Genomic DNA, 57,671 nt, shown 5'->3' with positions numbered 1-57,671 from the left:
GCCAATCCGGGACGCCGAGCACGGTGAGCGATCCATCCTTGGCCCATTGAGCGGGAAGATAATGCAATGCACTGTCCGTCGCGATACCGACGGCGATCTGGCCGTCATTCAGGTCCAGAGCCGATCCGTACCTGCCCCCGGCGAGATCCAGGTTGGTGAACCTGTCGGCGGCCGTCCAGATGGTCGGCGTCATCCTGGCGTTGTACTGGCGGTCCCCCGCGACTACGCCGCTCTCGTTGAGAGCCGCGCCGACGAATGGCGGGGCCCACGCGACCAGATCGAGTTTGGGGACATCGACAGTGGCGATCGTGACGTCCGCCGCCCCGATGATCGTGCCGTGCTCGTTGGCCACTCGGACCCGGCCGACCATGGGATCCTTGGTCAACTGCCGAGCGCTGACGATCATTGCCCCGTCGACCGGCATCGACTGGCCCGTGGCAACCGTGTACTTCGCGTCGGATTTCGGCGTGATCGTGCCGAGGCCCTTCGAGTACATCTCTTGGTGGTAGTCGAACGTGACGTTGTCTCCGGGCACGGCGACTCCCGCGACCACGATGAAGTACGTACCCGGCTGTGGATCATCGATGACGATGTGCTCGGGCGAGTCCCCGGTCGTGGTGCTCTGGCCTATCGGCCTGCCGTTGAAATACACATAGAAGTCCAGATCGGCAGCGTCTCTGGGCGTCAGCGTCACGTCGAGCCGGGTCGCCTGACGCGGAACATAGAGCATGTTGGACGTGATTTCGCCTTGCGAGACCGTCGAGAACAAATTGCGGACATCGCCGATCTCGCCAGTTGCGACGTGGGCGACCGCGGGGCCAAAGGTGTTCTTCCCCGTCGAGCCGACATTCGTCGGCGAGTTCATCGTCACCTTGTCGACGGTGACGGTCCCCGGATCGAACGACATGCCCTGCAGCGAAACCGTCGCTGTGTACGGGTTCTGTTCGACCGGAGACGTCCTGCGAGACTCGATCACGAACTCCCAGATGCCGGGTTTGGGTCGGTACACCGGTCGTGCGGTGGCGTTGCAGTTCGCCGGGTCGGTGTAGTTGGTGTAGCAGTGGTAACTGGCGTTGGAGTCTGCGGGCATGCCGTCGGGGTCGATGGGCAATGCGCGGACCTGGCTGCCGTCGGCGAGCCCGCCCAGGGTCATCTGCAGTGCTTCGACGCCCTTGGGAACGGGCACCAGCAGCGAGGTGGTTCCGGTTCGGTTGAGCGTGCCGGAACTGGTGACCGAGTAGTCGGGTTTGGCCAGCGGCTTGGTCGCCAGCACGGTGACGGCGACGAACTGGTCGATGCCGCCCGTCGCCGGGTCATCGATGGTCAGGATCGCGCTATGCATGCCGGAGGTCGTCGCGGTCGCGGTGACCGTGATATCGGCCGCCTTTCCGAGCTGCAGGGGCATTGCCGCGCGGGCGCTGAACGTGCCGTCGTTGCCGATCCAACCGATCCGGTGCGCGACGTTCCCGGCGGCACCGCTGGTCCGGGTGACGCTGACCTTGTAGGTCTTCTGCGCACCGGTCACCTGGCCGCCTTCCGTTGGCAGACAACGGTTGTAGATGCCGACGCCGGTGTTCGGAGTCGCGAGCAGGCCGGACAGCGAACTACAAACGGGAGCCGACACAGTGAGCTCATTGGTGTTGGTGCCAGCGCTGAGCTGCTTCCAGGCCGCGACGGTGTCGATGATGCCGGCGCCCTGCGCGACGGTCGGGACGCCGGGGATCGGGTCGGCGGTGCCGGTCAGGGCGGTCTTCAGCGCCGCCGGGCTGACCGTCAGCGAATGGGCCTTGGCGGCCGATAGCAGCAGCGCCGCCGCTCCGGCGACCTGCGGGGCCGCCATGGAGGTGCCGTTGGCCATGCCGTACCCGGCCGGCAGCGAATACCCGGCCTCGGGGACGGCTTCACCGGACAGCCACATCGGGATCGAGGAGATGGCGGCGCCGGGCGCGGACACCTGCGGCGCCAGCGCCCCGTTCTCAGCGGGGCCGCGGGAGGAGAAGCCGAAGATGCCCTGCTTGGTGGCGACCTTCGACCCGTAGCCGGCCCACCAGGTGTCGGAGCTGACGGACGCGGCGACCGAGATGGCCTTGCCCGCCACGGACGGCGAGCTGACGGTGTTGGTGCCGAGGCCGTCGTTGCCGGCGGCGATGATGATCTGGACGCCGTAGTTGTCGATCAGCTTGTCGTAGAGCGCGGCGATCACGTCGGAGCCGTCGTTCAATGCGGGAAGCCCACCGATGGACAGGTTGACGACGTCGACATGGCGATTGGTGACCAGGTCGATCATGCCCTCGGTCAGTGCCGCCTGGGTGCAGCCACCGCCCCAAGTGCAGGCGCGGGCGGACACGATCTGCGCGCCCGGTGCGGCGCCGTGCATCTGGCCGCCGAACATCGACGTGCCGGCGGTGATCCCCGCCACATGGGTGCCGTGCGAGGCGACCGGCAACCCGATAGACACGTAGTTCGCGGTCTTGCCGACGTTGCTGCCGCCGAGCGGGGAGAGATCGACGTTGTCGCGGTACTCGACGACGAACGGGATGCGCTCGTTCTGCGGTGTTGCGGGGTCGTCGCTCCCAAGGTGGCCGACCTGGCGGTCGACCGCGAACGGGGCCATCGGTGTCTCGTCGGTGAGGTCCTGGTTGTTGTTGCCGTCGACCCAGATCCTGTGTGTGGTCGGGTCGTACAGAACCCCGTAGAAGTCCAGGGTGTCGCCGTCCCGGTTGAGGTCGCCCTCGAAGTCGCTCCCGGCCGTCGCACCCTCGTAGAACACGCCGAATTGGAACGTGCCCTGCGGGATCGTCCAGGTCTTGCCCAGGTAGCTGAACGTCGGACCCGTCTTGGTGGTGGACATCCGCACCCAGCTGCCGTCGCGGTCGGTGACCGGATCGGTCTCGGTTACCCAATCGACAATCTTGGGCTTGCCGTCGCTGGTCGTCTGTAGCGCGGGATGCTCGACGTCGACGCCGGTGTCCAGCACGCCGACGACCGTGCCGCGTCCGTCCCAGGCCGGGTTGTCCTTGACGAAGGCCTCGGCGCCGGTCTCGTTGATCGGTAGGTACGGGTTGTCGGCGGGCGTGTTCGTGCCGGGCGCGGTCGGCCCCGCGGCCTTCGTTGCCGCCGTCCTCGCACCCGCGGCGCCCAGATCCGGGCCCGGGATCTTGTACGTCCGGTTCAGGTCGATCGCCGCGACCGACCGAAGGCCGGCCAAGGTGGTCACGCTGTCGGTCGGGACGGTCGCCCGGACGTAGCCGACCTTTCCGGTCACCGACCCGACGGTCCCGCCGGCCTTCTCCACCGCGGCGACGACGTCCTCGGTCGCGCCCTTCCGGGCCAGCATCAACACGGTGACAGACTTCTTCTTCGACGCCTGCGCCTGCTGCAGCAGCCTGGTGTCGGCGTTGCCCAGCTTCTCGGCCGCAGTATCCGACAGCGAATCGTCGGTCAGCGGCTGGAACCCGTCGGTCTTCCCCGCCCTGTAGATCGAATCCGGGTTGTCGCGCCCGGCCCGGTCGTCGAGCCCAGCAACGGGCGACCGACCCGGCCCCTGTGGCCCGTCGGGATCAGCGGGTTCGACCTTGCTCGCGCCAGCACTCTCGGAGCCAGTCGGGCTGGTCGGGTCGGCGGCTGCGGCCGCAGGCGCAATCAGCGCCGCGGCGATCAACACGGCCGACGCCGCGGCAATCACACCTGTTCTTCTTCGTCGCGCCATCGTGCTCCTAACCAAGGAGTGAAACATCACCGTGCGGCCAAGCCCGCAGACACGAGAACACCTGAGCCGCCTGGCCAATCTCGCAGTTGGGTCCGGGCAGGATCAACGGACCGAGCGGGGCGGATGTCCGCCATGGCTGAATGCCGCCACACTCGGCGCAGACCCACCGCTCCCAGTCGGTCGACCAGGCCGGCGAGATCCCTCAGCACCCGCCATCGGTGCGGATTGCTCGCCCAGAACCCAGCAGTTCATCCACGCATTCCGCGCATCCACATGTCTGGTGGAGCGCACCGGCCGCTAGCTTGATCTTTAACCTCGGAGGTCGAACGACTCGTCGTACTTGATCACTCGGACTGGTAACTGCCGTACGTGCAGGCGGCCTTCGGCTGAGCATGTGCTCCGACCAAGGAACACGCATACCCAGCACGAAGGCCGTGGGAATGAGTCTGTTGCATCATGCTGTCCGGCAGGATCCGTTTGCGGAACTGTCACGCTTCCGGGGTGAGTTCTACTCCTGTCTGACCCGGCGTGCGGATGCGTTGTTCGAGCTCGCGGACGCCGTGTTGTGTGCGGATGGTCCGGTCCGGTCGCTGGTGGAGCTGTCGCTGGTGGGCGAGCATCGTCGCGGGCACGGTGGGCTCTACGACGCCCTGGCCGCGGGCCAGGTCGATGTCGGCAGGCTACGGCGGGCCCTGGCCGCGGTGTCTTTACCGCGGGCGGCGGACGGCCGGCTGGTGCTGGCCGCCGACATCACCTGCTGGCTGCGGCCGAGCGCGCACACCTCACCGCAGCGGATCCTGTGCCACACCTACGGACGGGGCAAGGACCAGCACATTCCTGTTCCCGGCTGGCCGTACTCGGTGATCTGCGCGCTGGAGACGGGCCACAGTTCGTGGACCGCCCCGCTGGACGCGCTGCGTCTGGCCCCGGGAGTTGACGCCGCCACCGTCACGGCCGGGCAGGTGCGTGAACTCGTCGAGCGGCTGATGGCGGCCGGACAGTGGAAAGACGGCGATCCGGACGTTCTGATCGTGGTGGACGCCGGATACGACGTGCCCCGCCTCGCCTTCCTGCTGAAGGATCTGCCGGTTCAGGTGCTGGGCCGGATGCGCTCGGACCGCGTCCTGCGCCGCACGGTCCCGCCCCGCGAGCCCGGCACCCGGGGCCGCCCACCCCGCCACGGCGGCGAGTTCGTCTTCGGCGACCCCACCACCTGGAACACACCCGACGCGCAGACGGTGACCGAGACCCGCCTCTACGGCACCGCCACCGCACGGGCCTGGGACCGGCTCCACCCGAGACTGACCCACCGCTCCGCCTGGACTGCCCAGCTGGGCTCCCTGCCGGTGATCGAAGGCACCGTGATCCGCCTGCAGGTCGAGCACCTGCCCAGCGGCGCGACACCGAAGCCGGTGTGGCTGTGGTGGTCGGGCACCGACGCCACCACAGCCGACGTCGACCGTCTGTGGCAGGCGTTCCTGCGGCGCTTCGACATCGAGCACACCTTCCGGCTGTTCAAGCAGACCCTGGGCTGGACCTGCCCGAAGATCCGCACCCCCGAAGCAGCCGACCGGTGGACCTGGCTGATCCTCGCCGTGTTCACCCAACTACGTCTGGCCCGCCCGCTGGCGGCCGACCTGCGACGGCCGTGGGAAAGACCGAGCCCGCCCGACAAGCTCACTCCCGCCCGAGTCCGCCGCGATTTCCGGCACCTCCGCCCGAAGGCGGCCTGAGAGCACCGAAATCCTCCCGCCCCGGCCCAGGACGGCCATCCGGTCGCAAGAACACCTGGCCCACACCACGCTACGACGTGCACACAGTCGGCAAACCGGGCCCCGCAAAACGACGGACGAAGAAGTCAACAACCCCGCGTCCCCGCCGCACAGGTTAAAGATCAAGCTCAACCTTGGTGCCGCCCTACGGCATCAAGATCAGCGCTCCTGTGCCCGACCTCCACCTCGGCGGGACTCCGGTCCTTCCCATCCTGTTGCGGGAGGACACTGACGGCCGCATCCAGGCCACGGACTTCACGAAGGTACTCACGGACGCAACGGCTGCGGCTCAGTCGGACAGCCCCGAGGCCTAGGCACGGCCCCATCGTGCGGGAGCCTTCAGGCCGCCTCGCAGCCCGTGGCCGACGGGTGCGCAGGGCCTTGAGGAGGCCGAAGAACTCCCGCCACCGCTCGCGCGGGCGGATGCGGCAGTACAGCTTGCCGGTGGCCAGATCGAGGGCGGCGAGCATGTGCCGCACGCCGCCGTAGCGGTTGTAGGTTCGTCGAGCAGCTGTCAGGGCTGACTCGGAGGTACAGCCGGTGGACTGAACGCCTGCGCTCGACGCCGGCGGTCGGTCTCGCGCTCCCGGGCCGGGCCGGCGCCCGAATGGCCCGCGTTTTCGGGGTGTCCGCCAGCCGCAGCGCCTTGCTGCGGCTGGTCCACGCATTGACCGACCCACAGACACCACCCCCATAGATGGTTGGTGTCGGTGAGTACGCCACCCGCAAGGGCCGCCGCTACGGCACCATCTGGTGGACGCGGAAACTCGCTGCCCCGTCGATCTGCTGCCCGGCCGGAAGGCGTCGGCGGCCTGACTACCACACCAAGGGTGTCCGTCAAAGCGGGACAAGTTCAGCTCGGCCCCTGCTTGCCATCCGAGGGAGGCCGGGCCGTTGCGTGTACGTGCGCTGTGTCGCGCTCAGCGGTGCGGTGACCGTCGGACAGACAGGACCGCGACGTCGTCGTGCTGGCCGCCCTCTCCGGCGAACGCACGCGCGTCGTCGTAGAGGGCGCGCGGCAGCTCGGTGGGAGAGAGCGACGCGCGCTCGTTGAGGCGTTCGGTGACGGGGTAGAACGCGCCGTCGGCGGCGCGGGTCTCGGTGAGCCCATCGGTGGTCAGCAGCAATGTCGCGCCGGGCGGGAAGGAGAACCAGTCGACGGTCGCGGGTTCGGCTGTGAGTTCGGCGAGACCGAGGGGAACGCCGGAGTCGAGGGCCGGCGTGATGACGGTGGCGTCGTGCAGCAGCTGCGGCGGAATATGCCCGCAGTTGATGACTTGTACCTCGTCGTGCGCGTCGACGTTGACGATGAGCGCTGTGACGAACCGTTCGTCGTCGCCGGTCTGTGCGGCGTAGGAGTTGTGCCGTACGACAGAGGCATCGAGGGCATCGACGAGCGCGGTCAGGGTGGGCTCCCGGTGGGCCGCTTCACGGAAGGCGCCAATGACGGCGAACGCGGCGCCGACCGCGGGCAGGCCCTTGCCCTGGACATCGCCGATCAGAACCCGGGACCCCCACGGAGAGACGACGACGTCGTAGATGTCGCCACCGACGAGCCGGTCCTCCTGCACAGGCTCGTACACGCCGTCGACCAGGACGTCGTCGGTGAGCAGAGGCAGAGGGCGCAGGATGTGGCGCTGCATCGCTGCGGCGGTGGAGCGTAGCCGCAGCGTCTCGTGCTCGCGGTGGATACGACGGTGGCAGGCGTAGACGGAGGCCGCGCCCAGGGCGAGGGTGAGCAGCACCATCAGGATCGTGTTGAGCCACGAACGCCCGTCACCTTGACTTACCAGCACGGTGACGGTGACCACGAGCGTGGTCCACGCAGACACAAACTTCGTCTGGCGTACGGTGCACAGCGCCGACGCCGTCCCGGGCAGGAACACAAGCAGCCCCAGAAGCCATACCGGGGATCCGGACAGGGCACCGAGGGCCATCACCAGGACCGTCACTGACACCACGCCGATCACGACTTCGGCGTTGCGCGGCGGTTCGATGGCCTCGAAGCGACGCGTGAATCTCTTCGGGTGAGTACGGGGCACGGAACCTCCCGGGCAAGTGACGTGCTTCCCGTACGTTAGGCGGGCTCCGCCGCGGGCGAGCCGCGCCCCGCCGGACGATGGCCTTTGCGCGGTGAGCACCACTGCGTGCGGGGCACGGCCCTGGCACTCCCTTGGCCCGGTCGAGCTCGATGCCGCTGGGCGACACCCACCTCTCGGTCGCTCTCACCGGCGACACATCCATCCGCGCCGGGGACCCCGGCTATGGACGCCATCTCGACCGGGCCGGCGACGGGGGGCGGTTGTGAATGGACGTGCTGCGGCAGTGAGCGGTCTTCCCTGGGTCATGCGGGACTGCCGTCGGGGTGGTGGTTGATCCACGCAAGCAGGGGGCTGCCGATTAATAACTTGCCAGTTACTGTTGCGTGTTGGCCCGTAGGATGCGGGTGTGTCGGAGAGGATCAAGGCGGGGCTGGTGGATGTGTTCGGACTGCTGCTGCCGCATCTGGATGAGCGGCAACAGCGCCTGGTGCTGGGGGCCGCGGCCTGTGTGCTGGGTCATGGCGGGATCCGTGCGGTGGCTGGTGCGGCTGAGATGGCGGAGTCCACGGTCTCGCGTGGGAAGCGGGAGCTGGAACGCGGGGAGGAGCCCGCAGGTCGGGTCCGGGTACCGGGGCCGGAAGTCCTTGCGGGAGGCTGATCCCGGGTTGGTGCCCGCGCTGCTGGCGCTGGTCGAGCCGGACCAGCGGGGTGATCCGGAGTCTCCGCTGCTGTGGACGGTGAAGTCCACCCGGAATCTAGCGGCCGAGCTGACGCGTCAGGGGCACCGGGTCGGTTCGGACACGGTGGCCACGCTGCTGAAGGCGGAGGGGTTCTCCCTGCAGGGCACCTCGCGGACCGCCGAGGGGGCCCGGCATCCGGACCGGGACGCCCAGTTCCACTACATCAACGACCAGGTCAAGGCGTACCTCGCCGACGGACAGCCGGTCATCAGCGTGGATGCCAAGAAGAAGGAGACCCTGGGCAACTACGCGGTCATCGGAATCGGGGCCTTGACCCCGGATTTTGAACACGTCTATGCAGCTCGGGCCAGGGTAGTTGCTGTTGATTGGAAGTCGTTCTCGTAGGCGATCAGAGATCGCTGGCCGAGGCGGGAGTGTCGGCGTCGGGTGTTGTATCGGGTCAGCCAGCGGAAGGCGTCGAGTCGAGCTTCGAGCTCGTTCGACCAGCCTGTGCGGCCCTTGAGCGTCTCTCGCTTGAAGGCGGCGTTGAAGCTTTCTGCGGCGGCGTTGTCCGCGCTGGACCCGACCGCACCCATACTCTGCCTGCCCCCTACTGACCTGCAGACTTCAGCGAAGGCCCGACTCGTGTATTGCGAGCCGTGGTCGGTGTGCATCACCGCCTTTGTCAGGCTCCCGCGGGTCCGTTCGGCGGCGGTCAGGGCGTCGATGACGAGCTCGGTTCGCATGTGATCGGCGATTGCCCATCCGGCCAGACGGCGTGAGCACAGGTCGATGACGGTCGCGAGATAGAGCGGCTTCGCGCCGCTGATCGGCAGGTATGTGATGTCGCCGACGTACTTCGTGTTCACCGCGGTCGCGGTGAAGTCGCGTCCAATCAGATCTGGTGCCTTCGCCTCGGCCGGGTCCGCGACGGTGGTCCGGTGCCGGCGGCGCAGACGGACTTGCTCGATCCCGATGGTCCGCATGATCCTCGCGACGCGTTTGTGATTGACCAACAGGCCGCCCTTGTCGCGGAGCTCGGCCGTGATCCTGGGGGCGCCGTAGGTGCCGTCGGAGTCCTGGTGAACCTTGCGTATCCGGGCCGCGAGCTCGGAATCGGCGGCCTGCCGGGCCGTCCGCGCGGCCGCGGTGCGGCGCCAGTAGTAGAAGCTCGAGCGGGAGACCCCCAGCAACGAGCACGACCGCGTGACGCCGAATCGGCGCTGGTGATCGTCAACGAACTGGCAGCGGTTCACCAGCGCGTCTCCGCAGCGAAATACCGGGCCGCCTTGCAGAGGATGTCGCGTTCCTCTTCCAGCTCACGAATCCTCTTCCGGGCAGCGGTCAGCTCCGCCTGAACGCCGTCACCGCCGGACTGCGCAGCGGTCGGCGGCGCGCAGTGGGAGCCGGAACCGCGCCCGTCTGTGGCCCGGATCCAGTTCCGAAGCGTCTCGGTGTTCACCCCGAGATCAGCGGCGACCGACTTGATCGTCGCTCCCGGCCTCGACCGATACAACGCGACCGCGTCCGCCTTGAACTCGGCGGGGTAGTGATTCATCCCCACGGGGACTCCGTTCTCCTGGACCATCAAGATCCAAGTCTCTCCGGTGTCCAAAATCCGGGGTCAGGGCCCACGCCTCCGCCGCGGCCACCTTCACCAACGTCGCCTTCTACGACGCGAGCAAGAATCCGGGATCCGTCCCAGGCGACAAGTTCTACGCGGGCCTGCCGGCCCCCGACAGGCCCGGCCCGACCATGAGGCCGACCAGCACCGGGCAAGCCGCAGCGTGCTCCTGTGGCACCCACTTTGGATGCCACTTGGTAACCCACTTTGGTGCCCGGCATCAGACAGGGCGGAAAACCCGCTGGTCGCGCCGCAATATCCCGGACAGCACTTGTGCCGGCCATCCGGTTCGCAATCCACGTGCGGCCGTGCATCGCAGCGGACGCTGGCGGGAAGGCGCCATGCCCATTCCCGCCAGGACCCGTCCAGGTCCGTGCGCCACAGACCCCACCACACTCTTCGCAGCACTCGGGAATCATCCCCTCCCGGGTCCGATGAAGAGAGGGATCCATGACCAGAGTTCCCCCGAGACGCAGGGCCGGGCTGTTGTCGGCCGGACTCGCGCTCGTCCTGCTCCCGGCCGGTACAGCGGGGCAGGCCGCCGCGGCCGGACCGGACGGCGGCGGCCAGGCGGCCGCGCACACCAGCGTCGAAGCCGCCGCACGCCCCACGGCCACTGCCCACGCCACCCACACCGTCACGCTTGTCACCGGCGACAAGGTCACCGTCACCGACCTTGGCCAAGGCAGGAAGACAGTCAGCGTGGACCGCCCGAAGGGCGCCACCGGCGCCGTCCGCACCGAGACGACGAACGGCCGCATCACCGTCGTCCCGGACGAGGCGCTGCCCTATCTGAGCGCCGGCACCCTCGACGCGCGGCTCTTCGACGTGACCGAGCTGATACGCCAGGGCTTCGCCGACGGAGACGAAGGCGCGGCGGACGGGCTGCCGTTGATCGTCACCTATGGCAGGAGCGCGCGGACGGCGCCGAGTGTGCCGCAGGGCGCCGAGAAGGTGCGGTCCCTGCCCAGCGTCGGCGGCTCCGCGGTCCGCGCCGGCCAGGAGCGCGCGTTCTGGCGGTCCGTGGCCCCGCAGGCAGCCAAGCCCGCCGCCCACGCGGTGACTTCGGGCGGCGCGGGCTTCGCCGACGGAATCGAGAAGATCTGGCTCGATGGGCGCGTCAAGGGCGACATGGCCGAGTCCAACGCGCAGATCGGCACGCCGCAGGCTTGGGAGTCCGGACTCACCGGCAAGGGCGTGACGGTCGCCGTGCTGGACACCGGCGTCGACGCCGGGCACCCGGATCTCGCGGGACGCGTCTCCCAGTCGAAGAGCTTCATCGAGGGGCAGGAGGTCGCCGACCGCAAGGGACACGGCACCCATGTCACCTCCACTGTCGGCGGTAGCGGCGCCGCGTCGGACGGCAAGGAGAAGGGTGTCGCGCCCGACGCCACCCTCGCCGTCGGCAAGGTCCTCAGCGACCAGGGCTTCGGCAGCGAGTCGCAGATCATCGCCGGGATGGAGTGGGCCGCGCGGGACGTGCACGCCAAGGTCGTCTCGATGAGCCTCGGCTCATCGGAGGGCAGCGACGGCACCGACCCGATGGCGCAGGCCGTGAACACGCTCTCCAAGGAGACCGGCGCCCTCTTCGTCATCGCCGCCGGAAACTCCGGCGCCCCCGGCACGATCGGCTCGCCCGGCGCCGCCGACTCCGCGCTCACCGTCGGCGCCGTCGACTCCGCCGACCGGGCCGCGTCCTTCACCAGCCAGGGCCCCCGCACCGGCGACAACGCCCTCAAGCCCGACGTGTCCGCGCCCGGCGTGAGCATCCTCGCCGCCCGCTCCCAGCTGATCAGCGGCAGCGGCTACTACACCTCGCTGAGCGGTACGTCGATGGCGACGCCGCATGTCGCGGGCGTCGCCACGCTGCTCGCCCAGAAGCACCCCGACTGGACCGGCGCGCAGCTCAAGGACGCGCTGATGTCGACCTCGAAGCAGCTCGGCGCGTCCGCGTACGCACTGGGCGCGGGCCGGGTCTCCGTGCCCGCCGCGATCAACGCGCAGATCACCGCGACCGGCAGCGCCGACCTGGGCTTCTACAGCTGGCCCTACGCGGACAACAAGCCGGTGACCAAGACGCTCACCTACTCCAACTCCTCGGACCAGCCGGTCGAGCTGAGCCTGGCCGCGCAGGGCGCTCCCGACGGCGTCGTCTCGCTCGCCGACATGTCGCTGACCGTGCCCGCGCACGGCACCGCGTCCACCACGGTGACCGGTGACGGCGCGAAGGCCGCCGTCGGCAACACCAGCGGACAGATCGTGGCGAGCGCCGACGGTGCCCCCGTCGCGCACACCGCCTTCGGCCTGGTGAAGGAGAACGAGCGGTACACGCTCACCGTCCACCTCAAGGACCGCGACGGCGCCGCGACCGCCGCACACCTCGTGCTGCAGCAACTCGCCAAGGGCAGCGACCCGTTCCCGGCGTATGTCGGCGACTCCGGCACCCTGGAGCTGCGGCTGAACCCGGGCACGTACAGCCTGACGTCCTTCCTCGACGTGCGCGGCAGCCACGGCGCCGACTCGCTCGGCCTCGGCTTCCTCGCCGCCCCCGAGGTCACCCTCGACCAGGACCGCGAGGTCACGCTGGACGGGCGGCAGTTGAAGGAGATCAGCGCCAAGGTTGACCGGCGTACCGAGACCCGGCAGCTGCTCATGGAGTACAGCCGCAAGGCGAACGGCGCCGACCTGTTCGGCGCGGTACAGGTGCCCCTGACCTACGACAGCGTCTTCGCCGCTCCCACCGACAAGGTCACCGACGGCACCTTCGAGTACCGCACGGTCTGGCGGCTCGGCAAGCCGCACCTGGAGGTCGAGGCGGGTGGCAGGCCGCTGGACGGTGCCACCGTCCAGTCCGGTAGCGCCCTCACCGACGGCCGCAGCACCGTGCCCGTCGTCGACGCGGGCAGCGGGGCGCCGGCCGACTACACGGGCAAGGACGTGCGCGGCAAGGCCGTCGTCGTCCGCGCGACCGGAGCGATCTCGCCGGTCGAGCTGGCTCAGGCGGCCCAGGACGCGGGCGCCAAGGCCCTGTTCGTCACCGACGACAAGCCGGGCCGGCTGATGGCCTGGTTCGGCAACGCCGACCGCACCGACCGGTCGCTCCTTATCGCCACGGTCAACGCCGCAGACGGCGCCCGGCTGCTGGCCGCGGCCAAGTCCGGCGAGCGCGTCAAACTCACGAGCACCCGCAACACGCCCTACGTCTACGACCTGTCCGACGGCCACCCCGGCGCCATCCCGGGCAACCTGACGTACACCCCGAAGCAGAGCGAACTCGCCCGGCTGGACGACAAGTTCCACGCGGTGAAGCCCGCCCAGGGCGGTGAGTTCCGCTTCTCCATCACCGACACCTTCCGTTACGGCGTCGGCTTCCTGGAGCGCATCGACTACCCGGCCGAGCGCACCGCCTACGTCTCCACCGGCCCCGGCCAGAAGTGGCACGAGTCCGTGATCACCGTGCCCCGTGCCATCGAGGAGCGCAGCGGCCTGGTCACCTACCGGGGCGGCACGCGCAGTGAAGTCGACTGGTTCAAGCCGGTCTGGCACCCCTGGCTCGGCACCGGGCTCGCCTGGGGCCAGCAGCGGGCCGGGAACGACCTCCAGTTCAACACCCCCGGCTGGGGCGACTCCGGACCCGACCACACCGGTTTCGGCGACGTGTGGAACGACAAGTCCATCCAGCAGACCACCGAGGTCTACGTCGACGGGGTGCGCGTCGACCGGCGCACCGGCTCGGCAGGGTACGCGCGGAAGGCCGATCCGGCCGAGCGCACCTACAAGGTCGTCACCGACACCGCGCTCGACCCCGAGCACTGGAAGCTGTCTACGAAGGGCCACTCCGAGTGGACTTTCAAGTCCGCCGAGACGCCCGCCGACAGGTGGACGGTCCTGCCGCTGCTCAACCTCGGCTTCGACGTCGACACCGACCTCGCGGGCGACGTCCGCGCCGGGCAGCGCCTGCCCGTCGGGATCTACTCCGAGTACGTCAAGGGCGCGCCGGACACCGGGACCATCGGCGACGGCACCCTCCAGGTGTCGTACGACGACGGCCGGACCTGGACGTCCGTCGGCCTGGACCGCGACGGGAACAAGGCCGCCTGGCGCGGCACCCTGAAGGTGCCCGCGGACGCGCAGTTCATCTCGCTGCGCGCATCCGCCCGCGACGACCGGGGCGGCCAGGTCACCCAGGAGATCATCCGGGCGGTCGGCGTGAAGTGACGCGCTCCGGCCGCAGGGGCCATGGTGTGAGCCGTACACGGCGCAACCCCGAATGACAGGACGGCGCCGTCTCCCGTGGGACCCGGGAGACGGCGCCGCTCGTCGACTCAGCCGTCGGTTCGACGATGCCGCGGACGACACCCAGCTCCACCAGGTCCTGCGGACACAGCCCGAGCTCGTCCGCGGTTTGCCGGACTTGGTCGGCCGGGCGTTTGAGGATCGCGGCGGCCAGTTCGGGCGCGATGATGGAGGAATAACTGTCTGGCGTGACCCCTGAAGGGAATTGCTGGGGATGCCGGACACCAGGCCGGTGCTGCCGCTGGTGTGAAGCACGCAGCCGACTCCGCTGTGTGTCGCTACAACACGCCGGTCAGGGCGCTGTTCTCCCACTGGTCGGCGATCTCCATGTACCCGGCGAGGACCTTGGAGTGCGGAGCCCAGCCACCCTGCTTGGCGATGACGATCCGGACGTGGCCCTTGACGCGGGAGGAGGTGGCCAGTCCGCGGCGAGGGCTGTGGCCGGTGAAGCAAATCTCGATTCCGGCGCGCTCGCCGGCGCGAGTGATGACGTCGCCCACGGATTCCAGCTGCAGTCCGCCCTGCATGACGGTGTGCCAACGTAAGTGCAGCCGCCGGAATGCAGGGCTGTTGGGCTCGTTGGCGAGGCCGGCGGCCTCCTTCCAGGCATTCCAGGCGCGCACCGGGCAGATGGCAGGGTGGGGTGGGAGCTATAGGGCACGGGCACGATGCGGGGCCGGATCTTGGAGACGCGCATGTCGGGCGTGCAGGGCCCAGGGCGAGGATCTGGACCACCTGCTACCCGACGCCGCCCGACGATGGGCCGAGATGCACGACGTGAACCTTGACGAGGCCCAAGGGCGCATCGCCACTCCCTTGCGCTGGGTCGCCGATGCGGTGGCCCGCCGCAAGGGGCTGGACAACGACACCGTCCGGCGTCTGATCGCCCGCTTCTTCTTCAACCACCCGCGAAGCGGTCCAGGCGCGGCTCGTGGAGGCAATCGAGCGCACCTCGCCCACCGTACTGATCGCTCACTCCCTGGGAACCGTCGTGGCGTACGACAGCCCTGTGGCGGCACGATGTGAAAGTGGACGCCCTGATCACCGTCGGGTCCCCGCTCGCCAGGCCCGACGTGATCGTCAAGAGGCGGCAGCGCCGCCTGTCCGGCGTGGACGAAATGGTGCCCTCCCTGTCCGCGAAGGGCCTCACCCACGGGGAGATTTCCGCGCACCTGGCCGAGGTCTACCGGGCGGAGGTGTCCAACAGACCATCTCCACGATCACTGACAGTCATAGTGGTACACGGGTCCCCGGTGGTCGTGACCCGATCACTGACTGACGTCCTGCTGGACTGTCCTTGCCTTGATCTGTCCGACCGCTGGGGCCCGGTTCCCGAGGCTCCGGCCGGGCGGAGCATGACCTCGTAGGAGTCTGGCCAGAGGCCCCCTGACTGTCCTGTCTGCCCTTTTCGGCCGGAGCTACCTTCGGCAAGGGAGGCGTCTCCAGCATGACAGGCATACAGGCGGCGGACACCACGGATCAGGCGGTGGTTGGCGGGGTGGACTCCCACGCCGACGCAATCCACGTCGGCGTGGTGAGTGACCGGGCGGGCACCTCGCCGACGCCCAATTCCCGACGAACACGGCCGGATACACTGCCGGGATCGCCTTCCTGCAGGCTTACGGCAAAGTCGCCGCCGCCGGTGTGGAGGGCACGTCCTCCTACGGCTCGGGCTTCACACACACACACATGCCGCACGGCAGGCTGGCCTGACCGTGATCGAGGTCAACCGGCCCGACAAGGCGGAACGCCGCAGGATCGGCAAGTCCGACCGGATCGACGCCTACGTCGCCCGCCCGAGCCGTCGTCTCCGGACGGGCGACGAGCGCTCCGAAGGGCGGGGCCATCGCCGGGATACGCGCTCTGCAAACCGCGGCACGCTCCGCGGTCTAAGGCCCGCACTGCGACGCTCAACCAGATCGCGCACCTGCTGATCACTGCACCCGACGCCATCCGCGCCAGCGGCGGTGGGTGACGAACACCCTGCCGTGTGGGGCAGGCGGGCATCAGCCGGGCGGTACCGGCGTTGCCGCCGGGCGCGACGCACTTGTCATGCCCACCCCCGGCGGGCGGCGATCCAGCCCAGCTGGATTCGGCTTTCGGCCCCCGCCTTGAGCATGAGTTCGCCGATGCGGCGCTGGACGGTACGGCGGGAGACGCCGAGCTGGCCGGCGGCGGCCTGGTCGGTGAGGCCGGCCAGGACGAGGGCGAGGACTCGGGCGTCCATCTCGTCCAGGCCGTCGGGGCGGATCTCGGTGACGCCGCCCACGGTGTTGGGAGAGAGCGGGTAGGCGCGCTCCCAGGCGAGTTCGAAGTTCGCGAGTAAGGACTCCAGCAGCCCGCAGGCGTGTACCAGGATGGAGGCGGGGGAGGTGCGGCGGCCCGGGATCAGCGGCACCATGGCCACATCTCGGTCGGCGATCATAAACTTCACGGGGACCGATTCCGCGACGCTGACCTGCTGGCCGGCCGCCAGGGCGTCCAGCGCCTCGCCGACCACGCCCGGCTGGCCGAGCATGTCGCGCTGCACGATGGTGCGGTAGAGCACGCCGCGGCGCACACCAGCGGTCTCCGCGGTGTTGTGCTCGCGCTGCACAACGGTGGTCTCCGTCACCATCATCGCCCGGATCTCGTGCCGGGCGGACTCCTGAAGTTGTATGAAGCGGTGCCGGACCGCGCAGGGGTCGGTGATGACCTCGACGATGGCGCCGCCAGCGGCCGCGTTGCGGTACTCCTCGGTGAGCGCGAGCAGGGCCTCCTCGGCTGCCCGCAGGTCGTCGCGGCGTTGCCGCAACGTTCCGCCGAGCGCGATGGCCGGGGGCGCGGCGGTGAAGACCGTGGCCACCGACGGCTCTCCGTCCGCACCGGACACCGCGAGGCCGCGCCAGGCCAGTGCGGCGAGCAGCGGCAGTATCTCCGCCGGTGCACGGCCGGTTTCGGCCGCCAGCAGGTCGGCGTTGGCGCCGGCCTGGGCCACCAGGAGGCGATAGACCTCCTCCTCGGCAGGACCAAGCCCGAACAGCGAGAGCACGGGACCTCCTCGTTGTCGATCAAGCGCAGTCCCAGACAGGTTATGGAGGCTGCCGCCCCGTCAGTCACGCGGGGGGCGAGGCAGCGGCGCGCTCCGAGGCGGCCCGCCGCTGCCGAAGTCGATGTTCACGAGAACGGGTTCTGGCTCAATTTCTGGTTGCGCCGTGAGGCGCTGTTGGTTCGAGTGGAGGTGGAAGACCTGCACCAACCTCCTGTCGCAGCAGGCGGGTTGAAGCTGAGGGCAGCCTGATCCGGGTGATGCCGGGGAGGGCGAGAGCGGCCCTGACAACCCTACAGCGCGTCTACGGCCTACTCGCAGTCCTCCACGAGCAGCAGCATGGCGCCCTACCCCCGTGCGCATCGCCTCGCTGTCAGGCACGACAACACCCATCTCTCTTCAAGAGCCAACACCGGTCCGCCACCATACAAGTTCCGTGCAGTCAACGCGCGTTGCACGGGTGCAGTCGCAACAGGCGATGGCCGGGGGCGGGACTGTAAATCGTTCGGTGCAACTCCTGATCAAGGAAGATGCATCGATGACCAGTGACAACGTGACTGAGGCCGAGTCCGTCGAGGCGGCTGAGCCGCAGCCGGCGAAGGGGTTGGACGACCAACTGATCGACGAGTTGGTGGGCCGTGCCCAGGCCGAGGGTCTGCAACTGACCGGTGAGGGCGGGCTGCTGCAACAGCTGACGAAGCGGCTGCTGGAGTCGGCTCTCAAGGGCGAGATCACCGACCACCTCGGCTATGACAAGCACGACCCGGCCGGGAAGAACGGCGGGAACTCCCGCAACGGCACCCGTGGCACGACCGTGCTCACGGACGTCGGCCCGGTGGAGATATCCGTGCCCCGTGACCGTGACGGATCTTTCGAGCCGAAGATCGTCCGCAAGCGGCAGAAGCGCCTGTCCGGCGTGGACGAGATGGTGATCTCGCTGTCCGCGAAGGGCCTGACGACCGGTGAGGTCCAGGCCCACCTGGGTTCGGGGCGTCCGCGGACCCGGCCCGACCGGGTCCGCGCCGACAAAGCCGGCTGTACGCGCGGGGCGGGCCCGCGAGTGACGTTCTGACCCAGTGTCCGGGTTCGGGGGCGCCGCGGCAGTACAGTGCGGAGTTCCGGTCCGACGCGATCGCGTTGTGGCGGGCTTCGGCCGGCAGGCGGACGTTCAAGGACGTCGCGGCTGATCTGAACGTCAACCCGAGACGCTGCGGACCTGGGTGCGTGATGCCGGCGGTCGTCCAGTCGCCGCCGGCGCGTCGCAGGACACCGAGCCTCGATCAAACCCGGAACGGTTCAGTGGTCGCAGTGCTCCCTGGCTGGTTCGGGAGTGCTGGCCGATACCGAGGTCCGGATGGTGCGGGAGCGGTTCGGGGGTTGGGGGCGGATGACGGTGGGCCAGACGCTGGCGAAGGGCGGCGCCCCGCCGAGAGGATGCCGCCCTTGGGTTGCGCCGGTTCCGCTCAGGCGGCGCGGCGGGTCTTGCGGCGGCGTACTGCGACGGCGGTGCCGCCACCAGCGACGATCAGCGCGGCGGCTACACCAGTGATCGCTGCGGTGTTGATGCTGATCGACGCCCCCATCGGCGCGGACAACGCCTTCGTCGTCATCAAATCCGACGAAGACGCCTTATCGGCGCGCTTGACGCAAGTCTGATTCTTCGTCGGCAGTTTGCCGGTAGCCAGGTACCTGTTGACCTCGTCGTCCACGCAGGCGTTGCCGTAGCGGCCGAAGAGGGCGTGCCGGTTGGCGCCCTTGAGGGTGAGCAGCTTGGAGCCGGGCAGTTGCTCGTGCAGGGTCACGCTGCTCTTGTAGGTGGTGCGGGGGTCGCCGGTGGCTGCCACGATCAGTACCGGGGCGTCGCGGCGGACCTGGGTGGGTTCCTCGCGGGGGCGGTCCCAGAAGGCGCAGGGGCCGATGTTGTTGGTCATTGGTCCGAACACCGGGTGCGCGGCCCGGCTGCGTTCGATGTCGCGCCAGTAGACCTCGGGGTCGCGCGGGGCGGCCACGTCCCCGCAGAGAACCGCGGCCTGGACTCCCGACGGTTCGGCCGCGCTGTGCAGTAGGTACCGGAGCGTCGCGGCGAACTCCGGCGAGAGCGGCGTCGGCGCCGTGCCCCGTGCGGCCCTGCTCAGCACGGCCAGCTGCTCGGCGAGGAACGCCCGGGTCGGGTCGGTGTCGTCCCCGATGCTGGAGTAGAGGAGGACCGGCACCTGGGTGTCGTCGATCCGGAAGGTGTCCGAGCCGGTGCCGACGGTCAGCGGGCCGCTGGCGGACGTCTTGAGGACGCGGTCGACGGTGGTGAGCACTTGGGCGCGGGTGCGGCCGAGGCCGTATTCGGCGTCGTGGTCCGCCGCCCACGCGGCCCAGGCGGACAGCGCCTTCTGGCTCGCGCGCTCGGTGCCCTTCGTCAGGCGGGGGCCGTAGTCGGCGGGGGCGACCGCGCCGTCGAGCACGACGCGGTCGTAGCGGCCGGGGAACATCTGGGTGTAAACCGTGCCCAAGTAGGTGCCGTACGAGTAGCCGAGGTAGGAGATCTTCCGCTCGCCGAGCGCGCCGCGGACGACATCCATGTCACGGGCCGTGTTGCGGGTACTGATGTACGGCAGCACTGAGGCGTCGTGGGTGCGGCACTTCTTGGCAAGGCTCTTCTGCAGGGCGACCTGGCGGTCGAAGCCTGCCCGGCTGGTGCCGGCCGAGAACCAGGACGTGCCGACGGGCCAGCCGCAGTCCAGTGGGGTGCTGCGGCCGACGAAGCGTGGGTCGAAGCCGACGATGTCGTAGCGCGCGCCGACGTCCTTCATCGCCTTGCGGACGTCCGGCGGCGACTGGACTGAAGGTCCGCCTGGCCCGCCGTTGTTCAGCAGGATCGATCCGATGCGGTGGTGGGTGTCAGTGGCCTTGAGCCGGGATATCGCAAGGGTGATCGTGCGCCCTGCGGGGTGGGCGTAGTCGAGCGGCACGGTGACATCCGCGCACTGCACACCGGCCTTGTCCAGATCGCGGCCCGTCGTGTCGACGGGGCCCGTGACGCAGCTGCCCCAGCCGAGGTGTTGCCGGTAGTACTGGTCGAGCCCGGCTCCGGTGCCGTTCTTGGCGGGGGCCTCTGAAGCTGAGGCCAGGGCGGGGGAAGTGATGAAGCAGGCGGCGAGGGTGAGGCTCGCGGCGGAGGCGCGCCGCGCGGTGGGGCTGAGGATGGTCACAGGTCTCCTTGGGTTGGTGGGTACGGTCGGTGGCGCGGAACGCGGTGTCCAGGGCGGCGCGGAAGTCGGCTTCGGCTCGGTACCAGGCACCTCGTTGCTGTGGACCTAGAAGTCCGATGAAGATCTTGTTCTGACTGCCTGACTCAACCGCTTCGCCCCTAAATATCGATGGGGCAAACCTGCCTGGGCCGGGCGCGATTTCAAGATTTCCAGTGGGCTTCTAGGGTGTTTCTGACGGCTCTTGAAACATCTGGTGGCTGTCACGGGTGCGCACGCTCAACCATGCGGGGCCACGCCGGACAGATGAGGTGCTCACGGGTCACCTGAGCCGTTCGGTCAGTCCGCCATCATGACCCGGTCGGGTTCCGGGGCAGGTGCGTTCGCACGGTGCTGCGGGTGGCCGCCCTTGGTGGGCCGTGGGCGGACCGGCCACCAGATGCTCCGTCCGAGGAGTGCGGCAAGGGCGGGGACCAGCACCAGCGAGAGGACGAGCGCGGAGAGCAGGATTCCGAGCGCCGTTGCGAAGGCGATCTGCTCGTTGCCCGGGGTCGTGGCGAGGGTGGCGAAGGAGCCGGCAAGGACCAGGCCTGCGGTCGCGATGGCCGGTGTCGTGTGCTGCACCGCGCGGGCCACGGCGGCGCGGGCCGGGCCCGGTCGCTGCATTTCCTCCCGGATCCGGTCGCTGATCAGGATGTTGTAGTCGGTGCCCAGTGCCACGACGAACAGAAACAGCACGAGCGGGAGGGAGAAGTTGACGCCCGGTTTGCCGAGGACGTGCTGGAAGAGCAGGGTGGCGGCGCCGAGGGTGGCGGCGAAGCCGAGCCCGACGCAGAGCATCAGGATCACCGGTGCGAGCAGGCTGCGCAGGAGCAGCAGGAGGATCAGCGCGATCAGTGCGGCCGCGACCGGGAACACGATCTTCAGGTCGTGGTCGACGGCGGTGGAGATGTCGGCGTAGATCGCCGCCGTTCCGCCCACGTGTGCCGTCGTTCCGGCGGGTGTGTGCTGGGCGACCGCTGCCCGCACGGGTCCGGAGGCCAGGTCGCGGGCCTGCTGGCTCTGCGGGTCCGCGGTCGGGTAGAGGTCGATCCGGGCGGCGCGGTGGTCCTTGTTCAGGACGGTCCGTGCGACCTGGCCCACGCCCTTGACCTGGGTGAGAGCACGGGAGAGGCCGTCGAGCCGGCCTGCGGTGAGGGTGCCGCCGTCAGTGGCGGTGACGAAGACGCTCGTCGGGTCCGACACTCCGGCCGGCAGCGCGCGGGATATCTCGGTCGCGGTGGCCGCCGCAGGGGTCTTGGCAGCGGCGTTGCCCTGGCCGTAGTCCATGCGGATCCCGATCAGCCCGGCGGCCAGCGCGGCAAGCAGGGCGACGGAGGCGAACGTGGCCGTCATCGGTCGTCGTGCGACCCGCGCCGCGAAGCGGGCGGCACGGCCCTCGTCGGGCTCGTGGCCAAGGGCCTTGGAGGGCCAGAACATCTTGCGCCCGGCGGCCGCGAGCAGCGCCGGCAGCAGGGTGAGGCTGCCGAGCAGCATCACCAGGACCGCGACGGCGATGGCGGGGCCCAGCGAGCGGAACTGGCCGAAGGTCGCCACGCCCAGTGTGGCGAACCCGGCCACGATGGTCAGCGCCGCCGAGGTGATCGCGGTGCCCACCCGTCCCGAGACCTGCCCGGCCGCCTCGCGGGCGGACTGCTCCGGCCGGGCGCGCAGTTGCTCGCGGAAGCGGAACAGCAGGAACAGCAGGTAGTCGATGCCGATGCCGAGCAGGACCACGCTGATCAGATCAGGGGTGCCCGCGTCGAGCTTGCGCCCGGTGAGTATCGCGGCACCCGCGACGGCTCCCCCCGCCACGCCGATGATCATGGCGACCGCGACCAGCGGCAGCAGGGCCGCCAGCACGCTGCGGAACACCAGCACGTTGATCAGCAGGATGAGCCCCATGAGGAGGGCGCCCCCGACCTTCGCGGCGGTCTCGTGGGAATCGGTGGTGTCGACGGTGTCGGCGAGACTTCCGGTGAAGCCGGTGCGCATCCCCGCCTCGGAGAACTGCGTCCGGGCGGCGTCCCGGAAGGCCCGGTAGACGCCCTGGACCCCCTTGTCCGTACGGTTCCCGATCAGCTCGACGGAGAGCAGTTCGAAACTCCGGTCGGGTGCCACCATCGCCGGGGCGATCCGGGGTGTCTGGGAGCGGTCCGGGACCAGGAATTTCGGTCTGTCGTCCTCCCTGGGCATGATCACCCGGCGCTGCGCCAGCTTCGCCGCCTCGGCCTCGACCCGCTTCTGGTCGGCGGCGCCGAGAGGCTTGCCGTCGGACCGGGCGACCAGCATCGTCACGGTGGTGGCGTCGGGGTTCACCCCGAACTGTTCCTCGGCGATCTCCAGGGCGGCGGCCGAGTCGTAGCTCTTGGGCAGGAAATCCCCGGTCTGGTTCTGGGTGACGCGGCCGATCAGTGTCGGGGCCAGGGCGCTCAGCACGACACCCAGCACCGCCCAGAGGGCGATGACTTTCCACGGGTGTCTGGTGGAGTATCCGGTCAGGGCGCGGATCACGATGTCCTCCGGCGGACGGACTTGCATGCGGACGTCTACCGGGGGCTCCCGGCCGGTATCCAGACCATCACCCCGAGGGGCCGGGAAGCGTCCTGGCAGCGGATGATCCGGGCCGGGGCCCTGGGTCCTGCCCCGGCCCGGGACCAGGACCCAGGTCCTGGTCCCCATCCTGGTCGCGGGCCGCGAGCTGCCGCCGACGGTGCTGCCACCAGTGCTGCCGCTGCAGCTGCTGTGCAACTCTGTACCGGAGGCCGTAAGGCCGGACACAGGGAGAACAGACATGCGCAGGCGCCGGCACATCGGGCCCGGCGATGCCCGGGAGCCGCTGCACATCGACAGCGCCGGGCCGCCGTGGTCCCGCAACGACGCACTCGTGACCGGCGGGGCCTGCGCGATGAACCTGCTCAGCTACGTGTTCTTCGACGACCCCGACGGCCGATACGCCGTGAGCGTGGCCGGGTTCCTCCTCGTCGCGCTGGCAGCCCTGCCGCTGCTCGTCCGGCGCAGCCACCCGGTGGTGGCGCTCGCTGCCGTACTGGCACTCGATACGACAGCCACCCTGACCGCGCCGCTGCCCAGACACTTCGGTGCCGTCCTGCTGGTCGCCCTGTACTCAGTCGCCAGGGCCTGCACCGGCCGGGTGACAGCGGTCGCGGCCGTCGCGACGGTGTCGCTGACGTTGCTGAGCCAGAGCCACGGCCGGATTCCGCCCTGGCAGGACGCCGCTGTCACGCCCCTCTCCGTCCTGATCGTCGTCGGCACCGCCATGGCGGTCAACCGCTGGCAGCGGGAGGTGGCGGCGAACCGCAGACTTCTCGCCGACCGTGCGGTGGCCGACGAACGCCGCCGCATCGCACGGGAGCTGCACGACATCGTGGCCCACCACATCACCACCATGCAGCTGATGGCCGGCGGAGCCCGGGCCAACCTCGCCCGACCGGAGGTGGTCCGGGACGCCCTGGTCACCCTGGAATCCTCCGGGCGGCTCGCCCTGCGCGAGATGCGCCAGCTCCTCGATGTGCTGCGGGCCGGTGACGAACCGGAGTCCGCGCCGTCGCAGCCCCAGCCGGGCGTCGACGACCTCGACCGTCTGGTGGCCGAATCCCGCCTTGCCGGACTGCCGACCGAGTTCAGCGTCCACGGGCCGCAGCGCCCGCTGCCGCCGACCGTCGGCCTCACGGTGTTCAGGATCGCCCAGGAAGCCCTCACCAACGCCCGCAAGTACGCGGGTCCCGCCCGCGCGTCCGTACGGCTGACGTATCGCCAGGATCGGGTCACCGTCGAAGTGCGGGACGACGGTGGGAGCACACCGCCGCAGGAGGGGGCGTCGTCGGTGGGCTCGGGCGGTTACGGCCTGATCGGCATGCGCGAGCGCGTCGCCCTGCACGGCGGTACCCTCGCCGTCGGCCCGCAGGCCGACGGTGGGTTCACAGTGGTGGCCGACCTGCCGCTGACCACGGACGAGGCGGCCGAAGCAGCCGTCCAGCACGAGGGGGCACACCGATGACCGGGACCCGGCCGAACACACCGAGGATCAGAGTGCTGATCGCGGACGACCAGCCGCTGGTCCGGCGCGGCCTGTCGCTGATCCTCTCCCCCGACCCGTCCTTCGAGGTCGTGGGAGAGGCCGAGGACGGCGCGCAGGCTGTCGCCCTCGCCCGCCGGCTGCGCCCCGACGTCGTGGTGATGGACATCCGGATGCCCGTCCTCGACGGTGTCGGCGCGACCGGGGAACTCGCCGCCACCGTGCCCGGCTGCCGGGTCCTGGCCCTCAGCACCTTCGACATGGACGAGTACGTCGTGGGTGCCCTGCGCGCCGGAGCCTGCGGGTTCCTGCCCAAGGACAGCTCGCCGGAGGACCTGAGCGCGGCGATCCGCACCGTCCACGCAGGCGAGGCCGTCGTCGCGCCGCGTCTGCTCACCCGGCTGATCTCCACCTACGTACGGGCCCCTCACGGCGCGTCGCAGCCACTCCCCACCGACCTGGGCGAACTCACACCCCGGGAGGTCGAGGTGTGGCGTCTGATGGCCATCGGTCTCGACAACGCCGAGATCGCCCACGACCTGCACATCAGCGTCTCCACGGTCAAGAACTACATCACCAGCATCTTCGGCAAGCTCGACGTCCGTGACCGCGCCCAGGCGGTCATCGCGGCCTACGAATCGGGGCTGGTCACCGCCCGCGCGGCAACCGGCAACCCGTGCGGCGACAAAAACACCGCATAGCCGGGCCGACCGGTGCGCTCACTGCTTGCACAGGGTGGTGTCGAGGAGGGCCGGGCCATCGGCAGGGCCTCCCGAAACTCCTACGCGGCCGACTTCTCCCGCCGCGAGGGCGGGTAACTCCCCAAGTTCCCATAGCCGGGCCTGCCCCGGGGTGGGGAGGCGTCCAGAGCGTGGACTGCCCCGGACGCGTTCAGCGGCACAGGCAGGCCGGGTCAGGCCACCTGATGTCGCGTCAGCCCGCGACCCCGGGCACGACCAGGCCGGTTTCGTACGCGATCACCACCGCGTGGGTCCGGTTCTGCGCGCCGAGCTTGGTCAGCACGTTCCCGACGTGGGTCTTCACCGTCTCCAGGCTCACCGTGAGCGACTCCGCGATCTCCGGGTTGGACAGGCCGGTGGCCATCAAGCGCAGCACCTCCTCCTCCCGGCCCGTCAGCGCCGCCTGCGGCAGCGCCTCGGCGGAGCCCAGCGGGCGGGCGGTGACCATCTGGCGCAGGGCCGCCGGGAAGAGGATCGCCTCGCCCGCCGCGACCACCCGCACTGCTTCCGCGATCTGCGGGACCGGGAGCCGCTTGAGCACGAAGCCGCTGGCCCCGGCGCTGAGTGCGGCGGTGACATAGCCGTCGTTCTCGAAGGTAGTGATCACCACGACTTTCGGCGGTTCGGCCGACTCCGCGAGGAGCTGCCGGGTGGACTCGATGCCGTTGAGGCGCGGCATCCGCACGTCCATCAGGACCACGTCCGGCCGCAACTGCCGCGCCCGCTCGACGGCCTCGACGCCGTCGGCAGCCTCCCCGACCACTGTGATCCCCGGCTGCATCCCGAGCAGCGTGCGCAGACCGCTGCGGGTCACCTCGTCGTCGTCCGCGATCACGAGGGTGACAGGGGGGCTGCTGGAGGCGCCGGCGGTGCCGAGGGCGGCGCCAGTCGTGACGGCTGCGCTCGCGTCAGGGCTGGTCGTGACCGCTGCGCGTGTCCCGGGGCCTCGCGCGGTCCAGCTCAACGGCCGGACGGCGGCGGTGTCACGCCCACTCCATGCCCAGCTCCCGCAGCGCGTTGTCCGGTCGCGTTTCTTGTTGCATCGTGACCGTTCACCGAGCTGGCAGGTGAAGAGCGGCGGGGCCGCCGGCTCCGCGGGTGACCTTGGTGCGGAGCTTGACCGTGGAGAACGTCGACTCGATCGGGTTCGTGGTCCGCAGGTGGATCCAGTGTTCGGCCGGGAAGTCGTAGAACGCCAGCTGTTCCTCCTCGCATCGCTGCCACCGGTCTGCCACGCGTGCGCTGCTCCGCAGCCATCCCACCAAAGCGGCGGCCGGACGCCAGTAGCCGTTCCGGCAGGGCAAGATGCCGGGCGCATCGTCCCGGTATCTTGCGCTGCTCGGTCGTCCCGGGCATGTCCAGCCCGGAGAAGAAGCAGTACTTCGTGCCGGGTTCGTCGGGGTGCATGAATAGGCCGTCACGGATTCGTCGGCCTGGACCAACAGCGGTGCCTGATCTCCCTCCTAGGGTCGCACTGGAGGCCAGCAGGTGCTCCAGTGCGTCCTCGACGAGGAGACGAAAGCATGCAGACACTTTTGCGTGGCGGCCGTGTCATTGATCCGGGAACAGGGTTCGACGGCATCGCCGACGTCCTCGTGTCCGACGGCGTGGTCAGCGCCGTCGCCGCAGGGCTCGACGCGCCACCGGGATGCGCGGTCGTCGACGTCACGGGTTTGGTCGTCGGTCCGGGGTTCGTCGACCTGCACAGCCACGTGCACTCCATCGCGGGGCAGCGGCTGCAGGCCATGGACGGCGTGACGACGGCCCTCGACCTGGAAGCGGGCCTCATGCCCATCGGACGTGCGTACGCCGAGGCCGCCGCGGACGGACGCCCGCTGCACTACGGCTTCTCCGCCTCGTGGGGTGGTGCCCGGGCCCAGGTGCTCGCCGGCATCCAGCCCGACGCACAGATCGGGAGCGGCCTCGCGGTGCTGGGAAACCGCGCATGGCAGCGCTCCTCCACCGATCGTGAACTCGCCGAGTGGCTGGCCCTGATCGAGGGTGAGCTGAGCGCCGGAGCGCTCGGCATCGGAGTCCTCCTCGGGTACGCGCCCCACAGTGAGCCTGCCGAGTTCCTTGCTGTCGCCCGGCTTGCCGCGAAGGCCGGCGTGCCGACGTACACCCACGTCCGCGAGCTGGTCGAGGTGGATCCCGGAACTCCCGCAGACGGCTCCGAGGAGATCGTCATCGCCGCGGCCGAGACCGGCGCAGCGATGCACCACTGCCACGTCAACAGCACTTCGGGCCACCACATCGACCGGGTACTCGGCGCGTTGGACGGTTCACGGCGGTCGGGATCTCGGGTGACGGTCGAGGCCTACCCGTACGGGGCCGGCAGCACGGCGATCGGAGCGGCCTTCCTCGACGCCGAACACCTGCGGATGAAGGGCCTGTCCCCGTCGAGTGTCGTGATGCTCGAATCGGGGGAGCGCATCGCCGACGAGGGGCGCCTGCGGCAGTTGCGGAACAGCGACCCCGGGGCGCCCTGCATTCTGGAGTTCCTCGACGAGGGCAACCCGCGCGAGCTCGCGATGCTGCACCAGGCGCTGGCCTTCCCGGACGCGATTGTCGCCAGTGACGCGATGCCCGTCTTCTGGCCCGACGGCAGCAACGACAGCACCGAGTGGCCACTGCCGCCCGGGGGAACGACGCACCCGCGCACCGCGGGAACGTTCACCAAGACGCTGCGCGTGATGGTGCGGGAGAGCGGTGCCTGGGACTGGCCGGAGGCGTTCCGGCGGTGTGCCCACCTGCCGGCGCGGGTCCTCGACGAGGTGGCGCCGGGCGCTCGGGCGAAAGGACACCTCGGGGTCGGCGCGGACGCCGACATCGTCGTACTCGACCCCGTGGCGATCACCGATTGCGCGACCTACTTCGGCCCCACGCGGCCGTCTGTGGGCGTGCGGCACTTGTTTGTCGGTGGTGTCCCGGTGGTCAGTGCGGGGGAGTTGCAGGTCGACGCGCTTCCCGGACAGCCGCTGCGAGGTGAGCCGCGATGACGGCGACGCGCGCCGAGGTGGCGGTGGAGGCCCTCGTCGCGGACATCGAGACCCTGGTGCGGTGCGAGTCGCCGTCGTCCGATCACGAAGCCGTCGCCCGCAGCGCAGACGTTGTGGCGGCACTGGGGCGCAGGCTGCTGGACACGGAACCGGATCGCGTGGTGATCGACGGGTGCACGCACCTGAGGTGGCGGTTCGGCGAGGCGCCGCGTGTGCTGCTGCTCGGACACCACGACACGGTGTGGCCCACCGGATCGCTGGAGACACACCCGTATTCCGTCCGGGACGGAGTGCTGCGCGGGCCGGGCTGCTTCGACATGAAGGCGGGTGTCGTGATGGCGCTGCACGCCGCCGCTGCCGCCGGGGACCGGTCGGGTCTTTCGATCCTGGTCACCGGTGACGAGGAGATCGGCTCGCCGTCGTCGCGGCGGCTGATCGAGGAAGAGGCTCGCGGCTGCGACGCGGTGTTCGTGTTGGAGGCGTCGGCAGGCGGCGGAGCGTTGAAGTGCCGCCGCAAAGGCGCCTCCCTGTACCGGATCGAAGTGGACGGCCGGGCCGCGCACGCCGGGCTCGAACCGGAGAAGGGGGTGAACGCCGGGGTGGAGGCGGCGCACCAGATCCTCGCAGTCGCGGCACTGGCCGACGCCGAGCGGGGCACGACCGTCGTGCCGACGGTCCTCTCCGCCGGCACCACGACCAACACGGTTCCCGCAGGCGCCGGCGTGGCGGTCGACGTACGTGTGTGGGACGAGGCGGAGCAGCGGCGGGTCGACCGGGCCGTGCGGGACCTCCGCCCCGTACTCGAGGGCTCGCGGATCCGCATCTCGGGTGGCATCAACCGCCCGCCGCTGCAGGCGGACGCGTCGTCGAGGCTGTTCGACCTCGCTGCAACGATCGCTGCCGAACTCGGCCTCGGAGCTCTTACCGCGGCCGCTGTCGGTGGCGCCTCGGACGGGAACTTCACCGCCGGCCTCGGGATCCCCACCCTCGACGGCCTCGGCGGCGTGGGCGGCGGTGCGCACGCGGACGACGAACACGTCGTCGTAGCCGAACTGCCACGGCGCACCGCCCTGCTCACCGCCCTGATCGACGCCGTGCTGGCGAAGTGAACTCTGTGCGCTACGACGAACGCGGCGGACAACCCTGGTGCGGCACCACGGTGACCCGCCCGGTAAGCCCGGAAAGGAAAGTCCCGTGAGAGATCTTGCGACCTATGAGTCAGGTCTGGTTTCCCCGGCCGTGAGCGCAGCCGCGCTGGCCGCCGCGACCGCTGCTGCCGCCGCCTCACGTGTGGAAATCCGGGACCTGACCGAGGTGTCCGACCTGACCGGTGTCTGCCGGCTCTTCGCATCGATCTGGCAGCCGGGCACCGGTGCCCAACCGGTGACGACAGAGCTGTTGCGGGCGATGGCCGCGGCGGGGAACTATGTCGCGGGCGCGTACGAAGGGGAGGAGCTGCTGGGAGCCTGCCTCGGCTTCTTCGGCAGCCCGGCCACGGCGAGCCTGCACAGCCACATCGCCGGCGTGGCGCCGCGAGGGCTCGGGAGGGGGATCGGATTCGCCCTCAAACTGCACCAGCGCGCCTGGGCGTTGCGCCAGGACGTCTCGCTGGTCACCTGGACGTTCGATCCCCTGGTGCGGCGGAACGCGTATTTCAACCTGGCCAAACTCGGCGCCGGCCCGGCGCGCTACCTGCCCGACTTCTACGGGCCGATGCGCGATGGCATCAACGGCGCCGGTGACACGGATCGGCTGATGGTCCGTTGGGAGCTTTCCGGCCCGGCGGCGTCCGCCGCTTCGCTCGGTGGGGCTGCCCGAGTCGAAGTAGCCGCGCTGCGAGAGCGCGGTGCGGCCTCTGCCCTGTCGGTCGCACCTGACGGGGGACCGCTGACCGCAGTGGCCGACGGGCCGGTCGTGCTGGTCGCCGTGCCGCCCGACATCGAGACGCTCCGGCGCACGGACCCGGATCAGGGCCAGGCGTGGCGCGTCGCGCTGCGGGAGGTGTTGGGAGGCCTGATGGCGGAGGGAGCCAGGGTCATCGGATTCGATCGTGCCGGCTGGTACGTGGTCTCAAGGGAGAAGTCGTCATGAAGCCCAATGGTGTGGAACTTCTGCGTGTCCAGATGCCTTTGGTGGCACCGTTCCGGACGTCGTTCGGTACGCAGAACGTACGGGAACTGCTGCTCATACGAGTCGTGACACCGAACGGCGAGGGGTGGGGCGAGTGCGTCACGATGGAAGAGCCGCTCTACTCCTCGGAGTACGTCGACGGGGCCGAGCACGTGCTGCGGAACTTCCTGGTCCCGGCCCTGATGGAGGGCGAGATCACCGCGAGCCGAGTCGCGCCCCGCCTGGCCAGGTTCAAGGGTCACCGGATGGCGAAGGCCGCACTCGAAATGGCCGTGCTCGACGCTGAACTCCGAGCACACGACCTGTCCTTCGCCACCGCGCTCGGGTCCACCCGGGACTCCGTGCCCTGCGGGGTCTCGGTCGGCATCATGGACTCCGTCCCACAACTCCTGGACGCCGTAGGCGGCTATCTCGACGCCGGCTACATGCGGATCAAGCTGAAGATCGAACCCGGTTGGGACGTCGAGCCGGTGCGAGCGGTGAGGGAGCGCTTCGGCGACGATGTGCTGCTGCAGGTCGACGCCAACACGGCGTACACCCTTTCCGACGTGTCCCAGCTCGCCCGACTGGATCCCTTCGAGCTCCTCCTCATCGAGCAGCCCCTGGACGAGGAGGACCTCCTGGGCCACGCCGAGCTGGCCCGTCGCATCCGCACGCCGATCTGCCTCGACGAGTCGATCGTGTCCGCCCGTTCCGCTGCCGACGCGATCACGCTGGGTGCCTGTCGCATCGTGAACATCAAGCCCGGCCGGGTCGGTGGTTACCTCGAGGCACGGCGGGTGCACGACGTCTGCGCCGCCCACGGGATCCCCGTGTGGTGCGGTGGCATGATCGAGACCGGGCTCGGGCGGGCGGCCAACGTCGCGCTCGCCTCGCTGCCCGGGTTCACCCTGCCCGGCGACACCTCGGCGTCGGACCGGTTCTACCGGACCGACATCACGGAACCGTTCGTCCTGAAGGACGGACACCTGCCCGTGCCCCAGGGGCCGGGCCTCGGCGTCACCCCGATTCCCGACCTGCTGGCGGAGGTCACGACCTCGACGGTGTGGCTCGGTTCGTAGCACGCGACGAACTCGCCGTGAAATCCGGTCGGATCGGACCAGCAGGTTCCGGTGCGGCCGGAGTTACCTTTGGGCGGTGCTGACACCGACGTCTGGCAAGCCACACACAAGCCTGGCGCGCGTTCTCGAGGACCTAGGGGACGTGTTGCTGGAGTCGATAGCCGGCGGCGGGGGCACGCGCCGGCAGCTGAGCGGCGTAGTCATCCACGACCCGCTCGACGAGGCGCAGTTCCCCGCCCAGGCCGTCGTCCTGGGGGTGGGCTTCCACGAACCGGATGACGTGGTCCGCCTCCTGTACGAACTCGGCCGCAAGGGCGCTGCGGCGCTCGTCGTCCGGTCACCCTTCACCGCGACCGTGGAAATCCGGCGGGCCGCCGACGAGTCCGGCGTCGCACTGCTCGGACTCACCCGAGGCGCCTCGTGGGCGCAGGTCGCCGCCATGCTCCGCACCCTGCTCGTCGAGGGAGACGTCGGCGACATCTCACCGCAGACGCTGGGCGGCATGCCGTCGGGCGACCTGTTCGCGCTGGCCAACGCCGTGGCCGCGCTGTTGGACGCGCCGGTCACCATCGAGGACCGCAGCTCACGGGTGCTTGCCTTCTCCGGCCGCCAGGACGAGGCCGACCAGTCCCGAGTGGAGACGATCCTGGGCCGCCAGGTACCGGAACGGTTCACGCTTGGCCTGGCGCGCAACGGCGTCTTCGAGCGTCTCCATCGCGGCCATACACCTGTGTACGTCGATCCGCTCCACGACGAGACGATGACCGTTCCCCGGGTGGCGCTGGCGATGCGGGCCGGCGACGAGATCCTCGGCTCGATCTGGGCGGCGGTGCCCGGGCCCTTGTCCGAAGAGCGGACGCAGGCGCTGATCGACGCCGGCAAGCTCGTCGCGCTCCACATGTTGCGTCTGCGTGCGGGCGCCGATGTCGAGCGCCGCCTGCGCGCCGACCTGGTGAGCACCGCGCTCGAAGGCGGCGCGGGGGCACCGGAGGCGATTGCGCGGCTCGGGCTGGTGGGGCAGCCCGCGATCGTGCTGGCACTGGGTCTGTTCGGTGGTTCGGACGCCGATCCGTCGACGGAGGACGGTCTGCGCCGGGTCGCGGACCGCCAGCGGGTCGCGGACGCGCTGGCCATGCACCTGAGTGCGGTCCAGGCGCGCTCGGCCGTGGCGCTGGTGGGCGACGTGGCCTACGGCATCGTGCCGATGCCGGGAGGCCGGGCGGATTGCCAGGAGCGGTCGATCCGCGTCGCGTCGACCTTCCTGGAGCGCACCGGGCAGCGCGTGGACGCGGCGATCGGCATCGGTCCGCCCGCACTCGACGGCTCCGGACTCAGCCGCTCGCGCGACGGCGCGGACCGGGCGCTGCGGGTGCTGCTCGCCAACGGGGGCGCCCGGCGGGTGGCCACGGCGGAGGACGTCCACGTCGACGCGCTCATGCTGGACCTCGCCGATCTGGCCGCCGCGCGCGGGGACGTGGCGACCGGGCCCGTCGCCCGCCTGCTCGACTACGACGCCCGGCACCAGTCGCAACTCGTCCACACGCTGTCGTGCTGGCTGGACGCCTTCGGCGATGTGGCCGCCGCGTCCGGCGCGGCGTACGTGCACCCCAACACCTTCCGGTACCGACTGCGACGGGTCGCAGAGGTCGGTGAGATCAACCTCGACGACCCTGGCGAGCGGTTCGCGGCGATGCTGCAACTCCGGCTCCACCCGGTCCGGCACCATGAGTAGAAGCCGGACGCCGCAACGAGTCAACGTTCGTCCGCACCGCCCGAACACCACCTGAAGGTTTGTGGAACTCCACGAATCCGCTGCGTCACCTGATGTCCAGGATGGGCCATCACCCCCGACGCAGCGGTACGGAGGCAACCATGAACGCGGTGGTCACCGAGGACACCTGGACACCTGAGCGGGTCAACCGGACAGCAACGATCACGATGGTGGTCATGCTGTGCGCCTGGTCGATCGACTACATCGACCGGTTCTCCATCAGTATGGCTCTGCCGTCGATCGGAGAGGAGTTCCATCTCGGCAAGACCGCGCAGGGCTCGCTGGTCACCGTCTTCGCGCTGGTCTACATGATCTGCCAGATACCGGCCGGCTACCTGGCCGATCGGTATGGCTCCCGCAAACCGATGCTGATCACGCTCCTGCTGTGGTCGCTGTTCACCGCTTTGACCGGAATGGCCGGCACCTTCGGTCTGCTCCTGCTGTTCCGTGGCCTGTTCGGTGCTTGTCAGGGCGCCTTCCCGGCAGCGTCGTTCAAAGCCATCGCGGAACGGACGACACCGCAGAGACGGGGAACCGCCACCAGCGTGATGTTGTCCGCCAGTGGGATCGCCGGCCTTGCACCCCTGCTCGTCGCCCCGCTGCTGACAACCATCGGCTGGAGGCACACCTTCCTCTGGATGGCGGGTTGTGGCGCGGCCATCGGCATCGGGCTGTGGGCGCTCCTGCCCAAGGCGTTGCCGGACCGGCTCAGCCGGCTCCCGCAAACGGCGGTGACGACGCCCGAAGTCTCGCGTGCGCAAGTGCTGAAGTCCCCGGCCGTGTGGAAGTTCGCGGTGCTGTTCTGCGCGATGAACATGCTCAGCTACGGCCTGGTCACCTGGGTGCCCAGCTATCTGCTCGAGGCCAGACACCTGTCGCTGAACGAGACCGGCGTGCTGTCGGCGATCCCGAGTCTGGTGGGCTTCGCGACGACCATCTTCGGCGGCTGGCTGTTCGACCGGTACTTCCATGACAAGGCCAGGTGGTACCTGGTGTCCATCGCGACGGTGACCGCGGTCCTGCTCGCCCTGATGGTGTCGGCGGGCAGCGCGGTGACATTCACGGTCTACGAGACGTTGGCCGTCGGAGTGTTCGGGATGGCGACGATGTGCGTCTTCGGCCTTCCGCTGCGGGTGCTTCCCACGGCGGTGGCCGGACTCGGTGCCGGGATGACGAACTTCGGGGGCCAGGTCGCCGGCGTCATCGCGCCGCTGGCGATGGGCTGGCTGGCGGACGCGTTCTCCTACACCGCGGCGTTCGGTTTCCTGATCGGCACCACGCTGCTCACCGCGGTGCTCGCGTTCTGGATCCCACAGCGCGCCGAACAGTTCAACTTCCCGTCGACCGGCACCAAGTAGTCGGTTGGCGCACCAGCAAACAGATCCGGTCCGGACAGAACGTCCGCACCGGACAGACAGAAGGGATCACGCCATGGTCACCGAATCGGAACTGGTCGCGACAATCACCGCCCGAGCGGCGGAAGTCGGCGTCCGCGTCTGGCTGCACGCGGCCGATCTGGACGGCCCGCGACAGATGGGTATCGACGCCGAGGAGCCGGTGGTCACCGCGTCCGTGTTCAAGGTTCCCGTGGCAGTGGAACTTGCCCGGCAGGCGGCCGACGGTGAGTTCGACCTCGCCGAGCGGATCGCGGTGGCACCGGGACATCCGACCGCCAGCCCGTACGGCCTTGCGACGTTCCGCCACGACGTCACGATGTCCTGGTACGACCTGGCCGTCCTGATGATCGGCATCAGCGACAACGTCGCCACGGACCTGATCCTCGGGAAGGTGGGAAAGGCCGCGGTCGCCAGGACGCTGCGGCGGCTCGACCTCCCGCACACGGCCGTCCCCCACGACTGCGGGGAGTTGTTGCGCACGATCGGCGAGGACCTCGGGATCGACTACCAGGACGACGAACGGATCCTGGCCGCGTTGCCGGCCGAACAACTTGCCAAGCTGCGTGCGTTGACACCCGAAGAGACCTGCCGGACCACCGCCGCGGAAAGCACCCGGTTGCTGGGCCTGATCTGGCGAGACGAAGCAGCGCCCGCGGCGGCGTGCGCCGACGTCCGGCGCTGGCTGGAACTGCAGCTGTGGCCGCACCGGCTGCGCTCCGGCTTCGCGGACGACGACGTCAGGATCAGCGGCAAGACCGGAACGCTGCCCTCGCTGCGCAACGAGATCGGCGTGGTGGAGTACCCGGACGGCGGCCGGTACGCAGTCGGTGTCTTCACCAGGGCCGTCGACGCCCGATCGAGAGTTCCCGAGCGTGACGCCTTCATCGGGTTCGCCGCTGCCCGGGCGGTGGACTGGCTTCGGCGGTAACCCATACCGGCGGCCGGGTGTTTCGTCGGCCGCGATGAAGGTTTCGCCAGTTCTCGTCGTTTCTCACGAATCGGCCATGAGCGCGCAGGTCATACCCTCCCGGAATCACCCGTTCTCCCTCGCAGAGACAAGAGGTGCACATGCCCGAACTCAATGAACTCTGTGGCTGGTTGGAAAGTCGCCTTCCCGAGTTGCTGGCCGAGTACAAGGTGCCGGCCGCATCGATCGCCGTATACGCACACGGCGAGATGATCGACCGCGCGGCCGGGGTACTGAACAAGGACACCGGCGTCGAGGCCACTGCGGACTCCGTCTTCCAGATCGGTTCGATCACCAAGGTCTGGACGACCACGCTGGCGATGCAGCTCGTCGACGAGGGCGCGCTCGACATCGACGCGCCGGTCCGGGCGTACCTGCCCGGATTCGCCGTCGGTGACGAGACAGCATCCGCGAAGATCACCGTCCGTCAGCTGATGTGCCACACCTCCGGTTTCGAGGGCGACATCTTCCTCGACACCGGACGCGGCGACGACGCGGTGCACAAGCTCGTCACCCTCCTCGCCGGCGTGCCCCAGTTGTTCGCGCCGGGCGAGATGTTCTCGTACAACAACGCCGCCTTCTGTGTGCTCGGACGCATCGTCGAGGTGCTGCGCGGCAAGTCCTACGACGACTGCCTGCGCGACCACCTGTTCACGCCACTGGGGCTGACCCACGCCGCCCCCAGCCCGTACGAGGCTGTCAGGTTCCGTGCCGCGTCGGGGCACCTCTCGCCGGAGCAGGACGCCGAGCCGCAGCCCGCGCAGGCCTGGGCACTGCCCCGGTCGAACGCGCCCGCCGGATCGATGCTGGCGATGCGAGCGCGGGACCTGCTGACGTTCGCGCGGATGCATCTCGACGGGGGCAGGGGGCCCGATGGGACGGCGGTGCTCACGCCGGAGAGCGCGCTCGCCATGCGGCACCGCGAGGTGGACCTGCTGGATCTCGGTCTGATGGGCGACGCCTGGGGACTTGGCTGGTCGCTCTTCGACTGGCCGGGCGGCGCGGTGGTCGGCCACGACGGCGGCACGCTCGGCCAGTCCGCCTTCCTGCGGGTGGTTCCCGACCGCGACATCGCGGTGGCACTGCTGACCAACGGCGGCAACCCGCTCCCGCTGTACGTCGAACTCGTCGGCCGAGTGCTGCGCGAGCTGGCCGGAGTGGAAATGCCGGCGCTCCCGGTGCCGGACGCCAACGCCCCACGCGTCGAGACGGCGAGGTTCGTGGGCGAGTACTCGTCGTCCGTCAGTGACACCGTGGTCAGCGAGGACGCCGACGGCCGGCTGTGGGTCCAGCGGAGCCCGAAGGGGGTGTTTGTCGAGCTCGACGGCGGTCCGTCGGAAAGGATCGAACTGGTCGCGTACGACGGCGACAAGCTGATCCCGGCCGAGCCGCAGCACGGCATGCACATGGTGCACGCGTTCGTCGGTGACGACGGGAACGGGCGGGCGCAGTTCCTGCACACCGGCCGGGCCGATCGGCGGGTGAGCCGGTGAACGCCATCGCCCGGATGGAGCGCATGGACTGACGCATGCGGGTGCTCGGTGACCAGCTCGAAGACGTGAAGAAGTCGATGGACACCGTTCGCCGCAAGCTACCCGACCGGTGACGTCCGATAGCTGGCACCGGGCGCCTCCTGCTCTGTGCTGGCCTCACGGTCGGAGCCAGTTCGCCTACCAGCCGGTGAGCGCGTCGGGAGTTCGGCTTCGATCAGGCCGTGGGGGTCGTAGAGCACGGTGTGGGTGCCGCTCATCGGTTCCTCGCCGTGTCGTCGTTGCCGCCGGTGCTTTCGTCCGGGACTTGGGTGGTGTGGGCGAGGAAGCGGGCGTAGCCGCGATCAGCGCGTTCCAGCAGCGCCGGGGAAGGCCGGCCGAAGTCGGGGGGCTGGAGGCCGGGTCCTTCCGGATCGGGGCCGGCGGGTGTGGGTGCGCTCATGGGCACCGCCTCCGTTGCTGGGTGCGTCGGTGTCGTTCGACGCTACGGAGGCCGCCGCTCGTTCCTCAACAAAATTGCGGGTAATTGCGGATGTTCACTCCAGGACGTCGATCGCGGCCCGGATGAGGGCACGTGCGGCGTCGCCGTACACAGCCATCTCCGCGAGGCCGGCGAACGCCTTGGCGTAGTCGGCGAGCTCGCGCGGCTGTGTCACCTTGATCTCCGCGGTCAGCGTCTCCACCACGGCCATGGTGTCGTCGTGAACGTAGAACGCCTCGAGCGGCCATACGGTGCGCTGCGCGGTGAACGGGTGATCCCCAGCGAGACGGACGCGAGCGGCATCACAGCCAGGAGGTGGCGCAGCTGGCCGCGCATGGTGTCGGGGTCGGCGGTGCGGAAGCGTAGGACGGACTCTTCCATGAGGACGACGTAGCGGTGGCCGCCTTCGTAGAGGAACCGTGAGCGGGCGACGCGGGCGGCGACGGCTTCGGCGACGTCGTCGGGGGTGCCTTGGAAGGTGGTGATCTGGTTCATGAGGGCGGTTGCGAACGCCGGTGTCTGGAGGAAGCCGGGGGCACGTTGGAGAGGTAGACGCGGCAGTGGCGGGTCTGCTGGTGGAGGGTGTACCAGTCCAGTTGGACTTTTCGCATGCCGGTGCGGTGCAGGCGGCGCCACTCCAGGTACATGGAGTCGACCGCGCGGGCGGTGGCGATGAGGTCGTCGGCCTGGTCGTCCGCGTTGCAGGCCGTGCACCAGGAGCGGATGTCCGCGTCCGAGGGCAGGGCCGCGCTTTTTTGGATGCGGGTGGTCTTGGCGGGGTGCCAGCCGCACCGGGCGGAGAGTTCCTTCCCGGTGAGGCCGACGTCCTTGCGCAGGTGCTGCAACCGCACAGCGAGCGCCTCGCGTGCCCCCTGGGCGCTGGACGATGGGGAAGCGGTCGTCATGAGGTGGCGGCCCTTGTGTCGGTCAGATGCGGTAATCGGCGTGCGGAACGGCCAGGTCCCACACCTGGCGGAACGCCTCGGCACACAGCTTGACCGCCTGCGGGTCTTCGGTGTGTTCGGGCTCCAGGGCCTGGCCGTCACCGGAGAACATGTTCCAGCGCACGATCTGGTCGTCGATGAGCCAGAAGTCGTTGCCGGGCAGCGCGAGCGTGGAGGCACGGCGGCGGGGCAGCCAGCGGACCTCCTCGCCGGCGCGGAGGTTGGCGTCGGTGATGGCGTGCTCGAAGCGGATGTATTCGGTGACGGGCTCGGAGATGACCCGGGCCCTGCGGACCTTCACCCCGCGGGTCACGGTCCGCTCCACCAGCGGCAGCCACCCACTCCAGAACTGCGAGTCGCCCGCGGGCACGGTCCCGTCGTGCAGGAACGCGTCGTAGACGTCCCGCTCCTCCCCCACGGCGTAGATGTCTCGCAGTTCCAGGTGCAGGGCGTGCTGCTGGCGGAGTCGAGCAGGTCCTCAAAGCTAGGTGTCGGCGGCTTCTGCGGCATCGCACGCCTTTCTGATCTGCGGCATCGTCCTGGCCGGGATACGGATGACCGTCTCGTCGTCCGCAGGCGGGCTGTCTTGACCGCAGGCCGCCTCTGGGTGGCCGCGTCGACGGTTTTGCCCTGCAGGACCAGTTCCGGCCCCTCGGTGGTGTCGGTGTCCACCCACACCGCGGGGCAGTTCCCTCCACCCGAGTTCGGGTCCGTGCCGAAGAAAAGTAACGCCGTGATCGCCTCCGAAGCGAGCTGGTTGCGTGTAGTTGCGCACTGACCGTCCCGCGTTGAGGTGCCGACGGTCAAGGCCCTCACGGGCCGAAGCAGCCGCGCTGACCGGCTTCGTCCATCTCCTTGCCCAGCAGGGTGAGGGTGTCGGCTTCGGCGTTGCGACGCCGTGCGTGCAGTGTGACGACTTCGGCGTCGCCCATCTGGTACTTCGTCTTGTCGCCGCGGCCGAAGTAGCGGTTGTCGACCATGTGCGGTGCAACGGGGCCGGCCGGGATGTGTACGAGAAGGTAGCCGGTCCCGTCGTTGGCCGCCGCGCTGATCTCCTCGGTGAGGATGGTCAGTGGCGGGTCGGGGATGGTCCGGGCCACCTGCTCGATCTTCTCCGGCAACCCGTTCAACGGCTGGGGGGCGAGTTCGAAAGTGCGGCTCTCCTTGTTCTCCTGCCTTGTTCTCCTGCACGCCGATGATCAGGGTGCCGCCGTCGACGGCGAACGAGGACAGGTCGCGCGCCAGCTCCTTGTTGCCGCCCTTGCTGTTCGGGGCCTTCTTCAGGTCCAGATGATGGCTTTCCTCGAACAGGCCGCCATCGACGGCGGCCTGGAGGTCAACCTCTACGCGGGCAAGTCCCCGTCGGTCGCCTCCCTCTACCGGGCCCTCGCCGAAGCCGGGCAGACAGCAGAGGACGACCACCTGCCACTCAGGCCCGAGCCCGTCCGCATCCGCCAGCCCGAGGACCCGCTCACCCTCGAAGAGATCGACCTGCGCGACCGGCTCCAGACCCAGCCCCACCCGAACGCCACAGGCCCCCGTGGATGACGTCGCGACCGTACGCGCGAAGGTGTACGACGAACTCCTCGCGCCAGCACTCCACCCGGAAAGGCTCCGCCCCTGAACGCCTCACTCGCAGAAGCACTGTCCGTCGTCCTGCTCCTGGCGGTGCTGGGCTGCGCGGTGATCCGGCCGTGGGGCTGGCCGGAGGCGGTCGTGGCCGTCCCCGCCGCCGGGGTGGTCATCGCCACCGGCGCGATCTCACTCGGCCACGCGGCGGCCGAGGCCGCCCGGCTGGGCCCGGTGATCGGCTTCCTCGCGGCCGTCCTGGTCCTGGCCCAGCTGTGCGACGACGAAGGCCTGTTCCACGCCTGCGGCGCCTGGATGGCCCGCCGGGCGGCCGGCCGGCCCCGCCGCCTTCTCGTCCTCGTCTTCGTGACGGCCTCGCTGATCACTGCGGTGCTCAGCCTGGACGCCACGGTGGTGCTGCTGACCCCGGTGGTGTTCGCCACCGCCGCCCGGCTCGGCGCCCGCGCGAAGCCGCACGTCTACGCCTGCACCCACCTGTCGAACACCGCCTCGCTCCTGCTGCCGGTCTCCAACCTGACCAACCTGCTGGCGTTCGCCGCCAGCGGCCTGAGCTTCACCCGCTTCGCCGCCCTGATGGCGCTGCCCTGGCTGGTCGCCATCGGAGCCGAGTACGTGGTGATCCGCCGCTTCTTCGCCACCGACCTGGACGCCGGCGCCGAGGCCCCGCCCGCCGACGAGCCCCGCGAACTGCCGCTGTTCGCCCTGCTCACGGTGGCGGGCACCCTGGTCGGCTTCGTGCTGACCTCGGCGCTCGGCATCAACCCGGCCTGGGCGGCGGCCGCAGGCGCGGCCGTCCTGGCGGCCCGTGCCCTGGCCCAGCGCCGCACCACCCCTACGGCGATCGTCCGGGCCGCGGCCCTGCCGTTCTGCGCCTTCGTGCTGGCGCTGGGCATCGTGGTCCGCGCGGTGGTCGACAACGGCCTCGCGGGCGCGCTGGGCCATCTGGTTCCCGGCGGCACCGGCCTGGCGGCCCTTCTGGCCATCGCGGCACTGGCAGCCGTACTGGCGAACGTCATCAACAACCTGCCCGCCGTCCTGGTGCTGCTGCCGCTGACCGCCCCCACCGGACCGGGCGCCGTCCTGGCCGTGCTCCTCGGGGTGAACATCGGCCCGAACCTCACCTACGCCGGCTCGCTGGCCACCCTGCTGTGGCGGCGCATCGTGCGCGAACACGACACCGACGTGGAACTGGGCGAGTTCACCCGGCTCGGCCTGTTCGCCGTGCCCGCCGCCCTGCTGCTCGCGGTGGTGGCACTGTGGGTCTCACTCCAAGCGATCGGAGGCTGAACACCGTGACCGTCATCGTCTGGATCGTGGAGGGCACCTGGCCCGCCTGCGTCGATGCCGCGCGCACCCACGCGCCCGCAGACGCCGACCTGGTGCTGCTGCACGTCACCGGCCACGAGGTGCCAGGCGCCGCGCACGGTGCCTATGCCGGACTGCTGGGCCGTGCACGCCCCGACCGCGACCCCGGCACCGCAGTGGAACACCTGGCCGCCGCCTCAGCAGAACAGCTCCTGGCCAGCGCGGCCGAGCGGCTGGGACGCCCGTGTACCCGGCAAGAGCGCTCGGGCCGTGTCGAACGGGAAGTCGCGGCCGCCGCAGAAGGCGCCGACCTGCTCATCCTCGCCCGCGACGGGGACCGCACCCACCTCGGCCCCCGCAGCCTCGGCCCCGCCAGCCGCTTCATTGTCGACCACGCTCCTTGTCCCGTCCTGCTGGTCTGGCCGGAGACCGCACCCAGTACAGCCACCATCCCGCCACCGCCACCCCACCCGCCGCACCACCGCTAGCCGCAGCCAGGCCGGGCCCCTCCACCGCTCAAGATCAAGTCCTTAGCGCCAACGGCTGTACCGATGGTCCTACCGACGCCAATTGCATCGGATGCGAATAGGCGACACTCGTCCTGGAAGGCGTCTTCGAACGGCGAGTGGGCAGTCCCACCAGGGACGTTGACCTCGGTATTTCGCGAAACCACGGTAGTGGCCGACGAGAGTTCTCTGCGGGTACTTCACTCCATCGAGCGATTGAGCTGCAAAGACGTCTCTGTGTCGCATCTGATGCGAAATTCTCGCATCAGATGCGATAGACGGAGAGTGAGGACGGATGGCTGGAGACGGTCTCGTGCCGGGGTCTGCTCGGCTGCACCTGATCGACGGCCTGCAGCTGCTGCGGCCGGACGAGCAGGTCTTCGAGGCGATGGTGAAGGGGTGGCGCAATCAGCAACTCGCCCGGAATCTCTCGCCGGGGTACGTCGGCGATCAGGAGCGTACGGTCCGGGCCTTCACTCGCCATGCCGATGCGATGCCGTGGCAGTGGAGGCCGCAGCACGTCGACGAGTGGTCGGCCGATCTGCGGGCCGTGCACGGGTGTGTCCGGTCAACCTTGCGCAACTACCAGGGTTCTGTACGCCAATTCTGTGACTTCCTGACCAACCCCGCCTACGGCTGGACCGACGAGTGCCTGCGGCACTTCGGTACGCATCCGGTGCAGGTGGTCTACGAGTGGAACGCGGCCGCGCACGCGGACGAAGCCGAGGGCGAGCCGGAACGACGCGCATTCACCCGGCCCGAACTGGAAGCGTTCTTCGACCATGCCGACGAGGAGGTCCTGCGCGTTCGCGGCAGAGGCCGCAAGGGCTGGCTGCCGGCCTTCCGTGACGCTGCCCTGTTCAAGACCACGTATGCCTACGGTTTGCGGCGCAACGAGACCCGCATGCTCGACCTGACCGACTTCGGCCGCAACCCAGAGGGCCGGGAGTTCGGCGAGTACGGCACCCTGCTCGTCCGCCACGGCAAGGCCAAGAAGGGCTCACCGCCCAAGCGCCGCAGTGTGCTGACCGTCTGGCACTGGACACCCAGCACGGTCGAGGAATGGATCAGTGAGGTCCGGCCCGGGATGCGGCACTCAACCGGTCCTGCCCTGTGGCCGTCCGAGCGAGGCCCGCGGGTCGGGCTCCAGCGGCTGGACTCCCGCTTCGCCACATACCGTGACGCTCTCGGCCTTGACCCCGCACTGGAGTTCCACTCACTGCGCAGGTCCTACATCACCCACCTGATCGAGGACGGACACGATCCGCTGTTCGTCCAACAGCAGGTCGGTCACGACCACGCTTCCACCACCGCGATCTACACCTGCGTCTCCTCCGACTTCCGCACCCGCTCCCTGCGGCGCGTCCTGGACGCCACCATCGAGGCTGCTCTGCGGCCGGAAAAGACCTCGTGATGCCACGCCAGATCAGCTACCGGTGGCGCCTGCGTGAACTCATGGCTACCCACGGCATGTTCACCGTCGGAGAGCTGATGCCACACCTGACCGAACGCGGCATCACCTTGTCCTCCTCCCAGGTCCACCGCCTGGTCTCCGGCACCCCGGAACGGCTGTCGCTGCCCGTGCTGGCCACGCTCTGCGACATCCTCGACTGCACTCCCGCCGACCTGATCGCCACCGCGGCCCAGAACCTCTCCGTCCGCCGCGCAGTCGGCGAGGAAGCACCGATCGACCTGACTGCCCGCCGACCCAAGCGCGTCCGCCTCACATGAGCCCGGCATACGACAACCGCGAGAAGTACGAACGGTGGCACGTTCGGGAATGCATACGCTGCGGCCGTCGGGCCGCGAAGGCAGCAGAATGGTCCGACGGCCCGATCTGCCGGACCTGCTACGAACGCGCCATGCGCATCCGCGGCCGCTGCCCTGGCTGCGGCACCGACCGGCTGCTGCCCGGACGGGACACCGACGGAACGACGATCTGCCGCGACTGCGCGGGCATCACCCGTGACTTCTTCTGCGACCGCTGCCGCTTCGAGGGGCTTCTACTCGGCGGGCGCCTGTGTGAACGCTGCACCCTCGCCGAGACGCTGGCCCGCCTTCTCGATAACGGCACCGGGCATACAGCCCCTCCTCTCCTGCCCCTGGTCACTGCCCTGTTGGAGACGGATCGGCCCAAGAGCCGATTGATCTGGTTACGCAACCCCAACGTCGTCCGTCTCCTTCGGGGCCTGGCGACCGGTGGCATCCCGCTCACCCATGAAGGACTGCACCAGGAAACGCCCTGGCGAACCGTCGTTCACCTGCGGGACTTGCTGATGGACAGCGGAGTCCTGCTGCTCGTCGACCGACAACTCATGCTCTACCAGCGTTGGCTGACCGAACGACTCATCACCATCGAGGAACCCGAGCACCGTCGGCTCCTGCACCACTTCGCTACCTGGCACCAGATGCGACGCCTCCGAGCCAAAGCGGAGAAGAAGCCGTTGGGCCGCTCGCAGATCAGTCAGGTCAAGCAGGAGATCACTCAGGCCGGCGCATTCCTTGCCTGGCTCGCCGACCGAAGCGGCACGATTGATCACTGCCGACAAGCCGACCTCGATGCCTGGCACACAGAAAAGCTGGCCACCCGGCGCCCGGCCCAGACATTCCTGCGCTGGTGCATGAAGACGGGCCGGATGCCCCACCTCACGCTGCCGCCCCAGGTCATCAATCATGACCAGGCACCTTTGCACCAGCACCGTCGGCTGGTCATGCTTCGGAGGGTCCTCAACGACGACTCGCTGCCCCAGCGGACTCGCGTCGCCGCCGCTCTCGTTCTCCTTTACGCACAGTCCGTCACCCGCATTGTCGGCTTCACCCTCGACGACGTCACCGACGACGGGACCACCGTCACTGTCCGTCTCGGAGACCCGCCCTCCCCGCTCCCGGAGCCCGTCGCCGATCTGATGCGCTCCTATCTCCGTTCTCACCGGCACTTGACCTACGCCAGCAGCAGAAGCTCCAGATGGCTCTTCCCCGGCCGTCAACCAGGGCAGCCGATGAACCCCGCCAGCCTGCAAGACCACCTACGCAAGATCGGCGTCCCACCGCAGCGCGGAAGGACCTCTGCGATCCGGCACCTTGTCCTCCAGGCCCCGGCACCCGTCATCGCGAAGGCGCTCGGCTACCACGACAAGACCACCACCCGACTGGTCACCGAAGCTGGTGGAACCTGGAGCCGATACGCCCCCGGTGACCACAGCCGATAGTGCCTACAGGTAGCCGGGCTCACCCGTTTCCACGAATCGGGCTACGGACCTGCGGATGAGATCAAGGAACTCCGGCAGGTCATCGGCGACCCTGTCGAACTCCGCCTCGTCCAGGGAAGCCGTCCGGGACCGGTGGATCACGCCGCCCCAGTCGGCGACGAACAGGATGCCCCCTCCGTCCGAGCCGATCACCATGCCGTGAGGATCATCAGCCTCTGGGATGAAGACAGAGCCTTCCTCCGCCAGTCGGTGCAGGACATCGCGCGCTGAGTGGATGAAGTAGCCGTTTCCCACATCGGACAGCACGACCTCCCCGATGGACTCGTAGAACGTCAGCAGATCATCGAATCCCAGCGACTCACGGGCGTACTCACGGGCGGCACGACGATCGTTCTCATCGGCGACGCGAACCTCGTTGCCACCGGGCGGGAACCCGTGCGTCTCCTCGAAGGTCGAAACCATCGCGCTTACCGCGTCCGTGATCTCCTCACGCCATCGCGACAACCAAGCAGCTGAGTACGGGAGCCGATCCATGGTCCGGATCATTTCACCCCCCACCACAGGGTCCCTTCCCAGGTTTCGAGACGCCTTCAACCCGCACGGGCAACACCCAGAGTGACGAGTCACTATCTTCATCGCTGGCATACGCGACTCGATGACATACGGGCCTACCAGTCAACTGCCGTACTTCGACCAGGCCCACTTCGGCCACGAGTTCCGGGCGTTCACGGGGCTCACGCCGACCCGGTACGTCGAAGTCCGGCGACGGTTCCTGCGCGAACATCCCGGCCACGCGCTGGACGGCTGGCCGCTGCCGGCCGATTGATTTCTTACAAGAGCGACAGCTCACGACACGCTAATTTGGGGCACCCCAAAGCAGAGGAGAGCCCCGTGGGCAAGGTGGTCATGTACAGCTCGGTGTCGGTGGACGGCTTCGTCGCGGACGAGAATGACCAGCCCGGACCGCTGTTCGACTGGTTGTCCAGCGGTGACGTCCCGTTGGACGAGAGCGGCGAGGTGAAGGTGTCGCAGACGTCCTACGACTACACCCGGCCGTACTGGGACCAGATCGGGGTGACACTCGTCGGCCGCCACGTCTTCGACATGACGGACGGCTGGGACGGGAAGCCTCCGGGCGGGATCGACCACGTGGTCGTCGTGACGCACCGGCCGGAGCCCGAGGGCTGGGACCCCGAGGCGCCGTTTCACTTCGTCGACGGCGTCGAGGCAGCCATGGCCAAGGCGCAGGAGCTTGCGGGTGACCGCATGGTCGAGGTCGCCGCTGGCGACGTTGGTGGCCAGGTGCTTGCCGCGGGCCTGATCGACGAGGTGCGCATGGACGTCGTACCCGTCGTGTTCGGGTCCGGCAAGCGCTACTTCGGGTCGGTCCACGCGCAGCACCTGTTGGAGGATCCTGACGTGGTGATTCAGGGCAACCGGGTGCTTCACCTGCGCTATCGGGTGCGCCGTTGACCGATCTGAGCGGGTACGCGAAGAAGTCCACTGCGAACGGTGACATCTCGCATGAGGCGAGGGGATATACAGCGGAGGGGGAGACTCCCGAACATCACTGTCCGTCACTCCATCAGGGCATGAACACGTCTCGGCTGACGAATACGCGACACCTCAACATGCGGGCCTACCAGTCCCACGGCCGGGCCAGGAACCGGCCGATCTCGAACGCCAGGGACTCGGCAGTCTCTTCCACCTGCTTGTCGAACTTCGTCTGTGCCATCGGCTGTGCCCTTTCGGTCTGCGTCCCGGCACCTCACACCCGGAAGCGGACAGCGACGCTAAAACGGCGGACCTGCGGACAGAGTCCGGCGATCCTCACCCAGAAACGGCGAAACTTTAGTTGTCACATTAGTGATGCGTGACCTATGGCTGTCGCATGACTGATATGTGGGAACTCGACAGCGAGGCCATCGAGGAGCGGATTGCCTTCAAGGCACAGGTGCGTGACCTGGTGTGGCGCGAGACGAAGAAGCGCATGGGCATCGGCGAGCAGGAGCACCCGAACACCCCGAACGCGCTCGCCCCCACTTCTGCGCGCGCCAAGCAACTGCACCTCGTGTACCTGCAGGTCGCCACAGAAGTCGGCGACGCCGCGCAGCAGCTGGCCACCGACGCCGCCGCGCGCGCCGGCCGGGCCGGGGGCAGCTACTCGGAGCTGGGCGAGGCGGCGGGTGGGATCTCCCGGCAGGCCGCCCGCAAACGGTGGCCGGACGCCGTCGGCACGCAGTGGACCCTGTACCTCCTCACCAACAAGAGCCACCCGCGCGGCATGGCTGTCCAGGTGTTCCGCAGCAGCGGCAAGGCGATCGAGAACGGCCGCACCGCCGTGGACGAAGGCGCCCTTACAGACGACGGGACCGTAGCCGCAGTCGTCATCGACTCCTCCCGCCAAGTCTTTTGGGCCTGCTCCTTCAACGACGGGACCTGGGCACCGCAGGAGATCACCCTGCCCGAGGACCTTGAGACCGTCCCCGGCCCCGGCAAGGACGGGCACAGCGATTGGCTGTACCGGTGGGAGCAGCACATCACCCGCCTGCTCTGACAGGAGCTGGCCGCAGTCACCGGTCACGGCTCGGGCCCGGTCCTCCAGTGGGAGGGCCGGGCCCGATGGTTGTGCAGGCGACGTCTCAGCGGGTCTCAGTGTTCCTCTGCGGCCGTACCGCCTTGTTGAGCGTGGGGTTGGTGTCGCTCTTCTTGTCGGTTCCGATCAACGTCGTGTTGGTGAAGGTGTCGACAAAGTCCGGCTGGGGGCCGGGGCCGGCGCGGGAGCGGGCTGGCCGCTCCCCTGGTTCTGTCCGTTACTCATGGGGCTCAAGTGTGCAGCAGCAGTGCGACAGTCGACAGGCCAAGCCCCCCGACCAGCGACCAGAGACTGACCGCCCAGTACCGGGCCTTCAGCTCGTGGCGCCGCTTGTTCTTCTCGAAGATCGACGCCCGGGTCGCCGCCAGTGCCTGGCTCTTGGGAGAGCGGACGTAGTCGAGGACCGCGCCGACAGCGGCGGGCATGGGTGTGGGTTCGGATTTGAGTGCGCCAAGAATGCGTAGAGCGGTGGGCAGGAGGTTCGCGCTGGTGGACGTGACTTCTGTGAGTGCGGCGGGGAACGGCAGCGCAGACATCGGTGGCCCCGACCCGCCCGGGCCACGGCCGCCGACATCCCCGCGGCTGTCCACTGCCCCAGTGGACCTCCGGTGGAGAGATCAGGGGTCCGGAACTGCTCTCGATTGAGTGTCCATGAGTGTCTTTCAGGTGTCACGAGTGTCGTATGATCTCGTGTATGAACCTGACAGAATGGGCGCGCGCACAGGGGGTCGCCCCGCGCACTGCGTACCGCTGGTTCCGTGAGGGCACGCTGCCGGTCCCTGCGGAACGAGTGGGGCCGCGCACGATCTTGGTGAACATCGACGCGAACACCTCACCGTCCGTGACCGGTGGCGTGGGCCTGTACGCCCGCGTCTCCTCCCACGACCAGAAGGCCGACCTGGAGCGGCAGACCGCACGCTTGTCGGCATGGGCCGCGAAGGCCGGGCATAAGGTCGTGCGCGTCGAATCCGAGATCGCTTCGGGCATGAACGGCGCCCGCGCCAAGGCCCGTCGCCTGCTGGCCGACCCGGCGGTGACCACCGTAGTGGTGGAGCACAAAGACCGGTTGGGCCGCATGAACGTCGAACTCGTCGAGGCCGCTCTGGCTGCAACCGGCCGTCGACTCGTTGTGCTGGATGACGGCGAGGTCGAAGACGACCTGGTGCGCGACATGGTGGAGGTTCTGACCTCGTTCTGTGCCCGCCTGTACGGCCGCCGCAGTGCGAGGAACCGTGCCAGGAAGGCACTGGAAGCGGCGGCTGCCGATGGCTGACAAGAAGAAGCAGCTCCGCACCATCGACCCGCCGTTCGTTGCTGTCGGCCCGTCCGGTGTGGCGTTACGCGACCGCCTCAAGCACCTCACGCCAAAGGACGAGAAGGTGTTGCGTCTGGTCGGCGAGCACCAGGGCCGCCTGGCCTCTCTCGATCTCAAGGCCCGTTGCGAAGCCGGGCACAAGCACGACAACCACGCGTGGGCATCCCGGAAGCGTGACCTGACCGAGCAGTCGTCGTCGCGTATCGCGGGTGCGATCACGAAGGCCACGCATGACCAGTACGGCCTGGCCCGACGCTGCCTGCTCGCCCATGTCCAAAACCTTGAGGCCGGTATCCGCACGCTGCGACACCGCTTGTCCCTCCCGATCGGGGAGAAAGGCAGCAAACGGGCGCCGGGCGGGTACCGGTCCAAGGGCGAGTGGTTCCACAAGTCCCGCCGCCTGGCCACCCTGGAACACCGCCTCGACGTGGCCCGCGACGACTGGAAGACCGGACGCGTCCGTGTCGTTCGCGGTGGCCGGCGGCTGCTCAAGAACCGGCACAACCTTCAGGCCGCGCAGCTCACCGAGCACGAGTGGCGTCAGCGTTGGGAGGCTGAGCGCTGGTTCCTCGCAGCGGACGGCGAGTCGGGAAAACGCTTCGGGAACGAGACGATCCGCGTCACCCCTGACGGCGAAGTGTCGATCAAGATGCCCGCCCCGCTCGCCCACCTGGCCAACAGCAAGCATGGCCGGTACGTTCTTGCCTCCAAGGTCGCGTTCGCGCACCGCGGGGACGAGTGGCGCGACCGCACCGAGGCCAACCGTGCCGTCGCCTACCGCATCCATTACCACGTTGAGCGGGGCCGCTGGTACCTCACCGCTTCGTGGACCAGGCCCGTCGTGCAGACGATGCCGCCGGCCACCGCCTGCGCCAAGGGAATGGTCGGCGTCGATACGAACGCCGACCACTTCGCCGCCTACCGGCTCGACCGGCACGGCAACCCGGTCGGCGACCCGCGACGCTTCCCCTACGACCTGTCCGGCACCGCCGACCACCGCGACGCCCAGATCCGGCACGCCCTCACCCGCCTCCTGCACTGGACCAAACAGACCGGCGCGCAGGCGATCGGCATCGAAAACCTGGACTTCGCCGCCGAGAAGACCCGCGAGAAGCACGGCCGCAAGAAGCGGTTTAGGCAACTCATCTCCGGTATGCCCACCGGCAAGCTCAAAGCCCGCATCGTCTCCATGGCAGCCGAACACGGCATCGCCATCGTCGCCGTCGACCCGGCATACACCTCGATGTGGGGCGACCAGCACTGGCGCAACCCCCTGATCAGCAAGACTCGCAGCATGACTCGCCATGACGCCGCCTCGGTGGCCATTGGCAGGCGCGCCCTCGGGCACCCGATCCGGCGACGGACGGCACCGCCCCAGCATCACCGGAGTGATGGTGCTGGGCATCGGACCGTCCAGGCCGATCGTGGTGACCGAGGGCGTGAGGAAACCCGCCGCCCCGTCGCGGAGCGTGCACACGATGCGCGTCGCCGGACAGGGACAACGAGAACGCGGGGGACCAGCGCATCCAAAACCGTTCGGGATGCGCGCAGTTCCGGGACGTGGGTACAAGGCTCACTCCTGGACACTGTTTAGGAACGGTGAGCGAGCACCGACTCGGCGTCCTCGGTGACGGCCTGGTGTTTGGGGCGCGGGGTGTTCATCAGGAGAGCGACGATCAGTGCGCCGGCCAGGAGGATTCCCGCGGCCCAGGTGCCGGCTGTCACGAACCCTTCCAACATCGCCTTCTTGGCGAAGGCCGGGCTACTGCCCTGCGAGGCATGCGAGGCCAAGTAGTCCGCGGTGGCGCTGGTGGCGATGGTGTTGAGCAGCGCGGTTCCGATCGAGCTGCTGATCTGCTGCGCGGTGTTGACGCCAGCCGCGGCGACGCCCGCGTCGCGCTGGTCGACGCCGCGGGTGGCGTAGTTGAAGGCCACTGGCATGATCATGCCCGCCCCGAAGCCGAGCAGGAGTCCCGAGACCAGCACGCCGTCGACGTAGGCGGTGTCGGTCTCCATGGTGCGCAGCCACAGCATGCCGGAGGCGATGAGCATCATACCCGGCACGATCAGCAGCCGCGGCGGAACCTTGGGCAGCAGCCGGGTGGCGAGCCCGCCGGCCGACATCAGGACCGCCACGGTCATCGGGAGGAAGGCCACGCCCGTCCTGATCGGCGAGTATCCCTTGACGACCTGCAAGTAGTAGGTCATGAAGAGGAACGCCCCGAACATTCCGACCATGGCCAGTCCCACGCTCAGATAGGCGCTGCTGCGGGTTCGGCTGGCGATCAGGCGTGGCGGCAGCATTGGCTGCGACACCCGGCTCTCGACGAAGGCGAACGCGGCAAGCAGCACCGCACCCCCGGCCAGCAGACCGATGACTTTCGCCGAGCCCCAGCCGCCGGACTCCGTCTGGCTCGTGCCGTACACGATCGCGACCAGCCCGCCGGTCACCAGCAGCACGCCGGGGATGTCGAACCGGGTCCTGCCCCCGCTCCGCGACTCGGTCAGCATCGCGTACCCGCCGACCACCGCGATCAAGGCGATCGGGACGCTGACGTACAGGCACCAGCGCCAGTCCAGGTAGTCGGTCAGTGCCCCGCCGGCCAGCAGCCCGATCGCGCCGCCCACGGCGGTGATGGTGCCCCAGATCCCAAACGCCTTGGCGCGCTCCTTGGGCTGAGTGAACGTCACGGTCAGCAGCGACAGCGCCGACGGCCCGAGCAGCGCGGCGAACCCGCCCTGCAGGGCACGGGCGCTCAGCAGCATCTCGAAGTTGTCCGACGCGCCGCCGAGCGCCGACGCGCCGGCGAAGCCGAGCAGCCCGATCAGGAAGGCCCGCTTGCGGCCGGTGTAGTCGGCGATCCGGCCGCCGAGCAGCAGCAGGCTGCCGAACGCCAGCGTGTAGGCGGTGATGATCCACTGCCGGTCGCCGTCGGAGATCCCCAGATCCCGCTGGAGCGACGGCAGCGCGATGTTCACGACCGTCCCGTCCAGAACGATCAGGAGCTGGGCCAACCCCATGAAGAGCAGCGCGGCCCAGCGGCGCGAATCGGCCGCCGGAGCCTGCGCCTTCGTGGTTGCCATGGCTTCGTCCTCACTCGTGGTGATGCGTGCCGCGCGGATCGTTCGCGCGGCGTCCTGACGGTCACAAGACGTCGGCAACCCGGGCCCTATAACAGCGCGGGCGCATGACGTGGGTCACCGCTCGTGTGTGTCACAAAGCGGTGGGGAGCGGCGTCTAGTGCGTGTGGCAGGACCAAGATTGAACAGACAGGAGCCAGGCATGAGCCAGTGGAGCGAACGAACGACGGACTCAGCCGAGGCGCTCGATCGTGCCGACCGCGTGAACCCCGTGGATTCGGCAACCCAGGTGTTCGTTGCCCATCGCGACCTGCTGTTCACTGTCGCCTACGAGATGCTCGGTTCGGCCGCCGACGCCGAGGACGTCCTGCAGGAGACCTGGTTGCGATGGGTGCGCGTCGATCTGGCCACCGTCCGGGAGAAGCGCTCCTACCTGGTGCGGATCGTCACCCGGCAGGCGCTGGACCGGCTGCGTGCGCTCGGTCGCCGTAAGGAGTCCTACGTCGGGCCGTGGCTACCTGAGCCGCTGTTGACCACGCCCGATGTGGCCGAGGACGTCGAACTGGCCGACAGCGTGTCGATGGCGATGCTGCTGGTCCTGGAGACGCTCGCGCCGACCGAACGGGCGGTGTTCGTGCTGCGCGAGGTGTTCGACCTGGACTACAACGAGATCGCCGAAGCCGTCGACAAGACCCCGGCGGCGGTACGCCAGATCGCCTACCGGGCGCGGTCGCACGTCGCCGCGCGCCGGCCACGCGGCGTCGTCTCCCCGGCCGAGACCCGAGCCGCACTCGAGGCCTTCCAGCGCGCGGTTGAAACCGGCGACCTGCAGCGCCTGATTGACATCCTGGCACCGGATGTGATCGCCGTCAGCGATGGCGGCGGAATCAAGCATGCCCTGCTTCGGCCCATCGTGGGGGCCGACAAGGTGGCTCGCTTGCTGGCCGCCGGCTGGTGGAAGCGCGACGCCGAAAGGTCGGTCGAGGTGGTACAGATCAACGGTGGCCCGGGGCTGCTCGTCCGAGTCAATGCGGAGATCGACGGCGTGGTGGCGGTGCGGGTCGAGAACGGCTACATCACCGGCGCCTACCACGTGCGCAATCCCGAGAAGCTGTCGCGTGTTGAGCGGGCGACCGCCGTGAGCCGCTGAGGCCGTGGCGCGAAGACGACCGCGGCGATGCACGGCGGCCCCGACAGCCAGCCCGGCACGCCCCGCCCAGCGTGGTGACAACACACCTGCCTTGGTGACACCTATCGCGCTTTGGCTCACTTCGGGGCCGGGAACGGGTAATTGGTGCTCGCCATAAAGTCGCCGACCGCCGCGGGTGAGGCGGGCGGCGACGTGCAGCAGCCGGTTAGCGGAGCTTCTTCGGCTCGGCGGTGGCGAGCTCGCCGCCCAACAGCAGCACCCGGGTCCAGGCCAGCAGGTCGATCGCCGCGAGGCTGCGCGGGTATCCCCTCGCCGGAGTCACACGGCACGCCGGTTCGCGGCCGCCTTCCTGTCATCGGTGAGGCGGTGCAGCGGGTGGCCGGAGCCGGGCTTGCCGTAGTGGCCGCCCCTCGCCTGGATCCGGCGGATGTTCTTCGCGATCTCCGGCAGCGTGCTCGTGGTCGTCAGGGTGGGCTTGAACTTCGGGAACACGCAGCCGGGGCGCACCAGGCGGCGGGTGTTGGCCGCGTTCCAGAAGGTGTCGTCGCAGCGGAAGCCCAGTGAGGCGTACGAGAAGCTGCCCAGCGTGTATCCCGGCTTGGTGAACGTGAACGTGTACTTCGCCGCGCCGGAGTGTGTCTTGTTCTTCTTGACCCCGTCGCTGTAGTCGACCGTCCCGGAGAAGGCGGACCCCAGAGTGTGCCCGGGCACGTGGCTGGACGCCTTGCACGGACTGCCGCAGGAAACCGATACCCCCATCCGGATGCCGCGGGCGTTGTTGACGATCGTCGCCTTGCTGACGCGCATGGTCTCCGACCACTTCAGCGACTTCTTGTCGAGGGTCGTCTCGTGGCTGATCGTGAACGTCGCCGTACCGACCACAGCACGGTTATGGATCACCTCCACGGTCGCCCGGGCGGTCTCGCACTCCGTGGTGCGGGTGTAGATGATGTTGCCGACCTTGCACTGGCGGCGGTGGCGCCGGTATCTGGGGCGGCCGTCATCACCGGGCCCTGAGCGACACTGGCCACCAGGTGATCCGGGCCGGGCTGAGCCGCCCCCATGCACCGCCGTTGCCGACCTCATGCCCGAGCACACCACCAACCACCCGGACGCCCCGGCCCCCGAGTTGGCGGTGACCCTCGACATGCCGGGCAAGGTCACCGACTTTTTGCGCGCCGCCGAGCTGGACCCCGCCGAGCGCGCTGCGCTCGACCAGGGCGTGACCGTACGGCGTGGTCAGGGCTACACGCTCCGCGTCCCCGCGGTGCACTCGATCCACCGCCAACTTCTCAGCCACCGCCAGCCGCTCGGCACTTCCTCGGCAATCCCGACACAGCGCAAGGCCCGTCGCGAGTACGCGAACCGTGTCAACGCCCTCGAAACCGCCGAGCGGTGATCAATCTCAGCGCCAACCACGTTGGATTGATGGGACCCACAGATCCACAGGTCTGTCGGCCGTTACCCATGACGTGCACAATCGGCCACATGACGATCAACGCGGGCGCGCCGCCCAGGCACAACACGCCTGCCGACCTCGCTCTGGGGTTCCTGACGGGCGGGGTGATCGGGGCGTCGCTGACCGCCTTCATCGGTGGCTGTGTCGTCGAGAGGGCGCCGCTGATCGTCACAGGGCTGGTCCTGCCCGCGGTCTACGGGCTTGTCTTCTTCCTCGCCACGCTGCCGCGCCGTGCCCGGGAGGCGGCCGTCGTGCCGCGCGCGGCACTCGCGGTGATCGAGAGTCTGGAGGCCGTCGGGGGTGAGACCAGCGACGTGCCGGTGCGGTTCGAGCTGTCCGTCGCGCCGGACGACGCACCCGCGTTCCGTGTCGAGATACGGCAGGACGTCAACCTCGTCGAGCTGCCCGAATACCGGCCGCGCGGGGTCGTGGTGGTGGAGTATCCGCCGGACCGACCGTGGAAGACGCGGATCGTGAAGCGGCCGACGCCGGAGTGGGAGGAGCGGGCGGCCGTGGCCCAGGTGCACTCGGTGCCCGGTCCGGCCATGAAGAGCGAGACCCCGGGGGGCTGTTTCAGCTCGCTCCTCACTCTCCTCGGGCTGCTGCTCGGCGCGGCCGCCGTGCTCCTGCTGTTCCGTGCCGACCTGTTCGACTCCCACGAGGGCGAGAGCGGCGCCCCCAAGCCGTCCGTCTCCTCCTCGTCGTCCACGACCACCGTGACGTCGGCGACGGGCACGGTCACCCTCGGTCCTGGCCAATCGATGCTCGACGAGGGCGAACTGCGCAAGGCCGTCGAGTCGTTGACACAGGGCGCGGACAAGCGTCAGGCGCTCACCGTCGTCGTGCAGGACCGCCTGCTGACGGTCGTCTTCTCCCCCACCGGCGTGAAGACCGCCGGGTTCGACCCGAGGTCCCTGCCCTACGACCGCGTCCCCGGCCTGGTCAAAGAGGCCAGGACCACCCTCGGCGTCGAGTCCCCGCAGAGCTGGCAGCTCACCGCCGACGGCGTCACCGGCTCGCTCACACTCAGGGTCATGGTCACCGGCGGCGGGGGCGGGGGCACGCTGGAGGCGAACGTCCGGGGCAAAGTGCTGCGGCGCAGCGGCAGTTGACCGGATCGACAGGAGGAGGGGCGCATGGGGTGGGACGAGTTTCTGGTGCTGTGGTGTGCGGTGTGGGGTGTGGCGGCGCTGGTCGGGTACGGCATGTCGCTGGCCGGAGTGACCAAGGCGCAGCGGACGGTCCGGCTCACAGGGCGGATCGAGCGGGTGCGGGAGCCTCGGCACGGCGGGTCCCGGAAGGGCGGGATATCGGTTGTCGTCTCCTACCGCGACCCGGCCTCGGGTCAGGAGGTCACCGTGACGAACGACGGTGAGCGGGGCGAGATGATCACCTCTGCGTGGGAGGGCCGGGAGATCGGGGTCAGCCACCCGCGAGGCAGACCGCACGCCTACCGGTTCTCCAACACTCCGGAGGAGCCCAGTCGTGGGCTGGGCTGGCCAAGTTTCGCGGTCTTCCTGGTCTACGTCGGGCTGGTGGTCCTCGCCGCGGTCGGCTGGGGGTGGCCGTGGGCGCTGATCGGCTTCGGCGGGCCGTGGGCGGTCTCCGGCGCCGTTCATCTGCCCGGGGCAGTACGCGCCAAGAACCGCCGCATCGAGCAACTGGCCGCGATGGACACCGTGCAGGGACAGGTCGTCGCGGTCCTGAAGGACGTCAGCGTCGACCAGGACGACGGCCACACCTCGACCACCATCACCCCGGTCGTGTCGTTCACCACCCGCGAGGGCACGGCCGTCACGGCCCACTGCACGTCGAACCTCCCGGACCCCGCCGGCGCGTACGGCCGTGACGTCACGGTCCACTACACCTCCGCCGACCCGGCCGAGTTCACGCTGGACCGCGCGGCCGAACACCGCTCGGAGGAGCGGGACGTGACGTTCAACGTCCTGGCGATCGTCGTGCTCGTGGCGACGGCCGTGGCGGGAGTGGCGATGCTCTGAGGCCCAAGAGGGGTTCTGGTGAGGCCCAAGAGGGGTTCTGGGCCAGGTGAGTCACCTTCTCCCTCATAGTCCCGGCTGCCGCCCTCCCGGAAGAACCGCACCAGCTGCCCGCCCGCGACCCTGCTCACGTCGCAGTGCCGACACAGCTGGATGACCACCGGCTGCCCGAACACGCCGGCCACCGGCATCTTCCCGGTGACGATCACATCAGTTGTCCATACGTCTGCTCCCGCGTCCCTGATCCTCACCGGGGATTGCAGGTAGAGGACTCGCGGGCGGGACTCTCGTCGGATACAGGATGGGGAGGAGTCCGACTGCGGCCGCGTCGGCCCGCGCGTGTGGGCCTGCCCAGGACGACTCCGGCCAGGACGAGTGCCAGCCCGCACAGCTGCTGGACTGTCAGCACCTCTCCGGCGACTGCCGTGCCGAGCAGCACGCCAGTGACGGGGTTGAGCAGTCCGACCAGGCCCACGGTCCCCGCGGGCAAGTGCCGCAGCCCGGTGAACCAGGCGGCGAAGGCCAGCGCGGTGGCGACCAGGGTGACGTAGCCGAACGCGAGGAGCGCCGGTGTGGAGAGTGCGGGCGGAGGGCCCTCCACGGCTGCGGCGACCGGCAGCAGGAACAGTCCTCCGGCGGTGAGCTGCCAGGCGGTCGAGGCGAGCACATCGGCACCAGTGTTCCACCGCTTGGTCAGGATGTGGCCGAAGGACGACACCAGCATGGCTGCGGCCGAGGCGAGGGCAGGATGCCCGTGCGCGGCAAAGTCCTCGGCGAACGGCAGATGACGCTCTTTGTCACCGGCACCGGCGCCGTGCATGATGACAACGCCGCAGGCACCGAAGCTCTCGTTCTGCGGCGTCACGGTGTAGAGACTGAGTTGTTCACCGTCCGCGGCGTGAACCGCCTTACGTTTGACTTCCTCCCCCTCGTGAACGAGGGGGATTCCTACGGCTCGTGCCGTGGGGGTTTCTGCTTCGTCGCCGACTGCCCGCCCGGAGAACTCCGTTGAGGTCTTACACCAGCTCCACAGACTGTTACCGCCAGCCCGGCG

General features: G+C 69.2%; 43 protein-coding genes and 9 pseudogenes (1 of these 52 running past the window's edge). 32 read left to right on the top strand and 20 right to left on the bottom strand.

The window, feature by feature from the left end; all coding sequences use genetic code 11:
• On the bottom strand, positions 1-3,685 hold the 5' portion of the coding sequence (locus ACFVV1_RS33140) for a S8 family serine peptidase (protein WP_389997046.1). Its footprint begins 698 nt before the window's first position; the window shows 3,685 of its 4,383 coding nt (coding positions 1-3,685); it begins with the start codon at positions 3,683-3,685; its stop codon lies off the left edge, out of view.
• A gap of 464 nt (positions 3,686-4,149) precedes the next feature.
• On the opposite strand from ACFVV1_RS33140, the pseudogene ACFVV1_RS33135 reads away from it, so the two are divergent.
• Positions 4,150-5,600: pseudogene (locus ACFVV1_RS33135) on the top strand (NF041680 family putative transposase).
• A 15-nt stretch (positions 5,601-5,615) separates the two neighbouring features.
• Entirely contained in the window at positions 5,616-5,795 is a 180-nt protein-coding gene (locus tag ACFVV1_RS33130) for a hypothetical protein (RefSeq protein ID WP_389997043.1), read from the top strand.
• Positions 5,796-6,401: 606 nt separating this feature from the next.
• Here ACFVV1_RS33130 and ACFVV1_RS33125 read toward each other — a convergent pair.
• Entirely contained in the window at positions 6,402-7,523 is a 1,122-nt protein-coding gene (locus ACFVV1_RS33125) for a PP2C family protein-serine/threonine phosphatase (RefSeq protein ID WP_389997041.1), read from the bottom strand.
• A 433-nt stretch (positions 7,524-7,956) separates the two neighbouring features.
• Here ACFVV1_RS33125 and ACFVV1_RS33120 point away from each other — a divergent pair.
• A pseudogene (locus ACFVV1_RS33120) lies at positions 7,957-8,524 on the top strand (ISAzo13 family transposase); the annotation flags it as partial.
• Between the two features lie 32 nt (positions 8,525-8,556).
• On the opposite strand, the gene ACFVV1_RS33115 reads toward ACFVV1_RS33120, so the two are convergent.
• Positions 8,557-9,767, bottom strand: a protein-coding gene (locus ACFVV1_RS33115; RefSeq protein WP_389997039.1) for an IS3 family transposase whose coding sequence is annotated in 2 segments (ribosomal slippage) — positions 8,557-9,470 and positions 9,470-9,767 — 1,212 coding nt in all. Because the reading frame shifts where the segments join, the coding sequence is not laid out codon by codon here.
• A 510-nt stretch (positions 9,768-10,277) separates the two neighbouring features.
• Between ACFVV1_RS33115 and ACFVV1_RS33110 the strand changes: the two genes are divergently transcribed.
• Positions 10,278-14,045 carry a S8 family serine peptidase gene (locus ACFVV1_RS33110; RefSeq protein WP_389997037.1) on the top strand — a complete coding sequence of 1,256 codons (3,768 nt, stop codon included), beginning with the start codon at positions 10,278-10,280 and terminating at the stop codon, positions 14,043-14,045.
• Between the two features lie 97 nt (positions 14,046-14,142).
• Here ACFVV1_RS33110 and ACFVV1_RS33105 read toward each other — a convergent pair.
• The 3 genes and pseudogenes from ACFVV1_RS33105 to ACFVV1_RS33095 all read right to left on the bottom strand — a co-directional run.
• A pseudogene (locus ACFVV1_RS33105) lies at positions 14,143-14,313 on the bottom strand (acetyl-CoA carboxylase); the annotation flags it as partial.
• Between the two features lie 88 nt (positions 14,314-14,401).
• Positions 14,402-14,746: a hypothetical protein gene (locus ACFVV1_RS33100; protein ID WP_389997034.1), complete on the bottom strand. Its 345-nt coding sequence runs from the start codon at positions 14,744-14,746 to the stop codon at positions 14,402-14,404.
• 115 nt (positions 14,747-14,861) lie between these two features.
• Complete coding sequence (locus tag ACFVV1_RS33095; RefSeq protein WP_389997032.1) at positions 14,862-15,074, bottom strand: hypothetical protein; 213 nt, start codon at positions 15,072-15,074, stop codon at positions 14,862-14,864.
• A 122-nt stretch (positions 15,075-15,196) separates the two neighbouring features.
• Between ACFVV1_RS33095 and ACFVV1_RS33090 the strand changes: the two are divergent.
• A pseudogene (locus ACFVV1_RS33090) lies at positions 15,197-15,351 on the top strand (transposase); the annotation flags it as partial.
• 822 nt (positions 15,352-16,173) lie between these two features.
• On the opposite strand, the gene ACFVV1_RS33085 reads toward ACFVV1_RS33090, so the two are convergent.
• Entirely contained in the window at positions 16,174-17,154 is a 981-nt protein-coding gene (locus tag ACFVV1_RS33085; protein ID WP_389997030.1) for a helix-turn-helix domain-containing protein, read from the bottom strand.
• A gap of 535 nt (positions 17,155-17,689) precedes the next feature.
• Here ACFVV1_RS33085 and ACFVV1_RS33080 point away from each other — a divergent pair.
• Positions 17,690-18,130: pseudogene (locus ACFVV1_RS33080) on the top strand (transposase); the annotation flags it as partial.
• 89 nt (positions 18,131-18,219) lie between these two features.
• Positions 18,220-18,377 (top strand): annotated as a pseudogene (locus ACFVV1_RS33075) (transposase); the annotation flags it as partial.
• 237 nt (positions 18,378-18,614) lie between these two features.
• Here the strand turns inward: ACFVV1_RS33075 and ACFVV1_RS33070 are convergent.
• Together ACFVV1_RS33070 and ACFVV1_RS33065 are read right to left on the bottom strand one after the other, a co-directional pair.
• A complete protein-coding gene (locus tag ACFVV1_RS33070) occupies positions 18,615-20,354 on the bottom strand; it encodes an alpha/beta hydrolase (RefSeq protein ID WP_389997027.1) in 1,740 nt (579 codons plus the stop codon).
• Between the two features lie 336 nt (positions 20,355-20,690).
• Positions 20,691-22,931 (bottom strand): MMPL family transporter, encoded by a 2,241-nt coding sequence (locus tag ACFVV1_RS33065; RefSeq protein WP_389997024.1) that lies wholly within the window; start codon positions 22,929-22,931, stop codon positions 20,691-20,693.
• Positions 22,932-23,184: 253 nt separating this feature from the next.
• On the opposite strand from ACFVV1_RS33065, the gene ACFVV1_RS33060 reads away from it, so the two are divergent.
• Both ACFVV1_RS33060 and ACFVV1_RS33055 read left to right on the top strand, forming a co-directional pair.
• Positions 23,185-24,411 (top strand): sensor histidine kinase, encoded by a 1,227-nt coding sequence (locus ACFVV1_RS33060; protein ID WP_389997022.1) that lies wholly within the window; start codon positions 23,185-23,187, stop codon positions 24,409-24,411.
• Positions 24,408-25,130, top strand: coding sequence for a response regulator (locus ACFVV1_RS33055; protein WP_389997019.1), 723 nt, complete (start codon positions 24,408-24,410; stop codon positions 25,128-25,130). Before ACFVV1_RS33060 ends, ACFVV1_RS33055 begins: the two co-directional genes overlap by 4 nt.
• Positions 25,131-25,362: 232 nt before the next feature.
• On the opposite strand, the gene ACFVV1_RS33050 is transcribed toward ACFVV1_RS33055, so the two are convergent.
• Both ACFVV1_RS33050 and ACFVV1_RS33045 read right to left on the bottom strand, forming a co-directional pair.
• The gene (locus tag ACFVV1_RS33050; RefSeq protein WP_389997016.1) at positions 25,363-26,004 is read right to left on the bottom strand and encodes a response regulator; all 642 of its coding nucleotides are present in this window, start codon (positions 26,002-26,004) and stop codon (positions 25,363-25,365) included.
• 238 nt (positions 26,005-26,242) lie between these two features.
• Positions 26,243-26,590 (bottom strand): annotated as a pseudogene (locus ACFVV1_RS33045) (transposase); the annotation flags it as partial.
• 102 nt (positions 26,591-26,692) lie between these two features.
• On the opposite strand from ACFVV1_RS33045, the gene ACFVV1_RS33040 reads away from it, so the two are divergent.
• The 8 genes from ACFVV1_RS33040 (at position 26,693) to ACFVV1_RS33005 (ending at position 36,987) form a co-directional block, all read left to right on the top strand.
• Positions 26,693-28,168 carry an amidohydrolase family protein gene (locus ACFVV1_RS33040; protein WP_389997013.1) on the top strand — a complete coding sequence of 492 codons (1,476 nt, stop codon included), beginning with the start codon at positions 26,693-26,695 and terminating at the stop codon, positions 28,166-28,168.
• Entirely contained in the window at positions 28,165-29,277 is a 1,113-nt protein-coding gene (locus tag ACFVV1_RS33035; RefSeq protein WP_389997010.1) for a M20 family metallopeptidase, read from the top strand. Before ACFVV1_RS33040 ends, ACFVV1_RS33035 begins: the two co-directional genes overlap by 4 nt.
• An 85-nt stretch (positions 29,278-29,362) precedes the next feature.
• Entirely contained in the window at positions 29,363-30,259 is an 897-nt protein-coding gene (locus tag ACFVV1_RS33030; RefSeq protein WP_389997007.1) for a GNAT family N-acetyltransferase, read from the top strand.
• The gene (gene menC / locus ACFVV1_RS33025) at positions 30,256-31,359 is read left to right on the top strand and encodes an o-succinylbenzoate synthase (RefSeq protein WP_389997004.1); all 1,104 of its coding nucleotides are present in this window, start codon (positions 30,256-30,258) and stop codon (positions 31,357-31,359) included. The genes ACFVV1_RS33030 and menC overlap by 4 nt, the downstream gene beginning before the upstream one ends.
• 142 nt (positions 31,360-31,501) lie before the next feature.
• Positions 31,502-33,091: a PucR family transcriptional regulator gene (locus tag ACFVV1_RS33020; RefSeq protein WP_389997001.1), complete on the top strand. Its 1,590-nt coding sequence runs from the start codon at positions 31,502-31,504 to the stop codon at positions 33,089-33,091.
• Positions 33,092-33,231: 140 nt separating this feature from the next.
• Positions 33,232-34,488, top strand: coding sequence for an MFS transporter (locus ACFVV1_RS33015; protein WP_389996999.1), 1,257 nt, complete (start codon positions 33,232-33,234; stop codon positions 34,486-34,488).
• A 73-nt stretch (positions 34,489-34,561) separates the two neighbouring features.
• Positions 34,562-35,455 carry a serine hydrolase gene (locus ACFVV1_RS33010; protein WP_389996995.1) on the top strand — a complete coding sequence of 298 codons (894 nt, stop codon included), beginning with the start codon at positions 34,562-34,564 and terminating at the stop codon, positions 35,453-35,455.
• Between the two features lie 140 nt (positions 35,456-35,595).
• On the top strand, positions 35,596-36,987 hold the full coding sequence (locus tag ACFVV1_RS33005) for a serine hydrolase domain-containing protein (protein WP_389996992.1): 1,392 nt from the start codon (positions 35,596-35,598) through the stop codon (positions 36,985-36,987).
• A 253-nt stretch (positions 36,988-37,240) separates the two neighbouring features.
• On the opposite strand, the gene ACFVV1_RS33000 is transcribed toward ACFVV1_RS33005, so the two are convergent.
• From ACFVV1_RS33000 to ACFVV1_RS32985, 4 genes and pseudogenes are all read right to left on the bottom strand, one after another.
• On the bottom strand, positions 37,241-37,426 hold the full coding sequence (locus tag ACFVV1_RS33000; RefSeq protein ID WP_389996989.1) for a hypothetical protein: 186 nt from the start codon (positions 37,424-37,426) through the stop codon (positions 37,241-37,243).
• A 94-nt stretch (positions 37,427-37,520) separates the two neighbouring features.
• Positions 37,521-38,370: pseudogene (locus ACFVV1_RS32995) on the bottom strand (helix-turn-helix domain-containing protein).
• A 22-nt stretch (positions 38,371-38,392) separates the two neighbouring features.
• Positions 38,393-38,827 (bottom strand): DUF6879 family protein, encoded by a 435-nt coding sequence (locus tag ACFVV1_RS32990; protein WP_389996986.1) that lies wholly within the window; start codon positions 38,825-38,827, stop codon positions 38,393-38,395.
• 394 nt (positions 38,828-39,221) lie between these two features.
• A complete protein-coding gene (locus ACFVV1_RS32985) occupies positions 39,222-39,509 on the bottom strand; it encodes a hypothetical protein (RefSeq protein ID WP_389996983.1) in 288 nt (95 codons plus the stop codon).
• Between ACFVV1_RS32985 and ACFVV1_RS32980 the strand changes: the two genes are divergently transcribed.
• The 6 genes from ACFVV1_RS32980 to ACFVV1_RS32955 all read left to right on the top strand — a co-directional run bounded on the left by ACFVV1_RS32980 (position 39,496) and on the right by ACFVV1_RS32955 (position 45,019).
• Positions 39,496-39,957 carry a hypothetical protein gene (locus ACFVV1_RS32980; RefSeq protein WP_389996980.1) on the top strand — a complete coding sequence of 154 codons (462 nt, stop codon included), beginning with the start codon at positions 39,496-39,498 and terminating at the stop codon, positions 39,955-39,957. The genes ACFVV1_RS32985 and ACFVV1_RS32980 overlap by 14 nt on opposite strands.
• A gap of 72 nt (positions 39,958-40,029) precedes the next feature.
• Positions 40,030-41,286: an SLC13 family permease gene (locus ACFVV1_RS32975; RefSeq protein WP_389997180.1), complete on the top strand. Its 1,257-nt coding sequence runs from the start codon at positions 40,030-40,032 to the stop codon at positions 41,284-41,286.
• A gap of 5 nt (positions 41,287-41,291) precedes the next feature.
• The gene (locus tag ACFVV1_RS32970; protein ID WP_389996977.1) at positions 41,292-41,792 is read left to right on the top strand and encodes a universal stress protein; all 501 of its coding nucleotides are present in this window, start codon (positions 41,292-41,294) and stop codon (positions 41,790-41,792) included.
• A 313-nt stretch (positions 41,793-42,105) separates the two neighbouring features.
• Entirely contained in the window at positions 42,106-43,224 is a 1,119-nt protein-coding gene (locus ACFVV1_RS32965; RefSeq protein WP_389996974.1) for a tyrosine-type recombinase/integrase, read from the top strand.
• Positions 43,224-43,541, top strand: a complete 318-nt coding sequence (locus ACFVV1_RS32960) for a helix-turn-helix domain-containing protein (RefSeq protein WP_389996971.1) — start codon at positions 43,224-43,226, stop codon at positions 43,539-43,541. Before ACFVV1_RS32965 ends, ACFVV1_RS32960 begins: the two co-directional genes overlap by 1 nt.
• Positions 43,542-43,672: 131 nt before the next feature.
• Positions 43,673-45,019, top strand: coding sequence for a hypothetical protein (locus tag ACFVV1_RS32955; RefSeq protein ID WP_389996968.1), 1,347 nt, complete (start codon positions 43,673-43,675; stop codon positions 45,017-45,019).
• 3 nt (positions 45,020-45,022) lie between these two features.
• Here ACFVV1_RS32955 and ACFVV1_RS32950 read toward each other — a convergent pair whose 3' ends face one another.
• Positions 45,023-45,553: an SMI1/KNR4 family protein gene (locus ACFVV1_RS32950; protein ID WP_389996965.1), complete on the bottom strand. Its 531-nt coding sequence runs from the start codon at positions 45,551-45,553 to the stop codon at positions 45,023-45,025.
• Positions 45,554-45,674: 121 nt separating this feature from the next.
• Here ACFVV1_RS32950 and ACFVV1_RS32945 point away from each other — a divergent pair, with 121 nt between their 5' ends.
• The 3 genes from ACFVV1_RS32945 (at position 45,675) to ACFVV1_RS32935 (ending at position 47,576) form a co-directional block, all read left to right on the top strand.
• Positions 45,675-45,845, top strand: coding sequence for a hypothetical protein (locus ACFVV1_RS32945; RefSeq protein ID WP_389996962.1), 171 nt, complete (start codon positions 45,675-45,677; stop codon positions 45,843-45,845).
• Positions 45,846-45,910: 65 nt separating this feature from the next.
• Positions 45,911-46,492: a dihydrofolate reductase family protein gene (locus tag ACFVV1_RS32940; RefSeq protein ID WP_389996960.1), complete on the top strand. Its 582-nt coding sequence runs from the start codon at positions 45,911-45,913 to the stop codon at positions 46,490-46,492.
• A 418-nt stretch (positions 46,493-46,910) separates the two neighbouring features.
• Positions 46,911-47,576 carry a hypothetical protein gene (locus ACFVV1_RS32935; RefSeq protein WP_389996957.1) on the top strand — a complete coding sequence of 222 codons (666 nt, stop codon included), beginning with the start codon at positions 46,911-46,913 and terminating at the stop codon, positions 47,574-47,576.
• Between the two features lie 269 nt (positions 47,577-47,845).
• On the opposite strand, the gene ACFVV1_RS32930 is transcribed toward ACFVV1_RS32935, so the two are convergent.
• Positions 47,846-48,151, bottom strand: coding sequence for a hypothetical protein (locus ACFVV1_RS32930; RefSeq protein ID WP_389996954.1), 306 nt, complete (start codon positions 48,149-48,151; stop codon positions 47,846-47,848).
• 158 nt (positions 48,152-48,309) lie between these two features.
• Between ACFVV1_RS32930 and ACFVV1_RS32925 the strand changes: the two genes are divergently transcribed.
• Positions 48,310-48,888 carry an IS607 family transposase gene (locus ACFVV1_RS32925; protein ID WP_389996951.1) on the top strand — a complete coding sequence of 193 codons (579 nt, stop codon included), beginning with the start codon at positions 48,310-48,312 and terminating at the stop codon, positions 48,886-48,888.
• A complete protein-coding gene (locus ACFVV1_RS32920; RefSeq protein ID WP_389996947.1) occupies positions 48,881-50,524 on the top strand; it encodes an IS200/IS605 family accessory protein TnpB-related protein in 1,644 nt (547 codons plus the stop codon). The genes ACFVV1_RS32925 and ACFVV1_RS32920 overlap by 8 nt, the downstream gene beginning before the upstream one ends.
• Here the strand turns inward: ACFVV1_RS32920 and ACFVV1_RS32915 are convergent.
• Entirely contained in the window at positions 50,521-52,014 is a 1,494-nt protein-coding gene (locus tag ACFVV1_RS32915; protein ID WP_389996945.1) for an MFS transporter, read from the bottom strand. The genes ACFVV1_RS32920 and ACFVV1_RS32915 overlap by 4 nt on opposite strands.
• Before the next feature lie 199 nt (positions 52,015-52,213).
• Here ACFVV1_RS32915 and ACFVV1_RS32910 point away from each other — a divergent pair, with 199 nt between their 5' ends.
• Positions 52,214-53,161 (top strand): RNA polymerase sigma-70 factor, encoded by a 948-nt coding sequence (locus ACFVV1_RS32910; protein WP_389996942.1) that lies wholly within the window; start codon positions 52,214-52,216, stop codon positions 53,159-53,161.
• Positions 53,162-53,479: 318 nt separating this feature from the next.
• On the opposite strand, the gene ACFVV1_RS32905 is transcribed toward ACFVV1_RS32910, so the two are convergent.
• Positions 53,480-54,061 (bottom strand): hypothetical protein, encoded by a 582-nt coding sequence (locus ACFVV1_RS32905; RefSeq protein WP_389996939.1) that lies wholly within the window; start codon positions 54,059-54,061, stop codon positions 53,480-53,482.
• Positions 54,062-54,245: 184 nt separating this feature from the next.
• Here ACFVV1_RS32905 and ACFVV1_RS32900 point away from each other — a divergent pair, with 184 nt between their 5' ends.
• From ACFVV1_RS32900 to ACFVV1_RS32890, 3 genes are all read left to right on the top strand, one after another.
• Positions 54,246-54,560: a resolvase gene (locus tag ACFVV1_RS32900; protein WP_389996937.1), complete on the top strand. Its 315-nt coding sequence runs from the start codon at positions 54,246-54,248 to the stop codon at positions 54,558-54,560.
• 89 nt (positions 54,561-54,649) lie between these two features.
• Entirely contained in the window at positions 54,650-55,732 is a 1,083-nt protein-coding gene (locus ACFVV1_RS32895; protein WP_389996934.1) for a hypothetical protein, read from the top strand.
• A gap of 24 nt (positions 55,733-55,756) precedes the next feature.
• Positions 55,757-56,620, top strand: coding sequence for a DUF3592 domain-containing protein (locus tag ACFVV1_RS32890; protein WP_389996932.1), 864 nt, complete (start codon positions 55,757-55,759; stop codon positions 56,618-56,620).
• 244 nt (positions 56,621-56,864) lie between these two features.
• Here ACFVV1_RS32890 and ACFVV1_RS32885 read toward each other — a convergent pair.
• Positions 56,865-57,359 (bottom strand): annotated as a pseudogene (locus tag ACFVV1_RS32885) (DMT family transporter); the annotation flags it as partial.
• Positions 57,360-57,671 lie beyond the last annotated feature (312 nt).

This window comes from Streptomyces sp. NPDC058092 (assembly GCF_042884935.1).
In the GTDB taxonomy this organism is placed as follows: domain Bacteria; phylum Actinomycetota; class Actinomycetes; order Streptomycetales; family Streptomycetaceae; genus Streptomyces.
Note: the sequence above shows the minus strand (reverse complement) of the source record. Positions and strands in the feature narration are given on the sequence as shown.

Coding starts and splice junctions, on each gene's coding strand:
- ACFVV1_RS33110 (WP_389997037.1), top strand. CDS start 10,278: ATGACCAGAGTTCCCCCGAGACGCAGGGCCGGGCTGTTGTCGGCCGGA.
- ACFVV1_RS33065 (WP_389997024.1), bottom strand. CDS start 22,931: ATGCAAGTCCGTCCGCCGGAGGACATCGTGATCCGCGCCCTGACCGGA.
- ACFVV1_RS33060 (WP_389997022.1), top strand. CDS start 23,185: ATGCGCAGGCGCCGGCACATCGGGCCCGGCGATGCCCGGGAGCCGCTG.
- ACFVV1_RS33055 (WP_389997019.1), top strand. CDS start 24,408: ATGACCGGGACCCGGCCGAACACACCGAGGATCAGAGTGCTGATCGCG.
- ACFVV1_RS33040 (WP_389997013.1), top strand. CDS start 26,693: ATGCAGACACTTTTGCGTGGCGGCCGTGTCATTGATCCGGGAACAGGG.
- ACFVV1_RS33035 (WP_389997010.1), top strand. CDS start 28,165: ATGACGGCGACGCGCGCCGAGGTGGCGGTGGAGGCCCTCGTCGCGGAC.
- menC (WP_389997004.1), top strand. CDS start 30,256: ATGAAGCCCAATGGTGTGGAACTTCTGCGTGTCCAGATGCCTTTGGTG.
- ACFVV1_RS33015 (WP_389996999.1), top strand. CDS start 33,232: ATGAACGCGGTGGTCACCGAGGACACCTGGACACCTGAGCGGGTCAAC.
- ACFVV1_RS33010 (WP_389996995.1), top strand. CDS start 34,562: ATGGTCACCGAATCGGAACTGGTCGCGACAATCACCGCCCGAGCGGCG.
- ACFVV1_RS33005 (WP_389996992.1), top strand. CDS start 35,596: ATGCCCGAACTCAATGAACTCTGTGGCTGGTTGGAAAGTCGCCTTCCC.
- ACFVV1_RS33000 (WP_389996989.1), bottom strand. CDS start 37,426: ATGAGCGCACCCACACCCGCCGGCCCCGATCCGGAAGGACCCGGCCTC.
- ACFVV1_RS32980 (WP_389996980.1), top strand. CDS start 39,496: ATGGTCCGGGCCACCTGCTCGATCTTCTCCGGCAACCCGTTCAACGGC.
- ACFVV1_RS32965 (WP_389996974.1), top strand. CDS start 42,106: ATGGCTGGAGACGGTCTCGTGCCGGGGTCTGCTCGGCTGCACCTGATC.
- ACFVV1_RS32960 (WP_389996971.1), top strand. CDS start 43,224: ATGCCACGCCAGATCAGCTACCGGTGGCGCCTGCGTGAACTCATGGCT.
- ACFVV1_RS32955 (WP_389996968.1), top strand. CDS start 43,673: ATGCGCATCCGCGGCCGCTGCCCTGGCTGCGGCACCGACCGGCTGCTG.
- ACFVV1_RS32950 (WP_389996965.1), bottom strand. CDS start 45,553: ATGGATCGGCTCCCGTACTCAGCTGCTTGGTTGTCGCGATGGCGTGAG.
- ACFVV1_RS32945 (WP_389996962.1), top strand. CDS start 45,675: ATGACATACGGGCCTACCAGTCAACTGCCGTACTTCGACCAGGCCCAC.
- ACFVV1_RS32935 (WP_389996957.1), top strand. CDS start 46,911: ATGACTGATATGTGGGAACTCGACAGCGAGGCCATCGAGGAGCGGATT.
- ACFVV1_RS32930 (WP_389996954.1), bottom strand. CDS start 48,151: ATGTCTGCGCTGCCGTTCCCCGCCGCACTCACAGAAGTCACGTCCACC.
- ACFVV1_RS32925 (WP_389996951.1), top strand. CDS start 48,310: ATGAACCTGACAGAATGGGCGCGCGCACAGGGGGTCGCCCCGCGCACT.
- ACFVV1_RS32920 (WP_389996947.1), top strand. CDS start 48,881: ATGGCTGACAAGAAGAAGCAGCTCCGCACCATCGACCCGCCGTTCGTT.
- ACFVV1_RS32915 (WP_389996945.1), bottom strand. CDS start 52,014: ATGGCAACCACGAAGGCGCAGGCTCCGGCGGCCGATTCGCGCCGCTGG.
- ACFVV1_RS32910 (WP_389996942.1), top strand. CDS start 52,214: ATGAGCCAGTGGAGCGAACGAACGACGGACTCAGCCGAGGCGCTCGAT.
- ACFVV1_RS32900 (WP_389996937.1), top strand. CDS start 54,246: ATGCCCGAGCACACCACCAACCACCCGGACGCCCCGGCCCCCGAGTTG.
- ACFVV1_RS32895 (WP_389996934.1), top strand. CDS start 54,650: ATGACGATCAACGCGGGCGCGCCGCCCAGGCACAACACGCCTGCCGAC.
- ACFVV1_RS32890 (WP_389996932.1), top strand. CDS start 55,757: ATGGGGTGGGACGAGTTTCTGGTGCTGTGGTGTGCGGTGTGGGGTGTG.